Annotated in this window: 53 protein-coding genes (2 of these 53 only partly in view); 19 read left to right on the top strand and 34 right to left on the bottom strand. The window is 68.7% G+C overall.

Going from position 1 to position 55,300, the window contains the following annotated elements:
• Positions 1-2,902: the 5' portion of a maltose alpha-D-glucosyltransferase gene (gene treS, locus JTE92_RS07735; protein ID WP_063240589.1), read on the bottom strand. The gene continues 461 nt to the left of window position 1, outside the view; only the first 2,902 of its 3,363 coding nucleotides appear in the window; its start codon is at positions 2,900-2,902; the stop codon falls past the left edge of the window.
• Positions 2,903-2,922: 20 nt separating this feature from the next.
• Entirely contained in the window at positions 2,923-6,330 is a 3,408-nt protein-coding gene (locus JTE92_RS07730) for an alpha-1,4-glucan--maltose-1-phosphate maltosyltransferase (RefSeq protein ID WP_063240588.1), read from the bottom strand.
• A gap of 463 nt (positions 6,331-6,793) precedes the next feature.
• Here JTE92_RS07730 and JTE92_RS07725 point away from each other — a divergent pair, with 463 nt between their 5' ends.
• Genes JTE92_RS07725 through JTE92_RS07715 form a run of 3 tightly spaced genes read left to right on the top strand, consistent with a single transcriptional unit; the run spans position 6,794 to position 8,308 of the window.
• Positions 6,794-7,177, top strand: coding sequence for a hypothetical protein (locus JTE92_RS07725; protein ID WP_063240587.1), 384 nt, complete (start codon positions 6,794-6,796; stop codon positions 7,175-7,177).
• A 36-nt stretch (positions 7,178-7,213) separates the two neighbouring features.
• Positions 7,214-7,651 (top strand): PA2169 family four-helix-bundle protein, encoded by a 438-nt coding sequence (locus JTE92_RS07720; protein WP_063240586.1) that lies wholly within the window; start codon positions 7,214-7,216, stop codon positions 7,649-7,651.
• 27 nt (positions 7,652-7,678) lie between these two features.
• Positions 7,679-8,308 carry a hypothetical protein gene (locus JTE92_RS07715; protein WP_063240585.1) on the top strand — a complete coding sequence of 210 codons (630 nt, stop codon included), beginning with the start codon at positions 7,679-7,681 and terminating at the stop codon, positions 8,306-8,308.
• A gap of 154 nt (positions 8,309-8,462) precedes the next feature.
• On the opposite strand, the gene JTE92_RS07710 is transcribed toward JTE92_RS07715, so the two are convergent.
• Both JTE92_RS07710 and JTE92_RS07705 read right to left on the bottom strand, forming a co-directional pair.
• On the bottom strand, positions 8,463-8,831 hold the full coding sequence (locus tag JTE92_RS07710; protein ID WP_063240584.1) for a hypothetical protein: 369 nt from the start codon (positions 8,829-8,831) through the stop codon (positions 8,463-8,465).
• A gap of 82 nt (positions 8,832-8,913) precedes the next feature.
• Positions 8,914-9,492, bottom strand: a complete 579-nt coding sequence (locus JTE92_RS07705) for a CinA family protein (RefSeq protein ID WP_063240583.1) — start codon at positions 9,490-9,492, stop codon at positions 8,914-8,916.
• 340 nt (positions 9,493-9,832) lie between these two features.
• Between JTE92_RS07705 and JTE92_RS07700 the strand changes: the two genes are divergently transcribed.
• From JTE92_RS07700 to JTE92_RS07690, 3 genes are all read left to right on the top strand, one after another.
• Complete coding sequence (locus JTE92_RS07700) at positions 9,833-10,975, top strand: flavodoxin family protein (protein WP_063240582.1); 1,143 nt, start codon at positions 9,833-9,835, stop codon at positions 10,973-10,975.
• Between the two features lie 84 nt (positions 10,976-11,059).
• Positions 11,060-11,617: a BON domain-containing protein gene (locus tag JTE92_RS07695; protein WP_063240581.1), complete on the top strand. Its 558-nt coding sequence runs from the start codon at positions 11,060-11,062 to the stop codon at positions 11,615-11,617.
• Positions 11,618-11,633: 16 nt separating this feature from the next.
• The gene (locus JTE92_RS07690; protein ID WP_063240580.1) at positions 11,634-11,912 is read left to right on the top strand and encodes a BON domain-containing protein; all 279 of its coding nucleotides are present in this window, start codon (positions 11,634-11,636) and stop codon (positions 11,910-11,912) included.
• Positions 11,913-11,996: 84 nt separating this feature from the next.
• Here the strand turns inward: JTE92_RS07690 and JTE92_RS07685 are convergent, their stop codons facing one another.
• Both JTE92_RS07685 and JTE92_RS07680 read right to left on the bottom strand, forming a co-directional pair.
• Entirely contained in the window at positions 11,997-13,391 is a 1,395-nt protein-coding gene (locus JTE92_RS07685; RefSeq protein WP_063240579.1) for an erythromycin esterase family protein, read from the bottom strand.
• Positions 13,392-13,456: 65 nt separating this feature from the next.
• Positions 13,457-13,678, bottom strand: a complete 222-nt coding sequence (locus JTE92_RS07680; protein ID WP_063240578.1) for a DUF2188 domain-containing protein — start codon at positions 13,676-13,678, stop codon at positions 13,457-13,459.
• Between the two features lie 183 nt (positions 13,679-13,861).
• Here JTE92_RS07680 and JTE92_RS07675 point away from each other — a divergent pair, with 183 nt between their 5' ends.
• The gene (locus JTE92_RS07675; protein ID WP_063240577.1) at positions 13,862-14,170 is read left to right on the top strand and encodes a hypothetical protein; all 309 of its coding nucleotides are present in this window, start codon (positions 13,862-13,864) and stop codon (positions 14,168-14,170) included.
• A gap of 74 nt (positions 14,171-14,244) precedes the next feature.
• On the opposite strand, the gene JTE92_RS07670 is transcribed toward JTE92_RS07675, so the two are convergent.
• The 4 genes from JTE92_RS07670 to JTE92_RS07655 all read right to left on the bottom strand — a co-directional run bounded on the left by JTE92_RS07670 (position 14,245) and on the right by JTE92_RS07655 (position 18,832).
• Positions 14,245-15,663 carry an MFS transporter gene (locus JTE92_RS07670; RefSeq protein WP_063240576.1) on the bottom strand — a complete coding sequence of 473 codons (1,419 nt, stop codon included), beginning with the start codon at positions 15,661-15,663 and terminating at the stop codon, positions 14,245-14,247.
• A 161-nt stretch (positions 15,664-15,824) separates the two neighbouring features.
• Complete coding sequence (locus JTE92_RS07665) at positions 15,825-16,055, bottom strand: DUF2783 domain-containing protein (RefSeq protein ID WP_063240575.1); 231 nt, start codon at positions 16,053-16,055, stop codon at positions 15,825-15,827.
• A 36-nt stretch (positions 16,056-16,091) separates the two neighbouring features.
• The gene (locus JTE92_RS07660) at positions 16,092-17,810 is read right to left on the bottom strand and encodes an FAD-dependent oxidoreductase (protein WP_063240574.1); all 1,719 of its coding nucleotides are present in this window, start codon (positions 17,808-17,810) and stop codon (positions 16,092-16,094) included.
• A gap of 62 nt (positions 17,811-17,872) precedes the next feature.
• Positions 17,873-18,832 (bottom strand): MBL fold metallo-hydrolase, encoded by a 960-nt coding sequence (locus JTE92_RS07655; protein ID WP_063240573.1) that lies wholly within the window; start codon positions 18,830-18,832, stop codon positions 17,873-17,875.
• Positions 18,833-19,156: 324 nt separating this feature from the next.
• Here JTE92_RS07655 and JTE92_RS07650 point away from each other — a divergent pair, with 324 nt between their 5' ends.
• Positions 19,157-19,999, top strand: a complete 843-nt coding sequence (locus JTE92_RS07650; protein WP_063240572.1) for an IclR family transcriptional regulator — start codon at positions 19,157-19,159, stop codon at positions 19,997-19,999.
• Positions 19,996-20,856, top strand: coding sequence for an IclR family transcriptional regulator (locus JTE92_RS07645; protein WP_063240571.1), 861 nt, complete (start codon positions 19,996-19,998; stop codon positions 20,854-20,856). Before JTE92_RS07650 ends, JTE92_RS07645 begins: the two co-directional genes overlap by 4 nt.
• A 48-nt stretch (positions 20,857-20,904) precedes the next feature.
• On the opposite strand, the gene JTE92_RS07640 is transcribed toward JTE92_RS07645, so the two are convergent.
• Positions 20,905-21,885, bottom strand: coding sequence for a Bug family tripartite tricarboxylate transporter substrate binding protein (locus JTE92_RS07640; RefSeq protein WP_063240570.1), 981 nt, complete (start codon positions 21,883-21,885; stop codon positions 20,905-20,907).
• A 135-nt stretch (positions 21,886-22,020) separates the two neighbouring features.
• Entirely contained in the window at positions 22,021-23,985 is a 1,965-nt protein-coding gene (locus JTE92_RS07635) for a PAS domain-containing hybrid sensor histidine kinase/response regulator (RefSeq protein WP_063240569.1), read from the bottom strand.
• Between the two features lie 237 nt (positions 23,986-24,222).
• Between JTE92_RS07635 and JTE92_RS07630 the strand changes: the two genes are divergently transcribed.
• From JTE92_RS07630 to JTE92_RS07620, 3 genes are all read left to right on the top strand, one after another.
• Positions 24,223-25,014: a helix-turn-helix domain-containing protein gene (locus JTE92_RS07630; protein WP_084254729.1), complete on the top strand. Its 792-nt coding sequence runs from the start codon at positions 24,223-24,225 to the stop codon at positions 25,012-25,014.
• A complete protein-coding gene (gene flhD, locus JTE92_RS07625) occupies positions 25,011-25,403 on the top strand; it encodes a flagellar transcriptional regulator FlhD (protein ID WP_084254728.1) in 393 nt (130 codons plus the stop codon). The genes JTE92_RS07630 and flhD overlap by 4 nt, the downstream gene beginning before the upstream one ends.
• A gap of 70 nt (positions 25,404-25,473) precedes the next feature.
• Entirely contained in the window at positions 25,474-26,301 is an 828-nt protein-coding gene (locus JTE92_RS07620) for a hypothetical protein (RefSeq protein WP_063240568.1), read from the top strand.
• 55 nt (positions 26,302-26,356) lie between these two features.
• Here JTE92_RS07620 and gabD read toward each other — a convergent pair whose 3' ends face one another.
• The 7 genes from gabD to JTE92_RS07585 form a co-directional block, all read right to left on the bottom strand.
• Entirely contained in the window at positions 26,357-27,805 is a 1,449-nt protein-coding gene (gene gabD, locus JTE92_RS07615; RefSeq protein ID WP_204620458.1) for an NADP-dependent succinate-semialdehyde dehydrogenase, read from the bottom strand.
• A 205-nt stretch (positions 27,806-28,010) separates the two neighbouring features.
• Positions 28,011-28,220 carry a DUF3079 domain-containing protein gene (locus JTE92_RS07610; RefSeq protein ID WP_063239067.1) on the bottom strand — a complete coding sequence of 70 codons (210 nt, stop codon included), beginning with the start codon at positions 28,218-28,220 and terminating at the stop codon, positions 28,011-28,013.
• A 127-nt stretch (positions 28,221-28,347) separates the two neighbouring features.
• On the bottom strand, positions 28,348-28,563 hold the full coding sequence (locus JTE92_RS07605; RefSeq protein WP_063239068.1) for a hypothetical protein: 216 nt from the start codon (positions 28,561-28,563) through the stop codon (positions 28,348-28,350).
• Positions 28,564-28,694: 131 nt separating this feature from the next.
• Positions 28,695-29,894, bottom strand: coding sequence for an AI-2E family transporter (locus JTE92_RS07600; RefSeq protein ID WP_063239069.1), 1,200 nt, complete (start codon positions 29,892-29,894; stop codon positions 28,695-28,697).
• A gap of 169 nt (positions 29,895-30,063) precedes the next feature.
• Positions 30,064-31,485, bottom strand: coding sequence for an aldehyde dehydrogenase family protein (locus tag JTE92_RS07595; RefSeq protein WP_063239070.1), 1,422 nt, complete (start codon positions 31,483-31,485; stop codon positions 30,064-30,066).
• 70 nt (positions 31,486-31,555) lie between these two features.
• Entirely contained in the window at positions 31,556-32,464 is a 909-nt protein-coding gene (locus JTE92_RS07590) for a TauD/TfdA dioxygenase family protein (protein WP_063239071.1), read from the bottom strand.
• Positions 32,465-32,550: 86 nt separating this feature from the next.
• Positions 32,551-34,227, bottom strand: coding sequence for a GMC family oxidoreductase (locus JTE92_RS07585; protein WP_063239072.1), 1,677 nt, complete (start codon positions 34,225-34,227; stop codon positions 32,551-32,553).
• Positions 34,228-34,410: 183 nt separating this feature from the next.
• Here JTE92_RS07585 and JTE92_RS07580 point away from each other — a divergent pair, with 183 nt between their 5' ends.
• A complete protein-coding gene (locus JTE92_RS07580; RefSeq protein ID WP_063239073.1) occupies positions 34,411-35,121 on the top strand; it encodes a GntR family transcriptional regulator in 711 nt (236 codons plus the stop codon).
• A 265-nt stretch (positions 35,122-35,386) separates the two neighbouring features.
• Complete coding sequence (locus tag JTE92_RS07575; RefSeq protein ID WP_147318608.1) at positions 35,387-35,659, top strand: hypothetical protein; 273 nt, start codon at positions 35,387-35,389, stop codon at positions 35,657-35,659.
• Positions 35,660-35,753: 94 nt separating this feature from the next.
• Here the strand turns inward: JTE92_RS07575 and JTE92_RS07570 are convergent, their stop codons facing one another.
• The 4 genes from JTE92_RS07570 to JTE92_RS07555 all read right to left on the bottom strand — a co-directional run bounded on the left by JTE92_RS07570 (position 35,754) and on the right by JTE92_RS07555 (position 39,978).
• Positions 35,754-36,278 (bottom strand): host attachment protein, encoded by a 525-nt coding sequence (locus JTE92_RS07570; RefSeq protein ID WP_063239075.1) that lies wholly within the window; start codon positions 36,276-36,278, stop codon positions 35,754-35,756.
• 165 nt (positions 36,279-36,443) lie between these two features.
• A complete protein-coding gene (gene rocF / locus JTE92_RS07565) occupies positions 36,444-37,364 on the bottom strand; it encodes an arginase (protein WP_063239076.1) in 921 nt (306 codons plus the stop codon).
• A gap of 57 nt (positions 37,365-37,421) precedes the next feature.
• Complete coding sequence (locus JTE92_RS07560) at positions 37,422-38,981, bottom strand: sulfatase-like hydrolase/transferase (RefSeq protein ID WP_063239077.1); 1,560 nt, start codon at positions 38,979-38,981, stop codon at positions 37,422-37,424.
• A gap of 19 nt (positions 38,982-39,000) precedes the next feature.
• Complete coding sequence (locus tag JTE92_RS07555; RefSeq protein ID WP_063239078.1) at positions 39,001-39,978, bottom strand: Bug family tripartite tricarboxylate transporter substrate binding protein; 978 nt, start codon at positions 39,976-39,978, stop codon at positions 39,001-39,003.
• Positions 39,979-40,073: 95 nt separating this feature from the next.
• Between JTE92_RS07555 and JTE92_RS07550 the strand changes: the two genes are divergently transcribed.
• A complete protein-coding gene (locus JTE92_RS07550; protein ID WP_063239079.1) occupies positions 40,074-40,625 on the top strand; it encodes a MarR family winged helix-turn-helix transcriptional regulator in 552 nt (183 codons plus the stop codon).
• 72 nt (positions 40,626-40,697) lie between these two features.
• On the top strand, positions 40,698-42,185 hold the full coding sequence (locus tag JTE92_RS07545; RefSeq protein WP_063239080.1) for a PQQ-dependent sugar dehydrogenase: 1,488 nt from the start codon (positions 40,698-40,700) through the stop codon (positions 42,183-42,185).
• 14 nt (positions 42,186-42,199) lie between these two features.
• On the opposite strand, the gene JTE92_RS07540 is transcribed toward JTE92_RS07545, so the two are convergent.
• The gene (locus JTE92_RS07540) at positions 42,200-43,078 is read right to left on the bottom strand and encodes a LysR substrate-binding domain-containing protein (RefSeq protein ID WP_063239376.1); all 879 of its coding nucleotides are present in this window, start codon (positions 43,076-43,078) and stop codon (positions 42,200-42,202) included.
• A gap of 125 nt (positions 43,079-43,203) precedes the next feature.
• On the opposite strand from JTE92_RS07540, the gene argH reads away from it, so the two are divergent.
• The 3 genes from argH (at position 43,204) to JTE92_RS07525 (ending at position 46,855) form a co-directional block, all read left to right on the top strand.
• Positions 43,204-44,703, top strand: coding sequence for an argininosuccinate lyase (gene argH, locus JTE92_RS07535; protein ID WP_063239081.1), 1,500 nt, complete (start codon positions 43,204-43,206; stop codon positions 44,701-44,703).
• 30 nt (positions 44,704-44,733) lie between these two features.
• Positions 44,734-45,702, top strand: coding sequence for a Bug family tripartite tricarboxylate transporter substrate binding protein (locus JTE92_RS07530; protein WP_063239082.1), 969 nt, complete (start codon positions 44,734-44,736; stop codon positions 45,700-45,702).
• A gap of 190 nt (positions 45,703-45,892) precedes the next feature.
• Positions 45,893-46,855, top strand: coding sequence for a tripartite tricarboxylate transporter substrate binding protein (locus JTE92_RS07525; protein WP_063239083.1), 963 nt, complete (start codon positions 45,893-45,895; stop codon positions 46,853-46,855).
• Positions 46,856-46,911: 56 nt separating this feature from the next.
• On the opposite strand, the gene JTE92_RS07520 is transcribed toward JTE92_RS07525, so the two are convergent.
• From JTE92_RS07520 to JTE92_RS07475, 10 genes are all read right to left on the bottom strand, one after another.
• Positions 46,912-47,727 (bottom strand): shikimate dehydrogenase family protein, encoded by an 816-nt coding sequence (locus tag JTE92_RS07520; protein ID WP_063239084.1) that lies wholly within the window; start codon positions 47,725-47,727, stop codon positions 46,912-46,914.
• 23 nt (positions 47,728-47,750) lie between these two features.
• Positions 47,751-48,749 (bottom strand): 2-hydroxyacid dehydrogenase, encoded by a 999-nt coding sequence (locus JTE92_RS07515; RefSeq protein WP_063239085.1) that lies wholly within the window; start codon positions 48,747-48,749, stop codon positions 47,751-47,753.
• Positions 48,750-48,767: 18 nt separating this feature from the next.
• Entirely contained in the window at positions 48,768-49,712 is a 945-nt protein-coding gene (locus tag JTE92_RS07510; RefSeq protein ID WP_063239086.1) for a sugar kinase, read from the bottom strand.
• Positions 49,709-50,497: a sugar phosphate isomerase/epimerase family protein gene (locus tag JTE92_RS07505; RefSeq protein WP_063239087.1), complete on the bottom strand. Its 789-nt coding sequence runs from the start codon at positions 50,495-50,497 to the stop codon at positions 49,709-49,711. The genes JTE92_RS07510 and JTE92_RS07505 overlap by 4 nt, the downstream gene beginning before the upstream one ends.
• Positions 50,494-51,228 carry an amino acid ABC transporter ATP-binding protein gene (locus JTE92_RS07500; RefSeq protein WP_063239088.1) on the bottom strand — a complete coding sequence of 245 codons (735 nt, stop codon included), beginning with the start codon at positions 51,226-51,228 and terminating at the stop codon, positions 50,494-50,496. Before JTE92_RS07500 ends, JTE92_RS07505 begins: the two co-directional genes overlap by 4 nt.
• Positions 51,215-51,865 (bottom strand): amino acid ABC transporter permease, encoded by a 651-nt coding sequence (locus JTE92_RS07495; RefSeq protein WP_063239089.1) that lies wholly within the window; start codon positions 51,863-51,865, stop codon positions 51,215-51,217. The genes JTE92_RS07500 and JTE92_RS07495 overlap by 14 nt, the downstream gene beginning before the upstream one ends.
• Positions 51,862-52,620, bottom strand: coding sequence for an amino acid ABC transporter permease (locus JTE92_RS07490; protein ID WP_063239090.1), 759 nt, complete (start codon positions 52,618-52,620; stop codon positions 51,862-51,864). Before JTE92_RS07490 ends, JTE92_RS07495 begins: the two co-directional genes overlap by 4 nt.
• Before the next feature lie 54 nt (positions 52,621-52,674).
• The gene (locus JTE92_RS07485; RefSeq protein ID WP_063239091.1) at positions 52,675-53,478 is read right to left on the bottom strand and encodes a transporter substrate-binding domain-containing protein; all 804 of its coding nucleotides are present in this window, start codon (positions 53,476-53,478) and stop codon (positions 52,675-52,677) included.
• A gap of 241 nt (positions 53,479-53,719) precedes the next feature.
• Positions 53,720-54,775, bottom strand: a complete 1,056-nt coding sequence (locus JTE92_RS07480) for a LacI family DNA-binding transcriptional regulator (RefSeq protein ID WP_063239092.1) — start codon at positions 54,773-54,775, stop codon at positions 53,720-53,722.
• Between the two features lie 86 nt (positions 54,776-54,861).
• On the bottom strand, positions 54,862-55,300 hold the end of the coding sequence (locus JTE92_RS07475) for a patatin-like phospholipase family protein (protein ID WP_063239093.1). It continues 623 nt past the right edge of the window; the window shows 439 of its 1,062 coding nt (coding positions 624-1,062); the start codon falls outside the window, past its right edge; the stop codon is at positions 54,862-54,864.

The raw sequence follows: 55,300 nt of genomic DNA, 5'->3' as shown, positions 1-55,300 counted from the left end.
CCTGGCCCAGGTGGAAGTCGCCGTGGAAGCGCGTGCGCACGCTGCCGGGCGCGGCCATGGCCAGTTGTTCGACCAGCGCGGGCAGCGCGCCGTGCGCCGCCAACAGTGTCTGCACGTCGGCTTCGAACGCCGGCCGCACCGAGCCCTGGACGCTGTCGGCGCGCTTGTCGACCAGCGCCAGCGCGCGGTGCAGCGCCTGCAGCGCCTGCGCGGCCCAGTCGCGCGCGTCGGCCTCGGTGGCGGGCACCGGCGCAAACGCCTCGTCGTCGGTCGGGCGCGCCAGCACCGCATGCAGCTCGGCCAGGCGTCGCCCGAGCGTGCCCGCCAGCGCGGCGTAGCCGGTCATGGCCTCGGCAAACTCGGCTTCGCTTTCCTGCGCTGGCAGCGCGTCGTCGATGGCGCGGCCCAGGTAGTCCAGGGTCCAGTCCCAGCCGTTGCCCTGGTTCAGGATGTAGCCCTGCAGCAGCATCAGCGTATGCGGCACGCCGTCGGCACCGGTGCGCACCACCTCGCCCAGCAGCGGCGCCGAGTGCGCATAGCCCTGGGCGGTCAGGTAGCGCGTCATCTCGGCCTCGGGATGGATGCCGCCGGAGAGCCGCCGCACCAGCTTCAGCACCGCGGTGTTGTTGTACGACAGCGAACTGTTCGACTGCTCGGCCGACATCCACTCGATCGGGTCGCGTTCCAGTTCCAGCGCGGCCAGGCCCGGCTCGGCGCGGAAGCGGATCCGGTCCGCTCCGGCCTGCAGCTCCGCGCCCCGGCGCAGCGCCTGCACCACCTCGCGCGCGAACGGCTCGACCGCAAAGCCATCGGTGGCCAGGCCCACGCGGCTGCCCTGGCGCACGCGCGCCATCGACAGCCCGTGCGCCAGCTGCGACACGCTATCGGCGCTTTCGCGGTCCCACAGGATGCCGACCGGCAGCTGGTAGCGCTCGGTGCGCCCGGGCAGCGCCACCTCGACTTCGCCAAGGTAGACATCCTCGCCGCTGCTGCCGCGCGTGAACGGCAGCAGGTACGCCATGCCGACGCGCTCGATGCGCTCATGCTTGCCGCCGAACCAGCGGCGGCGGCTGATGTAGTGGGGCAGCACCTCGGTCGCCAGGATGCGGCGCGATGCGTCGGTCAGTTCGGGGCGGCCGGTGTTCTGCATCACAAGGGTGATCTGGTCAGGCATCTGCTCCGGCGCCTCCACGTGCCACGACGGCGGCTGCGCCTCGTCGCTCAGCACGAACCAGTAGAAGCCATAGGGCGGCAGCGTCAGCAGGTAGGTCAGCGTGCCGATGGCAGGGAAGGGCGTGGCGCCCATCATCTCGACCGGCACGCGGCCGTTGAACGCGGACAGGTCCAGCTCCACCGCCTGCGGGGCGCGCGACAGGTTGGCCACGCACAGGATGTGCTCGCCCTCGTGCTCGCGCAGGTACGCCAGGATCTTGCGGTTGCCGGGAAACAGGAAGCGCAGCGTGCCGCGGCCGAAGGCGCGGTGCTTGCGCCGCAGCGCCAGCATGCGCCGCATCCAGTTGAGCTGCGAATGCGGGTCGCGCGTCTGCGCCTCGACGTTGACCGCCTCGTAGCCGTACAGCGGCCCCTGCAGCGGCGGCAGGACCAGCCGCTCGGGATCGGCGTGCGAGAAGCCGCCGTTGCGGTCGGGCGACCACTGCATCGGCGTGCGCACGCCGTCGCGGTCGCCCAGGTGGATGTTGTCGCCCATGCCGATCTCGTCGCCGTAGTAGATCACCGGCGTGCCCGGCATCGAGAACAGCAGGCTGTTCATCAGTTCGATGCGGCGCCGGTCGCGCTCCATCAGCGGCGCCAGCCGGCGGCGGATACCCAAATTGATGCGCGCGCGGCGGTCGGACGCATAGACCTCCCACAGGTAGTCGCGCTCGCTGCTGGTCACCATTTCCAGCGTCAGCTCGTCGTGGTTGCGCAGGAAGATCGCCCACTGGCAGTTGGGCGGGACCTCCGGCGTCTGGCGCATGATGTCGGTGATCGGGAAGCGGTCTTCGCGTGCGATCGCCATGTACATGCGCGGCATCAGCGGGAAGTGGAAGGCCATGTGGCATTCGTCGCCTTCGGGGTCGGGGCCGGTCAGGCCGAAGTACTGCTGCGCGTCTTCCGGCCACATATTCGCTTCGGCCAGCAGCATGCGCCCGCGGAAGTGCTTGTCGAGATAGGCGCGGATATTGCGGATGACCGCATGGGTTTCGGGCAGGTTTTCGTTGCTGGTGCCCTCGCGCTCGACCAGGTACGGCACCGCGTCCAGCCGCAGCCCGTCGATGCCCATGTCCAGCCAGAAGCGCATGACCGACAGCACCTCGTTGAGCACCTGCGGGTTGTCGAAGTTCAGGTCTGGCTGGTGCGAGTAGAAGCGGTGCCAGAAGTAGGCGCCGGCGACCGGGTCCCAGCTCCAGTTGGACTTCTCGGTATCGCAGAAGATGATGCGCGTGCCGGCATAGGCCTGGTCGTGGTCGGACCAGACGTAGTAGCGGCGCGCGGCGGAGCCCGGCTTGGCCTTGCGCGCGCGCTGGAACCACGGGTGCTGGTCGGAGGTGTGGTTGATCACCAGCTCGGTGATCACGCGCAGCCCGCGCGCATGGGCCGCGGCGATAAAGCGGCGCGCCTCGGCCAGCGTGCCGTAATCGGGATGGACGTTGCGGTAGTCGGCGATGTCATAGCCGTCGTCGCGTCGCGGCGACGGGTAGAACGGCAGCAGCCAGATGGTGTCGACGCCCAGGTTGACCAGGTAGTCGAGCTTGGCCAGCAACCCCGCAAAATCGCCCACGCCGTCGCCGTTGGCATCGAAGAACGACTTGATATGCAGCTGGTAGATGACCGCGTCCTTGTACCAGAGCGGGTCGGCGTTGAGCAGCGCGGCGCTGGCGGTTTCGGTGAGGCGTTTCATCGTGTCTCCACGTATGCCGGTCAGGCGCCATGCGGGTCGGTCGATGCCGGGGCGGCGGCGGGGCGCGGCGCCGGCCGGTCCAGCGGGCGCACGTGCCACACCGCGAAGGGCAGTTGCGCGGGGTCGAGGCGGATGCGCTGGTGCTTGCCGTGCAGCTCGAAGCGCTGGCCGCGCATCAGGTCGTGCACGGCCACGCGCGCATGGTCGGGCAGGCCCCATTCCCACAGCGGCAGTTCGATATCGGCCTCGTGCGCGTTGCGCGGGTCCAGGTTGACCGCGGCCAGCAGCACGTCGTCGCCGAACAGGTAGTCGCTGCCCGGGAGGAAGCGTGCGAACCACAGCACGGCATCGTTGCCGGCATGGTAGAAGCGCAGCCCCAGGTGGCTCTGCAGCGCGGGGTGGCTGGCGCGGATCTCGTTCAGGCGCGAGATCTCGGCGACGATGTTGCCGTGCTGGTGCCAGTCGCGTGCACGCAGCTGGTACTTCTCGGAGTCGAGGTACTCCTCGCGCACCGTGCCGTTAAGCACAAAGGGCGCGCTCTCGCACAGCTCGAAGCCGTTGTACATGCCCCACAGGCCCGACAGCAGCGTGGCCAGCGCCGCGCGGATCAGGAATGCGGGGCGGCCGCCGTGGTGCAGGAAGTAGGGGTTGATGTCCGGCGTATTGACGAAGAAGTGCGGGCGGAAGAATTCGCGCAGCGGCCCTTGCGTCAGCTCGGTCAGGTACTCGGTCAGCTCCCACTTGGTATTGCGCCAGGTGAAGTAGGTGTACGACTGGCTGAAGCCCAGCTTGGCCAGCCGCGCCATCATCTTCGGCCGCGTGAAGGCCTCGGCCAGGAAGATGGTGTCGGGATGGCGCGCGCGCACGTCGGCGATCATCCACTCCCAGAACGGCAGCGGCTTGGTATGCGGGTTGTCGACGCGGAAGATGCGCACGCCGTGATCCGCCCAGAACATCACCACGTCGCGCAGCGCCTGCCACAGCGCGGCCCCTGCCGGCGGCGCGGCATAGAAGTCGACGTTGACGATGTCTTCGTATTTCTTGGGCGGATTCTCGGCGTAGCGCAGCGAACCGTCGGGGCGGTGCGCGAACCATTCGGGATGGTCTTTCAGCCACGGATGGTCGGGCGAGCACTGGATCGCGAAGTCGAGCGCGATCTCGAGCCCGTGCGCGGCGGCGGCGTTGCACAGGCGGCGGAAATCGTCGAAGGTGCCCAGCTCAGGATGCAAGGCATCGTGTCCGCCTTCCTCGCCGCCGATGGCATAGGGGCTGCCCGGGTCGCCGGGCTCGGCGCGCAGGCTGTTGTTGCGGCCCTTGCGGTGGGTGCGGCCGATCGGGTGGATGGGCGTGAAGTAGAGCACGTCGAAGCCCATCGCGCGGATGGCGGGCAGCCGCGCGATGACATCGTCGAAGGTGCCGTGGCGCTGCTCGTCGTTGCTTTGCGAGCGCGGGAACAGTTCGTACCAGCTGGCATAGCGGGCGGCGAGGCGGTCGGCTTCCACCGGCAGCGCCACCGGGTGGCGCGAGGCGAACTGCCTGCCGGCCGGCGTGGCCATGTGGGCCTGCATGGCGGCAGCGGTGCGGGGCGACAGCAGGATCTCCAGGCGTTGCTCGTCATTGCCCGCGGCAGCGGTCAGTTCATCGACGATGGCGGACAGTTCGCTGTCCGGGGCGGGCTCCCGGCCGCCTTTCCTGCCATTGCCCTTCTTCCCGTTCCTGCCCTTCCCGGCGGCGGGCGGCAGCAGCGCGTCGGCAACCAGCCGGGCGCCTTCCTCGATCTCCAGGCTGACGTCGAGGCCGGCCGCGCGCTTCTTGCCGATTTCGTCGAGCCAGCTGGCATAGGCATCGCGCCACGCCTCGACCGTGAACTCATGCCGGCCCAGCGCCACCAGCGGGAAGCTGCCGTGCCAGCGGTCGTTGATCACGGGCAACAGCGGTGCCTCGTGCCAGTCGGTCTCGCCCGGGGCGCGCCACAGCACCGCGGCGGCGAGCTTGTCGTGGCCGTCCATCCAGATATCGGCGCTGACTTCCACGCGCTCGCCCACCACGCGCCGCACCGCGAAGCGGCCGTCGTCGCAGGCGGGCTCGACCCGCTCGATGGCGATGCGCGGGGCTTCCATGGCGGCGACCACGCTGCCCAGCCCGGTCGCGGAAAGGGTTTCATGTCCGCGCGGCGTGCTGGCATCGGCGCGCGGCATGCCGGGCCGGGTCAGCGGCACCGGCGGCGCTTCAAACAGGCGGATGTCGGCCGGTGCAAGCGTGATCGACCCCAGTGCGTCGAGCCGGTGGCTGGCGTCCGGCGTGCCGCCGGGTCCGCCCGGCGTGGCTTCGAGATGGGCGCTGGCATGCGGCAGCGCGCTCAGCACGCGGTCGGCGCCAAGCGTGCCGGGCGCCATCGGGTCGGGATTGACCACCACCATCAGCGCCGCGGCGCCGTCGGGCTCGGCAAAGCCATTGCCTGCCGCGGGGTCTGCGCACAAGCCGTCCGGCGCGGGCAACCGCGCCAGCACCGTCAGTGGTGCCCCGGGCCCGCTCAGCAGCCGCACCGCCAGCGCCGGCGCGGGATCGCGCGAGGCGAGCCAGGTGGTCGCCTCGAGCAGTTCATGCGTGATGTCATAGGGGGCCCCATCCTGGCCGGCGCCGTCGGGAGCCAGCGGGTCGCGCGCCAGCGTCCCGCCGGTCTCGAAGCCGGCCGGCACCAGGATGCCGTCGCCGATGGCGGCGGCGGTCCACAGCGCACGGCGTGCGCTCAGCGCATCCTGGCTGGCAGGTGTCAGCGACGGCGCCGCCAGCACGCGGCCGAAGCGGCGCAGCCGCGCGATCTCTTCGGTCAGCCAGGCGCTGCGGAAGTCCCACCAGGGCAGCGAGCAGAAGGCGCCATCGAAGCCGGCGGGCGCAAGGTCGTCCAGCTGCGCGGGGGTCAGGCCGGGCGTCCACGCCAGCAGGCGCGGCGTGCCGCTCGCTTCGGGGGGCGCAGCTTCGTTGCGCAGCGCTTCTGCCAGCGCTGCCCAATGCCTGCCGGGCACGCGTGCCGGCGCGCGGCAGCAGAAGCCGGCTGCGCCCGAGGCCCATGCCAGGCGCAGCCGCGCGGCCCACCATCGCACCAATGCTTCGGCCACCTGCGGGTCATGCCAGCGCAGGCGTGCACCGGGAAGATGGTTGTCGGTTTCGTGAGGGGCGAAGGCTGGGGCCGCGGCGTCGATCCAGCCCGGATCGGGAGCGCCTTCCCCATCGGCGCTGTAGCGGTCCAGCGAGATGTCGAGCAGCGGCGCCAGCCCGTGCCGGGCGCACGCCGCCAGCGTGTCGGTCCCGGACAGGTGCGGCCAGCCGCCGATCAGTACGTGGTCGAAGCCCAGCGCCGCCACGCGTTGCAAGCCGTGTTCGTCGGCGTCCGGGGTTCCGGTCAGGTCGATCTGGCAGATCCGCACAAAATCCTCCCGGTGTTTGGCTCCGGCGGAGCAACAGTCACCCGCCCGGCGCCAGATGGCCAGCCGGCGGGATGGCATACCCATGCGCATCACCCATGCGAAGTGCGTGCCAGCGCGCCCGCTCGATAGAAGATATGCGGCGGAGCCCCGCCGTGCCAAAGGATTTCCGCCGAAAGGCAATGTGCGCGAAACGCTACCGCTTGTAAAAAGTACCGGGTACGCCATGCCCCATGGAAAGAAGCAGCCGCGGGCCAAATGCCTTCAGTTAAGGGTATCAACCACGACTGTCATTCCCGCGCAGGCGGGAATCCAGCGTCTTTTGAAGTCACTGGGTTCCCGCCTGCGCGGGAACGACGGTGGTTAACTGAACGGCATTAAGCCAAGGGCCGGCCATGCAGCGCCGGGCGCATTGCCCGGTACGCTTCTTGCCCCATGCCACGATGGACAAGCCGGGGGAACTTGCATGGACTGGTGGCTGGAGGCTGCGCAATGGCCGGCCATGGTGGTGACGGTGCTGGCCACATGGCTGGTGGGATCGCGCTCCATTAGACGGCGCCGCGCCGGGTTCTGGGTGTTCCTGGCCAGCAACGCGCTGTGGATCGCCTGGGGATGGCACGGCGATGCGCATGCGCTGATCGTGCTGCAGCTGGCGCTGATCGCCATGAACCTGCGCGGCATGCGCGAGGCACGCAAGGCCTGGCAAGCGGCATCGCGCCGGGCCTTTGGCACGGCGCGCGACAGCACTGGCGGCGCAGGCGCCGAGCCACTATCCTTGTCCCGCGCCGACATGCGCCATGCGCAGGGCGCCCGCCAGCAACCGCCGGCCTCGGCCGGCCCCGATCGATGACTTCACGGGTCCGGCCGCGGACCAGGCAGGTGTGCGATGGCAAAGAAAAAGATCCTGGTGCTCAACGCGCTGATCGCGGTCTCGCGCGAGGGTGAGCTCGGCTGCCGGCGCGCGGCTCACGCTGCCGCCAACCCGCATCTCAAGTCGCTGCTGACCAGCCGCGCCAACGCCTTCGCGCTGGCCGCGCAGGAACTGCAGGCGTGCCTGCTGGAGCTCGGTCAGTTGCCAGAGGCAATGCCGGCCGCGGCATGTCGGCACGGCGCCGGCAAGCACCGCTCGGACCGCGCCATCCTGCACGCGGTCAGCAAGGGCGAGCTGGCGGTGCAGCGGCGCTATGCGCGTGCGTTGCGAGCGCACGTATTGGGCTCGCGCATGCGGGCGGTCGTGCGGCGCCAGTATCGCGGCGTGCAGGTCAGCCATGAGCTGTTCCGGGTGCTGCGCGAACAATACCGTGCGCAGCCGGCGCGTCCCTAGTGTCGCGGTCGGAATCCTCTCCCCACCATGCCCGCTGCCGCGTCTGCCGACCTGCAAACCTTCGAACATGCCGCGCGCCTGGTGTTGATGTACGGCCTCGTGCCGCTTTGGCTGCTGGCCGGCACAGGGGACTGGCTGTGCCACCGCCTTACGCACATCGAGCGCAATGCCGGCGTGCGCGAATCCTTGCTGCACATGCTGATGCTGGCCGAGGTCGGGCTGCCGCTGCTGATGGTGCTGTTCCTGGAAGTCAATGCGCTGGTGATCGCCGTGGTGCTGGCGGCGCTGGTGATCCACGAGGCCACGGCGTGGTGGGATGTGCAGTACGCGAGCAAGCGCCGCCATATCGCGCCGGTCGAGCAGCATATGCACAGCCTGCTCGAAGTCCTGCCGATGGCTGCGGCCTCATACGTGGTGGTGATGCACTGGGGCCAGTTCCTGGCGCTGTTCGGCGCGGGCAGCGAAACGGCGCGCCTGGCGCTGGCGTGGAAGCCCGTGCCACTGCCGCCAGGCTATCTGGGCGGACTGCTCCTGGCGGTCGCCTTGCTGGGCGGCCTGCCATACCTGGAAGAGCTCTGGCGCTGCCATCGCTGGCGCAAGCGCGAGCGTGAAGCCGCGCTGGCACAGGCGACCCGGGCGCTGCGCGGGGATACCTGAGCAGCGCCCCAGGCAGCGCGGGAGCGCGTCCGCTGAAGCCCGCTCCAGCGTCCTTTCACATCCCCTTCGGGGTGAAGTCACCGGGTTCCCGCCTGCGCGGGAACGACGGTGGTTAGCCGACGGCATTGGCCACGCGTGCGCTCACTGCATGCGCTTACTGCTTGGGTGCAGGATCCGGCGTGTCGCCCTTCGGGCCGCTTGGCGCATCGGCGGTCGGCGCTGCTGGCGCGCCCTGTTCGCGAGGCTTCTTGCTGCGGGCGGTGTCGGCCTGCTTGCCGGATTTCGACTTGGACTTCTTGGCGGTGTCCTTGGTGGTGTCGGTCGGCGCCGTGGTCATGTCGGTGGCGGCCGGGGCCGTGCTCATACCGGGGGTGACCGGCTGGTTGCGCGAGGCGCCGGCGCCTTCGATCGGCGGCGCGCTTGGATTCGGCGCGGTAGGCGAGGCCGGAGCCTGTTGGGCGAAGGCCGGCAGGCAGAGCGCGGTGCCGACGACCAGTGCCGTGGTAGCGAGGGTGCGTTTCATGATGGTCTCCATTGCAAGACTACGTCGGTCGGGCCCAGGGCCCTGGGTTATGCCGTTGCGCCCGAGGGGCGTGTCCGGCAATTCAGTCGCGCGCCGCGGTGCGCTTGCCTTCCCCGCGGCGCGCCAGTTCGTGGTATTGGCAGATCCGGGCCAGTGCCCAGTCCGCCGCGGCTTCCCGCACGGCATTGCGTTCGCCGGGGAAGCGCCGGGTTTCCGTGAACACCGCCACGCCCGCCGGCGCGGCCAGCACGTCGCGGCCGGCATGGCCGGGTCGGCGGAAGACCCAGGCAAAGCACTGCGTGCCGGCCGGGGTGTCACCGTCGCCGCCGTTGTCGGCCACGCCGGTGTTCGCCAGCGCCAGGTCGGCGCCGGTGAGCTGCATCGCGCCCAGCGCCATCGCCAGCGACACTTCCTCGCTGGTCAGCCCGTACCGGCGGATGGTTTCCGGCGGCACGCGCAGCAACTGCTCCTTCGCCGACGGCGAATACGCGACGATGGAGCAATACAGGACATCGCCGCAGCCCGGCACCTCGGCGATGCGCGATGCAATGAGGCCCGCGGTACACGATTCCGCGGTCACCACGTGGAGGCCGTGGCGCCTGAGGTAACGGGCGACGCTGCGGTTATCGCCCGAGCCTGCGCTTGCGTCGCGTCGGGTCATTGGCGCGAACTCCGGAACGGTGCAGCGGGATTCTTCGTCGCCGCCTCGTCCGCGCGCATCACATCGGCCGGAATTTCCATGACATCCATGACGGCATCGGGAGTGGAATTGATGGCAGCGGCGGCAGTTTCCGTGCCAGTGCCGCCGCACCCGCGAAGCGCCGCACGGCGGTCGTCACAGCGTCGCGCCGGCGCCGCAAGCGAGGAAAAATGTACATGCAGCGCCAGCAACGGCCTTGTAAAAGCTGCGTGGCCGCGCGCGCTGCACGTGGCGGCGGATGGTGGCGCCTATCTTGCATGTCCTGCACCAGCACACACCCCAGAGTCGCACGGAGACACCTATGCCAGACCCGACGCACAAGCCGAACCGGCCGGCGCCGGATGCGCCCCGCAAGCAGCGCTATCCCGGTGATCCCGCCGATGTCCGCAAGGGACAGGTGAGCGGGCCGCTGCCGCGCGAAACCTTCCGGCAGCGCTTCATGGCGCGCTTCACCGACCCCGCCTACCGTGACGAGGATGAAGCGCTGGCGCGGCTCGAGCGCATCGCCTGGGAGGCTTACCACGAGGGCCGCAAGGCACCGCTCAAGCACAAGGCCGGGCCCGGCTACGCCGATCCGGACTACGCGCTGTCCGACGAATGGCGCGCGGCCAGCGAGGCGGTCCGCGCCGCGCAGCAGCGGCAGGCCGACCCCGCCACGCCCTCGCGCGTGCTGCTGGTCTGTGCCGCCGCGCGCAATGACTACACCTGCCCCGGCGAGATGTCCAAGTCCTGGCGCCTGGCGCAGCGCGCGCGTGCGATGCTGGAAGCGGAGGGCATGGAGATCGATATGCTCGACCTGAGCCTGCTCACCTCCGATGCCGACTTGCGCATCCATCCGTGCAAGGGCTGCGTTTCGACGTCAATGCCGCTCTGCCACTGGCCCTGCAGTTGCTACCCCAACCACGCGCTCGGCCAGGTCAACGACTGGATGAACGACATCTATCCGCGCTGGGCCGGCTGCCATGGCGTGCTGATCGTCACGCCGGTCTACTGGTACCAGGCCAGCAGCCCGCTGAAGCTGATGATGGACCGGCTGGTCTGCGCCGATGGCGGCAACCCGGACCCGACCAGCACGCAGGGCAAGGACGTGGTGCGTGCCAAGTCGATCGAACTGGCGGGGTGGGACTATCCCAGGCACCTGGCAGGGCGTACCTATGGGCTGGTGGTCCACGGCGACGTGGCCGGCATCGAAGGCGTGCGCCGCGCGCTGTCCGACTGGCTCGACTGGATGGGCCTGATCGACGCCGGCCCGCAGGCGCGGCTGGACCGGTTTATCGGCTACTACAAGCCGTATGCCACCAGCCATGCGGAACTGGACGAGGATGACGGCGTGTCCGGCGAAGTGGACAACGTGGCGCGTGCGCTGGCGTGCGCGGTGCGGCAGCTGCGCGCCGGCAGGCTCAGCAAGCCCGACCGCGGCCTGGTGCCGCCGCGGCAGAAATAAGCGGTGAGACAGATAGCGGTGAGGCAGATAGCGGTGCTGCAGAGCGCGGCGCTGCAGGTACCGGCACGGCAAGCGGAGACGACAATGGACCATCGAGACAACCGGCGCGGACAACCCTGGCACGAAAGCGCCGTGCCGGACACCGACATGCGCAGCCACTACGTGGGCGCCTATGGCGTCTACGACTATGACAAGCCGGTGGACCCCGGCGAGTTCGGCGGCACGCACGGCTGGGAGCCAGGCAGCGCGCCAGACGCCCGCGCCCGGCAAGCGCCGCGCGGGCGGGATCCTTACCGCCAGTTCACCGGCTACAACGAGCGCATGGACCTGTATCGTGGCGGCCCGCGCCAGGCGCGCCCCGTACACCCGGTAGGCCCGCGCAACTACCAGCGCAGCGATGCGCGCATCCTCGAGGACCTGTGCGAGCAGCTCGCGCGCAGCGCCCGGCTGGAGGTCGAAGATGTCGAGGTGCGGGTGGAACAGGGCGTGGTCACCCTGGAGGGCTGCGTGCCCCGTCGCCAGCAGAAGTACCGGATCGAAGATATCGCGGACGAGATCTATGGCGTCAAGGAGGTGGTCAACCACTTGCGCGTGGTGCGTGGCGATGCGGCGCATCCGGGCCATGGCATGCGCATGTACTGACGCCGCAGGGTCACGCATGCAGGATCCCTCCGATACACGGCCAGCCAATCCGCGCGGCACCGCTGCCACCGCCGCTGACGTCGAGCTGCAGGCCGCGCTGTGCGCGCGGCTGTGGGACAGCGGCCTCGATGTCAGCGAGATCGCGCTGAACGTCGCAGACGGGTGCGTCACCATCGAAGGCGCGATCGGCACGCTGGCCGATCGCGAGGCGGTCGAGGCGCGCATCCGCGCGGCCGGCGGCGTGCGAGAGGTCGTCAACCACGTCAGCGTGGCGCCGGACCGCACCGGCGGGTAGGCGCAACGCGAGGCCGCCGCCGGCACAGCGGCATGGCGATCCGGCGTCGGAGCCGAAGGCGCCAGAACATCCCGCAAACAGCCTTTATAGCCCGGACGGCCAGGTCTCCGGCGCGCCCGGCGCCGGCCTGGCCGGCAAGGCCGGGACCGCACGCGTGCGGTCGAACCACAGCAGCGCGTCGAATTGCCGCGGCAGTGTCGCGCGCGCATAGTGGCTCTGCAATTCCGTTTCGGGCCGGTAGATGACGCCGATGAAGCGCTCCTGCCGCGGCGGCAGCAACACGGTGCGGGCGTCGTCGAGCACGCCGCTGCGCGCGCCCCGCAAGTCGAGCCAGCATTGCGCGTGCCCGGCCTGGTGGAACAGGTCTTCGTAGCTGCCGGGCCGCCCGGGCCGCACGGTCTTGATTTCCATCTGGCCATCCCACCAGGTCGCGGCGGCCACCGTGCCGGCGTAGGTGCTCAGGCCGACCAGTGCCGCGGCATCGCCGAAGGTCTCGCGGCACAGCTGCCCGATATTGAGCTGGCCGTTCGCGCTGCCCATTTCGGTGTGCGAGGCATCGCCGATGTGAGAGTTGTGCGCCCACACCACGGCGCGCGAATCGGGCCCGTGCGCCTGCAGCAGCTGCGCCAGCGTCTCGAACATGTGCGTGTCGCGCAGGTTCCAGCTGTCGTCGCTGCCGTGGTACATCACGCGGTAGTAGCGCTCTGCCGATGCCACCAGCCGCGCGTTCTGCGCGGCATCCAGGTAGTCTTCATGGCCGGCACGGGCGTAGGCGAGACGCTTGTCGAGCAGCTCCTGCAATTGCGCGATGACGGCGTCTTCGCAGTCTTCATGGGTGCCGTGCAGAACGGCGCGGCCATAGCGCGCCGGGTCCCGTCCCCACGGTTCCAGGCAGGCGTAGCGCTCGCGCGCCGCGCGCGCGGCTTCGGGATCGACGCTGTCCAGGTAGGCCAGCACCGCCGCCATGGAGGCACGCAGGCTGTAGATGTCGAGCCCGAAGAAGCCGGCGCGCTGCGCCGGGGCCAGGGCCGCGTTGTGCGCGTGCAGCCAGCGGATAAAGCGCGCCACTTCGAGATTGCGCCACATCCACACCGGGAAACGCGTGAACGCTTCGGCCGGCGCTTCTGCGGACTGCGCCGGCTGCGCGGGCCGGCCGCGGACATGGCGGTCGACCGCCGCGGCGTCGGGCCAGTCCGCTTCCACCGCGACGATGCGGAAACCGTGGCGCGCCACCAGTTGCGCCGTCAGCGCGGCGCGCGCGTGGTAGAACTCCGCGGTACCGTGCGTGCTTTCGCCAAGCAGCACCACCCGGTGCGCAGCGAGCGCTTCCGCCTGCACCGCAAGTGCATTGGAGAAGGGACCGGAGAAGGGGCTCTGCGCCGGGTCGTCGACCTGCGGCAACGGCACCGCCGCGGCTGCGATCGCGGCAGCTGCCTTCAGATCGTTGGGGTCGCTGCGGTCGTTCCGGTGCGCTGGCATTGATGCGCCTGCGCAGGAGCCTGCGCAGGATCAGGCGCCGGAGGCGTTATCCGGCGAGACCGGGCTTAGCCCGGTATGGTGCGTGGATCGTGGCCGAAGCTGTTGCGCGAGCGGATCTGGCCATCGCGGCCATGGACCAGCAGCTCGACATGCTCGCGCTGCGCCTGCGTGGTCGCGGCGGCGATGGCTTCTTCCTGGGTGTCGTGGTGGGATTCGGCGTAGCGGGCGCCTTCATGGATGACGTCCCAGCCGTCCCGATGCGGCACAACGTGTATGCTGGTGCCCATTTTGCTGTCTCCTTGGCTGTCGATGCCTTTATTGTGGGCGATGTACGGCGGCTGTCTATCCGGCGGTGTCTGACAGGCCGGAGCGCACACGGAGGGCAGCAAGCCCGACTTTTGCACGGAAATTTCTGGTTATTTGGCGCCCCTCTTGTAAGCTGGACTTGGATCGCATTAGAGGAGCGGACCATGCGTGCAAGATTTGCCAGGGGACTGACGCAGTCGCCGGTGACCGTGGTGGCCCGGGCGTTCGACGGAGAATCGGTGCGGGCCCCCCAGGTTGGCGACCTGGTGACCGTGTACAGCCAGGACCAGGACACCGAATTCAATATCCGCCTGTGCGAGGCCGTCGAGCCCGGCCGCTGGCGCGGCGTGGTCTACGCGATCGGCCGCGGACAGGACGTGCTGGTGACGGCCGAAGGGCTGGAGATCGATGATGTGGTCGAGGTGATGCGCGAGGAGATCGCGCAGGTCATTCCCTGCGGCCGGTCCCACTGAACGACTGAACGCCGCACCCGCGCGGGTGCGGACATTCCGGTTTGAAGACACCCCGTTGCAGGCCCTCCCGCAGGTTAATCCTGCCGGGCCTGGCGGGATCCTTGCGCGGGCTGGCGCGGCACGCCCAGCCACATCGCGAGCCCGCTGGCAAGCAGCAATGCCGCCAGCAGCAACAGTGCATGGTCGAGGCTGCCGGTGCGGGTCTTGATCTGCCCGATCACCCACGGGCTGACGATGCCGCTGGTGATGCCGACGCTGCTGATCATGGCGATGCCGGCCGCGGCGCCCGCGCCGGGCAGGTAGCTGGGCGGCAGCGACCAGAACACCGGCAGCGCGGCAAAGATCAGCACGGCGGCAACCGAGAGGATCGCCAGCATCATGGCCAGGCTGGACGGGTGCAGCGTGAGCGCGGCCAGCGCCAGCGCGCCGCCGGCGGTGCACAGCAGGAAATGGCGGTGGCGCTCGCCGGTGCGGTCCGAATGGCGCGCGATCAGGATCAGCCCGACCGCGCCGACGGCATTGGGCACTACCGAATACAGGCTGACCGACATCACATCGGTGATGCCGAAGTCGCGGATGATCAGCGGCATCCAGAAGCTCAGCGCGAGCGAGCCGCACGTCAGCGAAAAATAGATAAAGGCGAACAGGTACACGCGCGGGTTGCGCAGCACCTGGCGCAGCGCTTGCAGCGAATGGCCGCCTGAATGGCCGCCTGAATGGCCGCCTTTCCCTGCATCGGCGGCGTTGGCCGCCTCGCCCCTCGCGGCGCGGGTCAGGTAAGCGCGCTCGCCGGCGCTGAGCCAGCGGGCCTGTTCCGGACCGTCCACCAGGCAGCGTGCGGCAATCAGCCCCAGGAAGACCGCGGGCGCACCTTCGATCGCGAACATCCATTTCCAGCCCTGCAGGCCGAGCACGCCGGCCATGTCGCGCATGATCCAGCCGGACACCAGGCCGCCGAGCACGCCCGCCACCGCCACGCCGGCAAAGAAGATCGCCATGACCGCGGCGCGGCGCCGCGCCGGGAACCAGTAGGTCAGGTAGAGCACGATGCCGGGGAAGAAGCCTGCCTCGAACACGCCCAGCAGGAAGCGCAGCGTGTAGAACTGCGCCGGTGTCGACACGGCCATCATGCCCACCGAAGCCAGGCCCCACAGCACCATGATGCGCGTGAAGGTGCGGCGCGCGCCGAAGCGCGCCAGCAGCATGTTGCTGGGCACCTCGCACAGCACGTAGCCGACGTAGAAGATCGCGGCGCCCAGCCCGTACATGGCGTCGCTGAAGCCGAGGTCCTGCTTCATCTGCAACTGGGCGAAGCCGATGTTGATGCGGTCCAGGAACGAGACCACGTAGCAGACGAACAGGAACGGGATGATGCGCAGCCACACCTTGCGGTAGAGCGCGTCTTCCTCGCGCGCCGCCAGCACGGGCGAGGCAGTGGTGTTGGCGGGCGTCAGATGCAGGGACGCAAGATCCCCTGAGACCGGATGGCTCATGCTGTTTGTCTCCGTATGTGGGTGGCTGCGGTTGTTGCGTCGGGGTGGTTGCAGCCAGGGAATGGCGCCGCCGGGCGCGTCTGTTGCGCGTTAGCTGGCGGACCCGGGTCAGGCCAGGGAAAGAGCGGGGTAGGGCGCGGCGTGGCCGCGCCCGTGCCGTGTCAGGCTGCCGGCGCCGCGGCGCGCGGCATGTCGGCCACGCCTTCGCGAGCCGCCTGCAGCGCGGCCAGCAGCACGTCGTGGTCGCCGATATGGTTGGCCAGCAGCAGGATCAGCTGCGCGTTGGCGGCCTGGCTCTGGGCGTCGTCAAGATCGCGGTGCATCTCGATCAGCGCTTCGTAGAAATCGTCGGGCCGGGCGAGGTTGGGTTGGGTATTGAGGGTGGCGGGCATGTTGTCGTCTCCTGTTCTCGTGCTGTCCGGCGTGATTCAGGCAGCGATCCGGCCAGGGGCCGGCGCGGCCAGGCCGACTCCGGTGGCGCGCGCCAGCGCAGCGCGGATCGCTGCAGGGTCGGCGCGGCGCCAGCGCGCGCACACATGCTGGTCGGGACGCACCAGGTAGCAGGTGCCGGGCGCGGCGCCGTAGCGGGCCGCGGCCAGGCCCTGGTCGTCGCGCAGCACGGTGGCGTTGGAACAGGTCATCGCCGGCTGCGCCGCGTCCGTGACGTAGACCAGCCGCAGCGGCACGTTGCCTTGCCTGAGCGCGGACAGGTCCGCCAGCGTGGCGGCGTCGATGGCATCGGGATTGCCGAACAGCAGCACGGTGAAATCCTGCCCCAGGTGCGACAGCAGCCAGCCGGCACCTTGCGGCCCGGATACCGGCGCGTCGGCGCAGACCGCGCCGGGCACCATGCCGCCGGCATACCCGTCATCGGCATCGCCGGTGTTCAGCGGCGAGCCGTGCAGCACCGCCGGCACCGACAGGCGGCCGCTGTTGACCAGGCCGCGGGCAAAGGCGTGCCGCTTCGACAGCGTCAGCACCGCGTCGCGGAACACCCGGCTGACGGGACTCTTGGGCGTGATGAAGTCGGTGGCGCGGGTCGAGTTCAGCAGGTTCTCGTCGGCGGCGTATTCGCGTTCGCTGGCATAGGTGTCGAGCAGGCTGTCGGCCGCGTGGCCCTGCAGCACGTAGGCCAGCTTCCACGCCAGGTTCTCGGCATCCTGCACGCCGCTGTTGGCACCGCGCGCCCCGAACGGCGAGACGCCGTGCGCCGAGTCGCCGGCGAACAGAATGCTGCCGTGGCGGAAGCTGTCCATGCGCAGGCACGAGAAGGTGTACACGCTGACCCATTCCAGCTCGAACTTCACGTCCTTGCCGAGCAGCGCCTGCACGCGCGGGATCACGCGCTCGGGCGATTTCTCCAGCACCGGGTCGGCATCCCAGCCGAGCTGGAAGTCGATGCGCCAGACATTGTCCGGCTGGCGGTGCAGCAGCACCGACTGGTTGGGGTGGAAGGGCGGATCGAACCAGAACCAGCGCTCGCTGGGGAAGTCGGCCTCCATCTTGACGTCGGCGATCAGGAAGCGGTCGCGGAAGGTGCGGCCCTTGCTGTCCAGGCCGAGCAGCTTGCGCATCGGGCTGCGCGAACCGTCGGCCGCCACCACGTAACGCGCGGCCAGCGGGTAGCAGCCTTCAGGCGTCTCGACGGACAGCACAGCGCCGTCCGTGCGCTGCTCCAGCCCGACCACCTTGTTGTGCCACCGGATCTCGATATTGGGCAGCGCCTGCGCGCGTTCCAGCAGGTAGCCTTCAACGTAGTACTGCTGCAGGTTGATAAAGGCCGGGCGGCGGTGGCCGCTTTCCGGCAGCAGGTCGAAGCTGTAGACCTGCTGGTCGCGCAGGAACACCTTGCCGACGCTCCAGCTCACGCCCTTTTCCACCATGCGCTCGCCGCAGCCCAGCCGGTCGAAGATGTCCAGCGTGCGCTTGGCGAAGCAGATGGCGCGCGAACCGGTGGACAGCGTGCAGTCGTCGTCGACCAGCACCACGCGCACGCCGCGCTGCGCCAGGTCGATGGCGGTGGCCAGCCCGATCGGACCGGCACCCACCACCACGACAGGATGGACCGGGCCATCCGCCTGCCCGGCACGCTGTTCCGCGCAGGGTTGGTACTCAAACGACAACCGCTGGTAGTCGATGCTGCTCATGCCTGTCTCTCCATCCAACTCTGTGTTGCTTCGTTGCCCGACTTGTTATGGGTCTTTGTCGCTCAGTCCTGCAGCGCGGCCCACATTTCCTTGTCGCGCTGCGCGGTCCAGATGCGCGGGTGGCGGATGCCGCTGGCCTCGTCATAGGCGCGCGAAACGTCGAACGGCAGGCAGTGCTCGTAGATGAAGACATGGCCGAACTTCGGATCCATGGCCTGGCGCGTATGCGCCATCGCGGCCTTCAGGTCGAGCTTCTCGGCCACCGCTTCCTTGCCCGACTGGAACAGCGTGGTGACGAAGTCCTTGGTGTAGGCGAGGCCCTTCTTCACCTCTTCCGGCGTGGTCAGCGCGGGGCCGCGGCCCGGAACCAGCTTTTCGGGGTTGAGCGCCTGCAGCGCGTCGAGCGTGGCGGGCCATTCTTCGAGCTGGGCGTCGCCGCAATAGCAGGCGGCGTCGTACTCGACCAGGTCGCCGGAGAACAGCACCTTCTGCTGCGGCAGCCAGACCACGGTGTCGCCCTTGGTGTGGCCCGAGCCCAGGTGGGCGATGCGCACTTCCAGCTTGCCGAGGAACAGCGTGATTTCCTTGTCGAACACCAGCGTCGGCCAGGTCAGGCCGGGCACGGTCTCGACGCCGGCGAACAGGCGCGGGAAGCGCTCGATCTCGGACTTCATGTCGGCCTCGCCGCGCTCGACGATCATTTCCCACGTGCCGCGGCTGGCGATGATTTGCTGCGCACCTTCGGCGAAGTAGGCCGATGCGCCCAGCACGCGCACTGCGTGGTAGTGCGACAGCACCACGTACTTGATGGGCTTGTCGGTGATGGTGCGGATGCGCGCGATCAGGTCCTGCGCCATCGCCGGCGTGGCGGTGGTGTCGACGATCATCACGCCGTCGTCGCCGATGATCACGCCGGAATTGGGGTCGCCCTCGGCGGTGTAGGCCCAGGCATTCTCGGACAGCTGGGTGAAGGTGACTTGCTTGGCTTCGAGGTCGGCCTGGGATGCGAATGCCTTGGACATGGCGTCTTTCCTTTGTGTGTGGGGGAGGCAAGACGGCGCGTGCGCGCGGCGGGTGTGCCGCATTCGGGGCTGGCGGCACGGGCTGTCTCGCCCCCGTTTCTATTGGTCTTCCACGCGGCGGTGCCGGCGTGTTGCGACGGGGTAGTGCAATCTTAGGAAAGACCGTTGAATTAATCAATAGCTAATTCGTTCGTCTATAACAAATAACGGTGCGGCCACGAGACCAACGGACCGGGTGCCGCTCGATTGCGGGTTTACCCCGATTCGAGGGCGCGTGGATGGCGTTCGATTAATATCCGGGTTTTCCGATCACACAAGGTGGCGATGGCCAGGGGCAAGGCAACCGGCGCGGCCGGCAAGGCTGAACAGGAAGGGAAGCCGGAAAAGGCTGACAAGGCCCAGCGCGGCATCCAGAGCGTGGAAGTCGGCGGCCGGCTGCTGGCCGCGCTGGCGGCGGCGCGCGTGCCGATGCCGCTGGCCGCGCTGGCCGAGGCCGCGCAGCTGGCGCCGGCGCAGGCGCATGCCTACCTGGTCAGCCTGACGCGCCTGGGCCTGCTCAAGCGCGACCATGTCTCCGGCCGCTACGAGCCCGGCCCGCTATCGCTGCAGCTGGGCATGCTGCGCCTGGAGCAGGATCCGGCCTACCGCGCCGCGCTGCCGCGCGTCGACGCGCTGGCGCGGTCGTCGGGCTTCAGCGTGGCCATCAGCATCGCCGGGCCGCAGGGGCCGACCATCGTGCGCTACGTGCCCGCCAGCGCGCCGCTGCACGTGAACCTGCACGTGGGCACGGTGATGGCGCTGGCGGCCACCGCCACCGGCCGCGTCTACTGTGCGTTCCGGCCGCCGGCGCAGTGGCAGCCGCTGTGGCGCACGCAGCAGCCGGACGCCACCGACGCTCAACTGGCGGACTTCAGTGCTGCGCTGGAGGAGATCCGCGAGCGCGGCATCGAGCGCAGCATCGACACGCCCAGCCCCGCGGTCAGCAGCCTCGGCGTGCCGGTGCTGGACGCTGCCGGGACGCTGCGGCTGGTGCTGACGCTGGTTGGCTCGACCGGCGCCATCGACGTCGACTGGAACGGCACCGCCGCACGCGCGCTGCTGGCAGCAGCGGCTGATATCGCAGCGATCCTGAGTGCGGAAGGCGAGGAAGAGGAAAGCCCGGCATGACCCCGACCCGCATACCCGACCCGGACGGCACCGCCGGCCCGGATGCCGACGCCGAGGGCGGCAAGCCGCAGCGCGGCATCCAGTCCCTCGACAGCACCGGCCAGCTGCTGGGCGCGCTGGTCGCGGCGGGCCGTCCGCTGACCTTGCGCGACCTCGCGCTGGCTGCCGGCATGCCCGCCGCCAAGGCCTTCCCGCACCTGGTCAGCCTGCAGAAGACCGGACTGCTCGCGCGCGATGCCGCCGGCAACTACCTGTGCGGCCCGCTGGGGCTGGAGCTCGGCCTGGTCGCGCTGCAGCGGCTGTCGCCGACGCGCGAGGCCGAGCCCGAGGTGATCGAACTGGCCGGCACCACTGGCCTGAGCGTGGCCATGGCCGTGCTGGGCCCGATGGGTCCGACCGTGGTCAGGCTGGAGGAATCGGCGCGGCCGCAGCATGTCAGCCTGCGCGTCGGCACGGTGCTGTCGCTGGTCCATACCGCGATCGGCCGTACCGTGGCCGCGCATCTGCCGGGCAACGTGCTCGCCGGGCTGCTGCAGACCGACTACCTGCGCATGGCCGGCGCTGCCGTCGGGCAGGTGCTGGGGGAAGACGGAAATCTCACGACCGACTACGCCGCCCGCCTGGCACAGGTGCGCGAGGCGCAGATCGACAACGCGCTGAGCCACCCGGTGCCGGGCATCGATACGCTGGCGGTGCCGGTGTTCGACCACACCGGCAGCCTGGCGCTGGTGATCGCGGTGATGGGATCGAGCGGAAGCTTCGACAGCGGCACCGAGGGCGCGCCCGCCGCGCTGGTGCGGCAGGCGGCGCGGCGGTTGTCGTGGCGCTTCGGCGCGTTGCGCGGCGCGGCCGGCTGAGCCGGCCGCTTGGTCCGGCCGCTTGGTCCGGCCGCTTGGTCCGGCCGCTTACTGGTCCAGCCGGATATTGGCGGACTTGATCAGCCCGTCCCACTTCTCGTACTGCGCGCGGATATAGCTGCCGAACTGCGCGGGCGTGGCCGGAAACGGCACCGTGCCCTGGCTCGCGAGCTTCGCCGACAGGTCCGGCTGCTTGAGCGCGGCAACGATCTCGCCGTTGAGCCGGTCGATCACGGCCTTGGGCGTGCCGGCCGGCGCCGCCACGCCGAACCACGCCGTCAGTTCATAGTTGGGCACGCCCGCGGCGGCCAGCGTTGGCACGCCCGGCAGCTGTTCCGAGGGCTTCTGCGTGGTCACCGCCAGCGCGCGCACGCGGTTGTCGCGGATGTACGGCAGCGCGGTGGAAACGCTGTCGAACATCATCGTGATGCGGCCGCCGATCAGGTCCGTCATCGACGCGGCGCTGCCCTTGTACGGAATGTGCGCGATATTGACACCGGCGAGGTGCGTGAACAGCTCGCCCGCCAGGTGCGACGACGAGCCGTTGCCGAACGAGCCATAGGTCAGCTTGCCCGGCTCCTTGCGCGCCAGCGCCAGCAGTTCCTGCACGTTGCGCGCCGGCACCGATGGATGCACCACCAGCACGTTGGGCAGGTAGGCCACGGATGCGACCGGGGCGAAATCCTTGAGCGGGTCGTAGCCGGGCCTGGCGTACAGGCTCTTGTTGACGGCCAGCGAGCCGAAGGTGCCGAACAGCAGCGTGTAGCCGTCGGCCGGGGCGCGCGCCACGGCGATGGCCGCCAGGTTGCCGCCGGCGCCGGGCCGGTTGTCGATCACCACCGGCTGGTGCAGCCGCGCCGACAGGGCATTGCCGATCTCGCGCGCCAGCAGGTCGGTCGCGCCGCCGGGCGGGAAGGGCACCACCAGCCGGACCGGCTTGTCCGGGTAGTCCGCCATTGCGGTGCCTGCCGCCGTGGCGGCGAATGCCAACAGCAGCCCGCTGGCTGCACGCCTGATCCAACCCTGCATCGCTGTCTCCTCCAAGTGTTTTCTGGCGATGGAACGGGCCTCAGTGTGTCGCAGCGCAAGCGGGTGCGGGTTTGGCTTTGGCGAAGGTGGCCTTCCGCCGCCGGCACGGGGTGCAGTGGGCGGTTGCGGGGCAACTCATTCGGGCCGCTGCAGGCGCGCGATGGTGCCGAACAGCGTTTCCAGCTCCACCGGCTTGACCAGGTGCGCATCGAACCCCGCGCGCTCGCTCTGCTGCCGGTCGGCAGGCTGGCCGAAGCCGGTCAGCGCGACGTAGCGGGTCTGTCCGGTGCCGGCCACGCCGCGCATGGCGCGCACCACCTCGAAGCCGTCCATGCCCGGCATGGCCAGGTCGATCAGCGCGATATGCGGGCGGCAGCGCGGCGCCACGTGCAGCGCTTCGACGCCATCGTAGGCGATGGTCACGTCGTAGCCGCACATTTCCAGCAGCATCGCCAGGCTGTCGGCGGCATCGCGGTTGTCGTCGACCAGCAGGATGCGCTGTGCCTGCAGCACGATGCTGGCCTGGCCACCGGCTGCGGCGTGCGGGGGCTGCATCGTGGCGGCTTCGTGCGCCACCGGCAGCGGCAGCCGCAGCGTGAAGGTGCTGCCCATGCCCGGCCCGGCGCTGGCCGCGGCAATGGTGCCGCCATGCAGTTCCACCAGCGCGCGGCACAGCGACAGGCCGATGCCCAGCCCGCCCTGCACATCGGTGCCGGGGCGGCTTTCCTGCACGAACATGTTGAAGATGTCTTCCAGCGATTGCGGCGCGATGCCGCGGCCCTGGTCGATCACCTGTACCAGAAGGGTACGTTTCTGCACGGCGGTGACGATGCTGATGGTCGTCTGCGCCGGCGAGAACTTCGACGCATTCAGGATCAGGTTCTGCATCACCTGCACCAGCCGGGTCCTGTCGGCGTGCATCGGGATCGACGCGGCGTGGGTCTGCACCGCGACGCGCTGCGACTTGGCCTCGAGCGAAGGCCGTGCCGCCTCGGCGGCGAGCGCGATGACTTCGTTGAACTCCAGCGGCCCGGTGCGCAGCTCGATGCGCCCGGAGGTGATGCGGCCGATGTCGAGCAGGTCGTCGACCAGCCGGCTCAGGTGCGTGACCTGGCGTTCGATCAGGCTCAGGCTCTTGTCGGCCAGCGCCGGGTTGCCGGGCGCGAGCCGCATCGCCGCCAGCGCACTGTGCAGCGGCGCCAGCGGATTGCGCAGCTCGTGCGACAGCGTGGCCAGGAATTCGCTCATGCGCTGGCTGGAGCGCTCCAGCTCTTCGTTGCGGCGGCGCTCGCTCATGTCGCGGGTGACCTTGGCAAAACCGCGGAGCGCGCGCGATTCGTCGTAGACGGCGGTCAGCGTGACGTTGGCCCAGAACAGCGAACCGTCCTTGCGCACGCGCCAGCCCTGGTCCTCGACGCGGCCGGCGCGCCGGGCCTGCTCAAGCAGCCGCCCCGGCTTGCCGGCGGCAATGTCGTCGGGCGAATAGAACACCGAGAAATGCCGGCCCAGGATCTCGTCGCGGCGGTAGCCCTTGATGTATGAGGCGCCGGAGTTCCAGCTGACGATATTGCCGGCGGGATCGAGCATGAAGACCGCGTAGTCCTTCACGCCCTCCACCAGCAGCCGCAGCGTTTCCTCGCTCTGGCGCAGGGCTTCGGCGGTGCGGCGCTGCGCGGTCATGTCGCGGGTCACCTTGCCGAAGCCGATCAGCTTGCCGTCGGGATCCCTGAGCGCCGTGATCACCACATTGGCCCAGAAGCGGCTGCCGTCCTTGCGCACGCGCCAGCCTTCGTCCTCGAAGCGCCCGAGCTCGGCGGCGGCCTTGAGCTCGGCATCCGGCCAGTGCCGTGCCACGGCGTCGGGCGTGTAGAAGGTCGAGAAGTGCTTGCCCAGGATCTCTTCGCGCGTATAGCCCTTGATGCGTGCCGCGCCCTTGTTCCAGCTCGACACATGCCCGGTCACATCGAGTGTGAAGATGGCGTAGTCCTGCACGGACTCGACCAGGGTCCGGTAGGGCGCGTCGCTGGGCGCGCTGGCTTGCGCCTCGCGGGGCGACGCCTGTGCGGCCGGGCCGTCGGCGCCGGCGGGGGCTTTCTTCATGGCGAAATCCGGGTTCGCTGCTGCCGGCTTGCCGGCGTTGTCCGGAAGCGCGCGCCGTGGCGCGGCGCCGCTTGTCCCGTAAGCATACCCCGCCCCGCGCCGAAGCAGGCGGGCGCCGGCGCCTGCGCGCTCGGAAGCTTCGAAGGGTGATTCGGAATATACAGATTGTTACGCGGTGCGTGATTCATAGAATGGTCGCAGGCATTTTTTTACGCCGTCAATCTTTGTCACGAAACAATGCAATTGCCACCGACCAAAGGCCGGTCCGCGCCGCCCGATGCCCTGCCTTGCTGCGACAGTTGCCCCCAGGCGCCTGGCTGCCACGCGGCCGGCCTGGTACAGCAGCCGCGGCGCGGCGTCCGGCTGCGCAAGGGGCAGCCGCTATACCTGATCGGCGATCCGGTCACTGCGCTCTATGCGATCCGCGTCGGCACGGTCAAGACCCATGTCACCACCGGAGACGGGCGCACGCAGGTGGTTGGCTTCCATTTTCCGGGCGAGCTGGTCGGGCTCGACAGCCTCACGCGCCCTCGCTACGTGTCGTATGCCACGGCGCTGGAAGACACCAAGCTGTGTGTGATCGCGATCGACCCGGGCAGTGCCGCCACGGCGGCAGCGCCCGCGCTGTCCAGCCAGCTGTTCCCGGCGCTCGACTACCAGGCCCGGCGCGCGTGGGCCATGCAGACCATGCTGGCGCTGATGACGGCCGAGGAGCGGCTGGTGACGTTCCTGCTGTGGATGGCGGACGGTTTCGCCGCGCGCGGCTTTTCATCGTCGGCGTTCATCCTGCGCATGAGCCGCGAGGAAATCGGCAGCTATGTCGGCCTGACGCTGGAGACGGTCAGCCGCCAGTTCTCGCGGCTGGCCGAGACCGGGCTGATCCGCGTACGGCACCGTTGCGTCGAGCTGCTGGACAAGCCCGCGTTGCGCATCATCGCAGAACGCCCGACGATCTCGGCGCACACCGCTCCGGACACCGATGCCGGTACCGAAGGTGCCGCCGCTGGTTCCGCGGCATCCAACCGATGAAGCGCCAGCCGGAGCACGCCCGCGCCGCGGACGCGAGCCCAGGCACGACGCCCGGCGCGGCGGACCGAGGCACTGCCGGCGCTGAAATCCTGCGCGACATCCAGCAGTTGAACCTGTCATACCTGATGCTGGCACAGCGCCTGCTGCGCCAGCACGAGGCCGAGGCGCTGTTCCGGCTCGGCATGCGGCAGGACCTGGGGCGCGCGCTGGCCGCGCTGGCCCCGGCGCAGATGATGGCCCTGGCGCGCTCGAACCTGCTGCTGTGCCGCTTCCGGCTGGACGACTGCAAGGTGCTGGCATCGTTGACGGCAGCCGAGGCGCGGCACCCGCTGCGGGGCATGCATGCGGCGATCGTGATGGCCTCGCAGCCTGCCGGCGGGACGCGCTGATGCCGGCCCTCGCACTTGCGCACCCCGCCAGCGGCCGCACGGCCATGGCAAACCAAACACGGAGTCATTGATGACGGGTACTGCCCCGAGTTACGTCGAAACCAGCCTGCGGCTGTCCGGCAACCCGAGCCATCCGGGCGCGTTCTTGCCGACCCGCACCGAAATCACCGGCGTGCCGCACGCACACGCCCTGGTCCGTGCGCTGCCGGGCGACGGCTTCGCGCAGCGCTGCATCGAAGCCGGGCTTCGCGTGCTGGTGCAGGCCGGATACCAGCCGGTGCGCACGGTGATGGTCAGCGGGCAGGGCCGGCAGGCGTCGCTGGATTTCTACGTCGAGGCCGATGTGGCGGCCTGCTGCGAGCTCGATGGCGCGCTGCAGCGCCAGCTGGCCCGCCTGTGCACCAGTGTGCTGCCACCCGGGTTGGCGCTGTCGGTGCGACCGCTCGCCACATATGTGCCCGACGGCCTGCCGGCGGGCGAGCGCGGCGCGGCAGAGCGCTTGCGCAGGTGCGCCGGCGAACTGCTGGGCCGCGGCGGCGAGATGAACCAGCGGCTGTCGACGGTGTGCGCCTACCTGGCGGCGCTTCATGACGCGCAGGCCACGGCCGACCGGCTTGGCCATCTTGACCAGAGCCTGTTCGGCCAGGGCCAGGAAGCGCTGTCGTGGCGCCTGCGCCGGCATGGCAGCGTGGAAGGGCGGGCGCTGGCCCAGGCGCTCGAAGGGCTGTCGCGGGCCGCGGACGGTGCGCTGCATGAACTGGGCAAGCCATACGGCGCCGACCATGCGCGCTACCAGCTCGAGCAGATGCAGCGCTTCCACGAACAGATCGAGCGCTTCCGCTCGGCCTGCTCGCCGGAACAGCCCGGTGGCCCCGGCTGCGAGAGCAGCGCGGCCTGATCGCGCTGATCGCGCTGATCGCGCTGGTCACGCCAGGCGCTGCGCCGCCGCGGCTTCAGATCCCTGCCATGCAGGTGTACTTGATCACCAGGTAGTCCTCGATGCCGTAGTGCGAGCCCTCGCGGCCGACGCCGGACTGCTTGACGCCGCCGAAAGGCGCCACCTCGTTCGAGATCAGGCCGGTATTGACGCCGACCATGCCGTACTCCAGCCGTTCGGACACGCGCCAGACCCGGCCCAGGTCGCGCGCATAGAAGTAGCTGGCCAGGCCGAACTCGGTATCGTTGGCCATGGCCACGACCTCATCCTCGGTGTCGAAGCGGAACAGCGGCGCCAGCGGGCCGAAGGTCTCCTCGCGCGCGACCAGCATGCCGGGCGCGACATCGGCCAGCACGGTCGGCTGGAAGAACGAATGGCCGAGCGCGTGGCGCTGGCCGCCATGCAGCACGCGCGCGCCCTTGCCGACGGCGTCGGCGATGTGCTCCTCCACCTTGGTCACCGCCTTGTCGTCGATCAGCGGGCCGATGCGCACGCCATCCTCCATGCCATTGCCGACCTTGAGCGCCGCAACTGCCGCCACCAGCTTCTGCGCAAAGGCGTCATACACGCCCGCCTGTACATAGATGCGGTTGGCGCAGACGCAGGTCTGGCCGGCGTTGCGGTACTTCGACACGATCGCGCCTTCCACCGCGGCGTCGAGGTCGGCATCGTCGAACACGATGAAGGGCGCGTTGCCGCCCAACTCCATCGACACCTTCTTGATGGTCGACGCGGTCTGCGCCATCAGCACGCGGCCCACTTCGGTCGAGCCGGTGAAGGTCAGCTTGCGCACCAGCGGGTTGCCGCTCATCTCGCCGCCGATGGCACTGGCCGAGCCGGTCACCACCGACAGCACGCCGGCCGGGATGCCGGCACGCTCGGCCAGCGCCACCAGCGCCAGTGCGGTCAGCGGCGTCTGCGACGCGGGCTTGAGCACCATGGTGCAGCCGACCGCCAGCGCCGGGCCGGCCTTGCGCGTGATCATCGCCGCGGGGAAGTTCCACGGCGTGATGGCGGCGCAGACACCGACCGGCTCCTTGGTCACGACGATGCGCTGGCTGCTGACCGGCGCGGGAATGGTATCGCCGTAGACGCGCTTGCCTTCCTCGGCGAACCATTCGATGAACGACGCGGCGTAGGCGATCTCGCCGCGCGCCTCGGCAATCGGCTTGCCCTGCTCGGCGGTCATAATGCGTGCCAGGTCTTCCTGGTTGGCCAGGATCAGCTCGAACCACTTGCGCAGCAGCGCCGAGCGTTCCTTGGCGGTGCGCGCGCGCCACGCTGGCCACGCGCGGTTGGCGGCTTCGATGGCCTGGCGGGTCTCGTCGGCGCCCAGCTGCGGCACCTGGCCGACGCGTTCGCCGGTGGCGGGGTTGGTCACGTCGATGCGGCGCTCGCCATCGATCCAGCGGCCGTCGATATAGCACTGCTGCCGCAGCAGCGAGGAATCCTGGAGGTTCAGCATGATGGTTCCGGTGGGGGGCTGTGGGGGCGGTATGCGGAAGGGCTGGATAGCCTGAAGGCGATTGTAATCCCGCCCGCGTCGTGGTTCCTGCCGCCGCGTGAACGCGTGAAAGCCGTACGGAGCCTGTGACTGGGAAAGACCCGGCATGTACCAGGGCGTCCCGCGCGAAGCAGGACGGATGCGTGAAGGCCGTGATGCGGACCGGTCAGGCCGGGGCGGGTCCGCGCGCGGGGGCGTCCGGGGCCTCGATGCCCCAGTCGCCATACTCGAGCCAGTCGTCGCCAAGCAGTTCGATGGGATGCTGCGTCCGGCTGGAGCCGTTGCCGCATCCCATGGCGTCGGTCGGGCAGTATTTGTCGCAACCCCAGCAGACGCGCTCGGGATGGCTTGGGTGCAGCGGAAATTTCTTGGCCATGGCGTGGTTGGCGGGCGGAAAGGGCTCGCTTGCGCCAATTATCTGGCCCCCCAACCAATACAGATTTGCCCAAGATCAAGGCGGGCCGAAGCCGAGCGCTGACTTGCCGATTGCGCCGGCTCCAGCCTCAGCGCCAGCCATCGGTGTCCAGTCGTGTCCAGCGGTCCGGCGCCTCGCCGTCGGCCGAAGCCAGCAGCAGGCTTTCGCCGCAAGCGCCGCAGCGGTACACAAAGGCGTTCTGGCCGCTGCTGGTGCGCAGCGTCGCCGACTTCAGCAAGCCCGCGTGTGGCGGGAAATGGCCCGGCCGGTCCAGTTGCGACAGGCAAAGGTCGCAAAAAGGCATGTTGGGTCCTCCAGCACGAATTCCGCAGCAGGGAAAATGCTGTGGTGCAGCATCCGTAGATTGAGTATAGATGCACAAGGGTGCGCGAGTCCGAGACCGGTGTTGAGCCGGCACGTGGGAAAGCGAACCGACTATTCGCCAAGGAACTCCGCCACCACTTCCAGCCCTTCGATATGATCGGCCACGACCTTGGCAATGGTGATCAGCGGAATGGCCAGCAGCATGCCCCACACGCCCCACAGCCATGTGAACAGCAGCAGCGCCACGAACACCGCGACGGCATTCATCCTGGCCATGCGCCCGGTCATCCAGGTGGTGACGAGCGAGCCGATCAGCGTGGCGATCAACAGCGAGCCGCCCGCCGCTGCCGCGGCCATGCCCAGCGTGCCGAACTGCATGAACGTCACCATGCCCAGGCACACCGCGATCGCCATCGCGCCAAAGTAGGGCACCAGGTGCAGCGCCGCCGCGGCGAGCGACCAGCTGCCGGCGTTATTGACCCCCAGCCATTTCAGCAGCAGCCAGGTACAGGCGCCCAGCGCCGCGTTGGTCACCAGCAGCATGCCCATGTAACGCTGGATCGAGCGGTTGACCTCGTCCAGCATGTGTACGCTGATTTTCTTTTCGGAGATGGTATTGCCGACCATCTTGATGAACTTGCGCTTGAAGGTGTCGCCCGCCAGCAGCAGGAAATACAGCAGGAACACCACCACCACCGCCTGGCCGGCCATGGTGAAGATGCTCACCGAACCGGCCACCAGCATGGTGTTGATCTGGTCGCCCGAGTGGTCCACCACCACGTGCGGCACGCGCACCGGCGGCGGCTGCCCGGCGCCGCTGAGCACGGTGGCGGCGCGCCGGACTTTCTGCCACATCGAGTCGTCGCCGCTCAGCAGGGCACCGACCGAGCGCGACAGCTTGCTGGCGGCCTCGGGCAGGCTGTTGATGATGGACTCCACCTGGCCTTGCAGCAGGTAGGCGCCGCTGAGCAGCGCGCACAGCAGCGCCAGCAGCACCACGGTGCCGGCCGCCACGCGCGGCATGCCCAGCCGCTGCAGCGCGGACACCAGCGGGTCGAGCAAATAGGCGAGCACGATCGCGATCACCACCGGCACGAGGAAATCGCGGGCGAGATGCACCGCATAGAGCGAAAACAGCACTGCCAGCACGACCAGCGCCGTGCTGGCACGCTGCAGCGCCGCGGACACCGTGGCCGGCGCGACTGCCACCATCGGGGCGTCGGCGGGCGCAGCCGGCCCGGCTACTTCGGCAGCAGCGGACGGCTCGGCATGCGGCATCGGGGAGGAAGCGGGGTCGGGAACGGTCGGCATAGCCACGCGCTTCGGCAAAAAGGCCTGGCGCTGTCTATGAAAGATAGCCCCCCGGTGGTGCGTGGCTGTCGGACGCCGCCGACTGCTGGTGTCAGACAAGGGCGGTAAGAGGCTCGCCCCCGCCCCGGCAAGGCCGCTAAAGCGCAGCCGGGCCGGGCCCTAACGGCGGTCAGCCAGTGACGGTCTTGGTTTCGAGATACTCGGCAATGCCTTCCGGGCCGAACTCGCGACCGTTGCCCGAGGCCTTGTAGCCGCCGAACGGCACCGAGATGTCCATCGATGCGCCATTGATGCGCACGCTGCCGGCACGCAGGCGCGCGGCCAGCTTGCGGGCGCGCTCGGGGCTGGACGACGCGATGTACGCCGCCAGGCCGAACTCGGTATCGTTGGCGATGGCCACGGCATCGTCCTCGGTGTCGTAAGGCAGTATGCACACGACCGGCCCGAAGATCTCCTCGCGCGCAATGGCCATGTCGTTGCGCACGTCGGCGAAGACGGTCGGGCGGGCATAGAACCCTTGCGCCAGCCCGTCCGGACGGCCCGGGCCACCGGCGGCCACGCGCGCCCCTTCCTCGATGCCGATGCCGATCAGCCGTTGCACCTTCTCGTACTGGGCGCGGTTCGAGATTGGCCCCATCTTGGTCTGCGCATCGGTGGGGTCGCCCACCGTGACCGCGTTGGCCACCGCGGCGGCAATCTGCACCGCCTGTTCGTACTGCGCGCGCGGCACCAGCATGCGGGTCGGCGCGATGCAGGTCTGCCCGGAATTCAGCATCACCTGGGCGACGCCGCTGGTCACGGCGGCCTGCAGGTCGGCGTCGTCCAGGATCACCAGCGGCGACTTGCCGCCCAGTTCCTGCGTCACGCGCTTGACCGTGGGCGCGGCGCTGACCGCCACCTCGACGCCGGCGCGCGTCGAACCGGTGATCGAGACCATGTCGACATCGCGGTGCGCCGACAGCGCCGTGCCGACCACGCGGCCCTCGCCAAAGACCATGTTGAATACGCCCGGCGGCGTGCCGGCGGCATCCATGATCTCGGCAAAGATCTGCGCATCGAGCGGCGCGATTTCCGACGGCTTGAGCACCACGGTGCAGCCCGCCGCCAGCGCCGGCGCCACCTTGGCGGCGATCTGGTTCAGCGGCCAGTTCCAGGGCGTGATCAGCGCCGCCACGCCGATGGCTTCGCGCAGCAGATAGCTCTTGCCGCGCTGGCTTTCGAATTCGAACTCGCGCAGCGCCTGCACCGTGGCCTGCAGTTGCGCCAGGCCGATCGCGGCCTGCAGGTTGGTGGCGACGGAGATCGGCGCGCCGATCTCCTGCCGCACCGCCTGCGCCAGGTCGCCAAGGCGCGCCTGGTATGCGGCCATGATGCGCTCGAGCAGGGCGATGCGGTCCTCGCGCGTGGACGCCGACCACGTCGGGAAGGCGGCGCGCGCTGCGGCTACCGCATGGTCCACGTCTGCACCCGTGCCCATGGCGATCTTGCCGGCCACCGACTCGGTGGCCGGATCGATGAGATCGGCCTGGGTCGCGCCCGGCGCGGGTTGCACCCACTGGCCGTTGATATAGAACTTGTCGACGAGTTTCATCGGGTTTGCCTCGCAGGTCGATGGAAAAATCGATGGGAAATCGATGGGGAAATCGATGGTGACGGGCCGCTCATACCGGACGGTCGCCGATGATGGTGGCGCGGTTCATGTGGCGCACGGCGGGGAAGTAGTCCTGCACCGCGTAGTGCTGCGTCGAGCGGTTGTCCCACAGGGCGATGGTGTCGGGCTGCCAGCGCAGGCGCACCTGGTATTCGGGCGCCGCCGCCTGGCGGTACAGGTATTGCAGCAGGTCCAGTTCGGCCGGGCGATAGTCCGAGCCGATGCGGTAGGCCTGTTCCTTCACGAAGTTGGCGAAATGCGTGGTGAAGGCTTCGTTGATGAAAAGGATCTTCTCGCCCGTTTCCGGATGGGTGCGCACCACCGGGTGCACCATCGGCGGGTATTTGGCGCGCATTTCTGCATATTTTTCCTCGGACAGCGCGGCGCCGAAGGCGGGCATCGCGTCATGGACCGCCTTCAGGTTGGCAATGCGCGACTTCACGTCCTCGGGCAGCTTTTCATAGGCCGCGGCCATGTTGATCCAGATGGTGTCGCCGCCCACCTCGGGGCAGGTAATACAGCGCAGCATCGAGCCCATCGAGGGAATCTCGCGCCAGGACACATCGGAGTGGTACAGGTTCTCGCGCCCGCGCTTTTCGCCGTCGCGGCCGAACACCACCAGCTCGGGATGCTCTGGATGGTTGGTGAACATCGGATGCACTTCGAGCTCGCCGAAGCGGCGCGCGACCGCCACGTGCTGCGCAGGCGTGATCGCCTGCTTGCGGAAGAACAGCACCTTGTGCGTCAGCAGCGCGGCGCGCAGCGCCAGGTAGGTGGCGTCATCCAGGGCTTCGCGGAAATCGATGCCTTCGACTTCGGCGCCGATGGTGGGCGTGCAGCGGCGCACGGTGAACGGCCAGGAGGCCGGGTCTTGCGCGCGGAACGCGTCCGGGCTGAGGGTCAGGGCGGTGGCTTGCATGTGTTGTCTCCTTGGTGTTGGTTATCGTCTGGGTGGCTGTTGCGGATGCAGTTCGCCGCCCGGACGGGCCAGGCGGCGACGGGTTTTCAGCGGGCCGAGGCCTTGATCAGGTCGGCGGCCTTCTCGCCGATCATGATCGCGGGCGCATTGGTGTTGCCGCCGACCAGCGTCGGCATCACCGAGGCATCGGCGACGCGCAGCCCGTCGATGCCACGCACGCGCAGTTCGGGATCGACGACCGCCATGCCGTCGATGCCCATCTTGCAGGTGCCGACCGGGTGGTAGACGGTGTCCGCGTGCGCGCGGACGAAATGGCGGATGGCGTCTTCGTTGCCGTTGTCCGGGCCAAAGTCGTCGGTCAGCAGTTCACGGCCCCCGTATTGCGCCAGCGCCGGCTGGGCGAAGATGCGGCGGATGGCGCGCACGCCGGCCACCATGCCGGCCATGTCCTCTTGCGCGGACAGGAAGCGCGGGTCGATCAGCGGCGCGTCGCGCATGTCCGCACTGCGCAGGCGCACGTGGCCGCGGCTCTTCGGGCGCAGCACGCAGGCATGGCACGAATAGCCGTGGCCGAGCTTGCTGCGCTTTTCCATGTTGCGGTTGCCGACCAGCGCGACCACGAACACCAGTTGCACATCGGGGATGGAAAGCTCGGGACGGCTGCGGAGAAACGCGCCGGCCTCGGCGAAGTTGGACGTGACCATGCCCGTGCGGTGGCGCCGGTAGCGCATGACCTCGCCGGCCATGCGCAGCAGCCCGCTGGCGGTCTGCCCGAACAGGTCGGTCGAGTGCAGTTGCTTGTTGACGATGATGTCGAGGTGGTCCTGCAGGTTTTCGCCCACGCCGGGCAGGTCGTGGACCACGTCGATGCCGAGGCCGCGCAGCTGTGCCGCCGGGCCGATGCCCGAAGCCATCAGCAGCTGCGGCGAGTTGAAGGCTCCCGTGCTGAGCACGATCTCGCGCCGCGCGCGCAGCACCTGCTTCTCGCCGTTGCGCACGATCTCCACGCCGGTGGCGCGCCGGCCCTCGAACAGGATCCGCAGCGCCTGCGCGCCGGTCAGCACCGACAGGCCGCTGCGGCCGCCGTTGAGGGCCTTGTCCGCGGCATCGCCGCGATGCAGGTAGGCGCGCGCCGTGTTCCAGCGTTCGCCGTTGTGCTGTGTCACCTGGTACAGGCCGGCACCTTCCTGCGTCGGTCCGTTGAAATCGGCATTGGGCGCCATGCCGGCCTGCAGCGACGCTTCGACGAAGCGCTGCGAGAACGGGTTGGGCGAGCGCAGGTCGCTGACATGCAGCGGACCGTCGCTGCCGTGCAGGGGATCGTTGGCCAGCCTCGCGTTGTGCTCGCTGCGGCGGAAGTAGGGCAGCACGTCGTCGAAGCCCCAGCCCTTGCAACCCAGTGCCGCCCAGTCATCGTAGTCGTTGCGATGGCCGCGCACGTAGAGCATGGCGTTGATCGATGAACTGCCGCCCAGGCCGCGCCCCCGCGGCTGGTAAGAGCGCCGGCCGTTCAGTCCGGCCTGCGGTTCGGTGTAGTACGCGTAGTTGCGCGGCCCGGCCTTGGGAACGGTGTTGGAAAAGCCGATGGGCGCCCAGACCGAGAAATGGTGGTCGTGCGGTCCGGCCTCGAGCAGCGCCACGGTCGCGCCACGGTCTTCCGCCAGCCTTGCCGCCACGGCGCAGCCCGCCGAACCCGCCCCGATCACGATGTAGTCAAAATCCGCCGTCGCGCGGGCGGCGCCTGGTGTTGCGTGGGTATGCACTGTGTGTCTCCTGAGTCGCCCGCATGCAAGGTCGTTGGGGAAGTCGGGGGCGCTGGCATGCGCTGGCGATGCGATACTGCCATTACCTGTTATAACAGGTCAACCGGGTTTGCAGCCTGACCTGTCATGATAGGTATAATCCCTGATCCCCCGCATCGGAGCCGCCGCCAGGCGGAACACAACGTGGCGCTGCCAAGATTCAAGGAAATCGAGAACGAGATCCGGGAGCGGATCGTCCGCAACCAGCTGGGTCCGGGTGCCAAGCTGCCGTCAGAGGCCGAGCTGATGATGGAGTTCGCCGTGAGCCGGATCACCGTGCGCCAGGCGTTGTCTGGCCTGCACAATGCCGGGCTGATCGAGAAGGTCAATGGCAAGGGCAGCTTCGTCACGCGCCCGACCGACACGCCGAGCCTTGGTGCGCTGACTGGCTTCTACGAGACCGCCCGTGCGCGCGGCCAGCTGGCATACGGCAAGCTGGCGTCGGTCAAGCTGGTTCGCGCCCCGGCATTCGTGACGCGCGTGCTCGACCTGGAGCCCGCCGAGAAGGTGTTGAGCGTGTCGACCGTGCGCTTCTGGGACGATGCGCCGGTGGCGTATTTCACGCTGCTTGGGCGCGAGCCGCTGATGCGTCGGCTGGTGCAGGAAGACCTGGAGACCAATGACGCGATGTCGGTGCTCGAAAGCCGGCTCGGCTACCGCTTCAAGGAATCGACGATGGAGGCGAGCGCAGTAGCCGCGCCGGCCGAAGTGGCCAGGCGGCTGGGCATCGCCGAGGGCGAGCCGCTGCTGCGGCTGCGTTGCACGCCGTACGACATCGATGGCACGCCGCTGCTCTGCGCGGAACTGCTGTTCCGCCCGGACCGCTACGCCTACAAATGGACGCTCAGGCGCTAGGACCGTTTTTCTGTAAGCGCCGAACTACACCAACGCCCGGCCGCGGTAAGCTTTACGTGCGCCGCGCACTTCTTACTGCAGCAAGCCCGCAGACAGGTCCTTTCCCGGCGCCGCCTCGGCAACGGCAGCCCACTACCGGCATCGCTGCGCCGCTACTGGTACGTCAGTTGCGTCATAACGCAGCGGAGCGGCGATTCCAGCGCGCTCGCCGGCCGGTTCTGCGTCGATGCAAGGCCCGGTCGCAACCTGCAAGACGGAGGACCACATGAAAACGACGCTACGCATCGGCATTGCATTGCTCGCCTCGCTCGGCATCCTGGCTGGCTGCACCGCGACCGGCAGCACCAGCGGATCGGGATCGCTGTCGGGTTCCGGCTCGGTGTCCGAACAGAGCCGCGGCCACAGCGGCCACAGCGGCTATGGCTCGCCGAGTTCCAGCACTTCCAGCGGCACGTCCGGCGCGACCAGCACCACCAGCCCTGGCGGCACGTCCAGCGGCTCCAGCGGCTCGGCCAGCGGTTCGGGTACGGCGCGTTAAGACACGCGACACGCGGCCGACCGCATGCGAGTGCGGCGGCCGCATTGCCGTGGCGCGTTTCTGTGGCCGCGCTGCCGTGGCGCGTTTCCCGTCCTCAGCGGTCCCTGCCGGTATTCACGCGCTCGTCGCGGCGCGCAGGCACCACGCCCTCGTCGGCCAGCCGTTGCTGCAGGTCGTTGTTGGGCACGTGGATAAAGTCCTTGTCGATCTCGCGCGTCACCACGTCGGTGACGGCTGCGGGCAAGGTCTTGCGCAGCAGCCCCAGGAAGCGCGGCGCCGCGATCAGCACGAGTTCTTCATAGCGCTGCTTGTTGCGGGCGTCGGCCAGGAAATCCGCGACGCGGTGCGCGAACAGCTGCGCTTCCTGGTGCAGTTCGTCCTCGCCCGCGGACGACGTCACCGTGGACGGGCCGACCTGGTGTGCGCCGGGATGACCGGCATCGCCCTGCGAGGCGGCCTGGCCGCGGCGGCCGTAGGCATCGCGGCGCAGGTCGGCGCGGTCGGCGTGCGCAGCGGCATCGGTAATCTCTTCGACCACCGCCAGCGGGGCGGCGTCTGCATGCGAGGCAAAGACGCGGGCGACGGATTCGTCCGCCACCAGGATCCAGATGTTCTTCATGATCGCTCCGGTTGCCGGCCCGAACGGTGGGCCTGATTATCGGTGTTGCAAGGGGTGCGCCACCGGTCGCCGGCCCCGGCAGCGCCGGTTCGCGCGCCTCGCGGGCGCCCGGGTGCCGTAAGCGGCATGGCGTTGCAGTATCGACAGGCACGCCGTGCAACTTTTTCAGGCGGGCGGCGGACGCCACAGCGTCGATTTTCCGAACAGGCTTTCCACCAGGTCCACCGCCAGTTGCCCGGTCTGGTTGCGCACGTCGCAGGCTGGATTCAACTCCATCACGTCGAGCGATGCCAGCCGGCCGGTATCGGCGATCATTTCCATGCAGAGCTGGGTTTCGCGGTAGGTCGGCCCGCCCGGCACGGTGGTGCCCACGCCAGGCGCGATCACGCAGTCCAGGAAATCCACGTCGAAGCTGACGTGCAGGTGCGTCTGCGCGTCGATGCCGGCCAGCGCCTGCTGCATGGTGTGGCGCATGCCGTTCTCGTCGATGTAGCGCATGTCGTACACCGCCAGCTGCAATTCGTGCAGGCGGCGTTTTTCCTCCGCATCGACGCTGCGGATGCCGATCTGCCGGATCGCGCTGCGCGCTACCGCCGGCGCCGGGCCGGCCAGGGTGGTCAGCGGTGCCGGACCGTGTCCGCACAGGCATGCCACCGGCATGCCGTGCATGTTGCCGGTGGGCGTGGTAGTGCCGATATTGGCATCGGCGTGCGCATCGAGCCACAGCACCATCAGGGTCTTGCCGGTGTCGCGGCAATGGCGCGCGGCGGCGCTGACCGAGCCGATCGCCAGGCAATGGTCGCCGCCCATCAGCAGCGGCAGCCGGCCCGCCTGCAGCGTGCCCAGGCACGCGTCATACACGGCACGGTTCCACGCCACGACTTCGTCGAGGTGGCGCATGCCGTCCTGCGGCGGTTGCCCCGGATTGGCGGGGCCAACCAGGTTGCCGGCATCCTCGACCTGCAGGTTGTTGCGTGCCAGCGCCTGCGCCAGGCCGGCGACGCGCAGCGCCTCCGGGCCCATCGAGCAGCCGCGCGTGCCGGCCCCGACGTCGGTGGGGGCGCCAATCAGCGTGACAGGTTTCATGGCGGGGTGCGGTGAGTGCGGACGCCCATGCGTTCGCAGGTTCCGTACCTGCCGGGCTCACCACACGCCGAAGAACACGCCGGCCTGCTTGTACACGTTAGTCTTGGCCGCGACTTCCTCGTTGGTCACGGTCACGCGGGGCTTGAGCGTGCAGAACCAGTCCAGCAGCCGCAGCCGCATGGCGGTGCGCATGGCCTCATGGCCGGGGTCGGCGCCCAGGTCGAAATACTCGTCCGGATCGTTATCCAGGTCGAACAGCTGCGGCCGGAAGCCCTGCCAGTGGACGTATTTCCAGCGCGCGTCCCGCACCATCCAGGCGCGGCATTGGCCCGGGTGGCGACCCAGCGCGACTCGTGCGCCGCGGTAGGCGTAGTCGAGTTCCGAGACCACGAAATCGCGCCAGCCGCCCGCATCGCGCGCGCGGGTCAGGTCCAGCAGCGAGCGGCCCTCGATGCGATGGCCGGCCGGCGGCAGCCCCAGAGCGTCGAGCACCGTCGGCACCACGTCGACCGCCGACACCATGTCCTGCTGCGCGCTGCCGCGGGTGGCATCGGCCTCGGGTGAGGGATCGTAGACGATCAGCGGCACGTTCTGCACGGTGTCATAGAACTGCTCCTTCTCGCCCAGCCAGTGATCGCCGAGGAAGTCGCCATGGTCGGCGGTAAAGACGATCAGCGTGTCCTGCCAGCGGCCTAGCCGTTCCAGTTGGTCCCACAGCAGGCCGAGGCGGTCGTCGATCTGCTGGATCAGGCCCTGGTAGGCGGGGCGCACCGTATCCGACACTTCCTGGCGCATGAAGTTGGCGCATTCCTCCTGCGTGCGGTACGCCGACAGTACCGGATGCGGGTCCTCCAGTTCGGCGGCATGGCGGCGCAGCGGCAGGCAGTCGTCTAGCTGGTACGCGGCGTGATAGGGCGCAGGCGCCAGATAGGGCCAGTGCGGCTTGACCAGTGACAGGTGCAGCACCCACGGCTCGTCGCCGCGCGCGCCGATGTATTGCATGGCCTGGTCGACAGTGTAGGCGGTCTCGGAATGCGGCTCTGCCACGCGCGCGGGCAGGCCGGCATTGCGCATGTGCCAGCCCGAGACGATTTCGCCTTGCGCGTTCTCGGCGCTGATGACGTAGTCGGTCCATGGGTCGGCGCTGTTGTAGCCCTGCCGGCGCAGCCAGTCGGCATAGGCACTGCGCGGCTCGGCATGATGACCGTCGTGGCGGTCGACCTCGATGAAATGGCCGCTGCGCAGGAGCGTCGCCAGTTCGGCGCCGCCGTCGAGGTGCAGGCGCTTCAGGTTGGCGTTGTCGGGCATCACGTGGGTCTTGCCTGCCAGCGCAAGCGCGCGGCCGCTGTCCTTCAGGTATTCGCCCAGCGTGACCTCTCCGATCGACAGCGGCACGCGGTTCCAGGTTGCGCCGTGGCTGCTGACGTAGCGGCCGGTGTAGAAGCTCATCCGGCTGGGGCCGCAGACGCCGGACGTGACAAAGGCGCGGTCGAAACGCACGCCGCGCGCGGCCAGTGCGTCGATATTGCGCGTGCGCAGCGCGGGATGCCCGTAGCAGCCCAGGTGGTCGCGGCGCAACTGGTCGCACATGATGAACAAGGTATTGCGGATCGGCATGGTGGTTCGCTGCGGCTTGTCAGTCGCCGGTGTAGCCTGAGGCTTTCACCACCGGCGCCCACCTGGCAGCGTCCGCCTTCAGCACGCCGGAAAACGCGTCGGCCGTGCCGGTGGCGGGTTCCAGTCCCAGCTTCAGGAACTTGTCGCGCAGGTCGGGCGACTGCACCGCCTTGACGATGGCGGCGTTGAGCTTGTCCAGCACCGGGCGCGGCGTGCCGGCGGGCGCCAGCACGCCGTAGCGGCCTTCGCCCTCGATGCCCTTGTAGCCAAGTTCGGTGAAGGTCGGCACATCGGGCAGCGCCACCGAGCGCTGCGTACCGGAAGTGGCCAGCACGCGCACCTTGCCGGCACGGTGCGTCTCGGTCAGGTCGGCCAGCGTATCGACCGAGGCCGGCACCTGCCCGCCCACCAGCGCGCTCATCAGTGGGGCGGAGCCGTTGAACGGCACGTGCAGCATCTCCACGCCAACCTGCTTGCCGATCATCAGCCCGAAGAAATGCGGGATGCTGCCCAGCGCCGGCGAGGCATAGGAGTTGTTCTGCGGGCCGGCCTTGAGCCAGGCCACGTAGTCCTTGAGCGTGCGCGCCGGGCTGCCCGGGCCGGCGGCCAGTGCCAGCTGGAAATTGGCCGCCTGGGCCACCGGGACAAAGTCGCGCTGGATGTCGTAGTTGAGCTTGCGGTAGACCAGCGGCGCTATCGTCATCACCGCCGAATTGGCCACCACCAGCGTATGGCCATCGGCCGGCTGCGTGCGCGCATAGTCCATCACCAGGCGGCCACCGGCGCCCGGCTTGTTTTCCACCACTACGTTCTGATTCAGCGTCTCGCGCAGCTTGTCGCCGACCAGGCGCGCGGCCAGGTCAGCGGTGCCGCCAGCGGGGTAGCCGACCAGGATGCGCAGCGGGCGCTCTGACTGCGCGCCGGCAGGCATCGCCCAGGCGGTGGCAATGGCCGCCAAGCAGGCGGCAAGGCGGGGAAGGCAGTGGCGGGGGCTCACGGATGTCTCCTCTTCAGGGGCTGTCATTTGGTATGGGTGGCACGTTAACACCCGTCGATATAATTGACAAAGTCAACTAATTCGACGGGTGAGTCATGGCACATGACGACGGCGGCAGCCGGCTGCAGCGGCCCAGACGGCTAAGCGATTTCATCAACTACCGGCTCTATCACCTGAACCGCGTGGCGCTGGGGGGAGCCGGGCTGCACCTGCGCGCCCGGGCTGGCGTTACCCGGCGCGAATGGCGCATGATTGCCTTTCTGGGCGAGCAGCCGGGCACGCGGCTGACCGAGCTGGCGCAAAGCGCGGGCCTGGACAAGGTGCTGGCCAGCCGGGCCGTCCACGCGCTGGTCGAACGCGGCCTGGTGCGGCGCGAGGCACGCGCCCAGGACCGGCGCGCCGCGGCGTTCACGCTGACAGCGGAGGGTCAGGCGGTTTACCGCGCCGCTTTTGGGCAGGCCCGTGCCTTCAACCAGGAACTGGTCGCATGCCTGAGCGCCGAAGAGGCGCGCATGCTGTCGCGCTGCCTGGACAAGCTGCAGGCGCGGGCCGAGGCCATGATGGCAGAGGCGCAGGCCTTGCCGCAGCCGGACGACGCCGCGCCGGCCTGGGATCCGCTGCAGGTGTGGCGCGCTGGCAAGGGATAGGGCAGGCGAAGGTTGCCGCGGCAAGGAGCGGTTCTTGCGTGGCTGCGGGCGCCGGGGTGGCAGGAGCGCATCATGTCAGTCTCACTACGATCTTCGCTGTGCCAATGGTTCCTTGCCTGCTGCCTGGGCCTGGCGGCGTGCGGCGGTGGCGGCGGTGGCGGCGGTGGCGATGCGGGCAGTTCCGGCAGCGCTGGCGGTAGCGGCGCAGGCCCGGGAGCGCTGTCGTTGACGGTAACCGGCCTGCCGTCCGGCACGCCGGCCGCGGTCACGGTGACCGGTCCGGGGGAATACCGCCAGGCCGTCGCCCGGTCGACAACGCTGTCCAACCTTGCCACCGGCACCTATACCGTCAGCGCCGCCGACGTGCTCGCCGGGACCAGCCAGTACCAGCCGCAGCCGCCGGCCCAGTCGGTGAGCGTCGGCACCGGCGCGGGCGCCACGGCAAGCGTCGTCTATGGTTCGCCACAGCCGGTGCGCCTGTCGCTGACGCAAGTGGCAGGTGGCCTGGCCGAGCCGATCTATCTCACCGCGCCGGCGAGCGACGCGCGCCTGTTCATCGTGGAGCGCGCCGGACGCATCCGCATCGTGCGCAACGGCGCGCTGCTGGCCACGCCCTTCCTCGACATCGATGCGCTGACCACCACCGACGGCGAGCGCGGCCTGCTGTCGATGGCATTCGACCCGGCCTATGCGGGCAACGGCCGCTTCTACGTCTACTACACCGATAACAACGGCGCCATCACCGTCGCGCGCTACCAGGTTTCCGCGGGTAATCCCGACGTTGCCGACACGGCTGCTACGGTGTTGCTGTCGATCCCGCACAGCAACTTCCAGAACCACAACGGCGGCCAGTTGGCGTTCGGCCCCGACGGGATGCTCTATGTCGGCACCGGCGATGGCGGCGGCGGGGGCGATCCGTCCGGCAATGCGCAGAACCTTGGCGTGCTGCTCGGCAAAGTGCTGCGCATCGATGTCAGCGGCGCGTCCGGCCAGCCCTACGGCATTCCCGCCGGCAATCCGTTCGCTGGCCAGTCCGGCAGGCGCGGCGAAATCTGGGCATACGGACTGCGCAACCCCTGGCGCTTCGCCTTCGATGCCGGACAGCTGTATATCGCGGATGTCGGCCAGGACCAGCGCGAGGAAGTCGACGTCGCGGCGGCCACCAGCGGCGGACTGAACTATGGCTGGAACCGCATGGAAGGCACTGCGTGCGTGGGTGCCGCCACATGCGATACGGCCGGGCTGACGCTGCCGGTGTTCGAATACGGCCATGATGCCGGCGGCTGCGCCATCGTCGGCGGCTATGTGTACCGGGGCAATGCGCTGGCGGCGCTGCAAGGACGCTACTTCCATGCGGACCTGTGCACCGGCAGGCTGGCGAGCTTCGTGTTCCGCGACGGTGGCGCGGCCGAGCAGGTCGACTGGAACGTCACGATCCCCGGCAGCGTGTATTCCTTTGGCGTGGATGCCGCGCAGGCGCTCTATGTGCTGGCGGACGCAGGCGCTTCGGCGACCAGCGGGGCGGTGTATCGGGTCGAGGCGACGGTCGGCGGACAGTAGGCCTCGCCCCTGCGTTACACCGCGTCGAAGGCCGCTCGCATGCAGGCAGCGAAATGGTTGACGTGCGTGTCGCGCGGCGCCAGCTGCGCGCGCAGCATGTAGCTGCGGAACGGGATGTCGGGCTTGAACGGGATGGCCACCACGCCTGGGAATCTCATCGTCCGGCTGACGATGGGGTTCACCAGGCTGACGCCGAGGCCTTCGCTGACCATCCTGCAGATCGTCGCGGCGAAGGGCGTTTCGAGCGCCATGATGCGGTCCCCGTCGCGGAACACGGCATCGATCGCACGCCTCGAGGTGTTTCCGCCGGGCAGGGAAATAAAGCGCTCTCCGGCCAGGTCCTCCGGGACGAGCCGCTTCTTCTTCGCCAGCCGGTGACGCGCCGGCACGACGCACACGGCGCTTTCGGTGTGTATGACCGACGCCACGACGCCTGGCTTGTCGGCGATGTTGGAGACGAAGCCGATGTCGCAGTGCTGCGTGGCGATCCAGTTGGCGATCACATAGGACTCGCTGGTGTCGCAGACGATGCGTACCTGCGGGTATTTTTCGCTGAAGCGCCGGACTGCCAGCGGCAGCACGCTCAGCGATATCGACGCGGCAGCCGCCACGCGCAGCGTGCCGATGCCGGCGTCGCGGATGGCGCGCGCCGAGTCGCTCAGGCTGTCAAGTCCGACGAAGGCACGCTCCACTTCCCTGAACAGCGCCTCGGCGCCCTTGGTCGCCACCACGCGCCCCGGCAGCCGGTCGAACAGCTCGAAGCCAAGCTCCGCTTCGAGCTTGCCGATGACGCGGCTGACGTTTGGCTGGGACGTATGCAGCTGCTTCGCCGCGACGGTCATGGAGCCGGTCAGCATGACGGTGCGGAAGGTCTCGATCTGCTTGAAGTTCATGCCGGCAATGGTACAGGCATTGCCGGATGCCCATATCAAAAATGCATGCGCCCCCATGAATCTGTCATTTGACCGGTATGCCGCTGGCTTCGATACTGGGTTCACCACACAACGTATCCGGAACCATGGAATCGAAAGTCAGCCGCCGGCTCAACGAGCCGCTTGCCCAGGAAATCTGCGAGCACATTTACGGTCCGCGCCTTGCGCGCGACTTCACCAGGCAATTCATCTACCTCACCGAGGTGAACCAGGCGCACCTGCTGATGCTGCACAAGACCGGCCTGGTGTCCCCGGAGGTCGCACGGCAGCTGGCCGGCGGACTGCAGCGGATGGAAGCCGAGGGGCCCGAAGCGGTGACGCTGGACCCTGCCCGAGAGGATCCTTACTTCAACTATGAAGCCCGGCTGATGGAAGTGAGCGGCCGGGACATCGGCGGCCGCCTGCACATGGCGCGCAGTCGGAACGACATCGCCGCGACCATTGACCGGATGCGCGCCCGCAGCATCGTCCTCGACACCATCGAGGCGCTGGGCGGCGTGCGCACGGTGGCGCTGCAACGCGCCGGTGAATTCGCCGATGCCGTCATGCCTGGCTACACGCACCTGCAGCCCGCGCAGCCTATCACCTTCGGCTTCTACCTGAGCGCGGTGGCCGAGGCGCTGGGCCGGGACATGGACCGGCTGCAGGCGGCGCTGGCGCGCATCGACGCCATGCCGCTGGGCGCCGGCGCGCTCGCCGGCACGCGCTTCCCGATCGACAGGCGCGTGACCGCGGCCGGGCTGGGCTTCGGCTCGCTGGTGCACAACACGCTGGACGCGGTGGCATCACGCGACTTCGCGTGGGAGGCCATGTCCGCCATGACCATCGTTGCGCTGACATGGGGGCGGGTGGCGCAGGACTTCTACGTGTGGTCCACGCCGGAGTTCGGCCTGCTGTCCTTTCCCGACCGCGTGGCGAGCACCTCGAGCATCATGCCGCAGAAGAAGAATCCCGCGGTGCTCGAATACCTGCGCGGCAAGAGCGCCCATGTCGTCGGGCTGCTGACGACCGCGCTGATTGCGGTCAAGGGCACCCACTTCACGCACACCGGCGACAGCAGCCGCGAGAGCATCCGCAGCTTCTGGGAGTGCTGCGAGGAGACGGCGCGCTGCCTGTCGCTGTTCAAGCTCGTGCTCGGCAGCGTGGAGCCGAAGCGGCAATCCATGCTGCAGCGGGTCAGGTTCGACTTTTCCGTGGCGACGGACCTGGCCGACGGGCTCGTCGCCGACGCGGGACTGTCGTTCCGCGACGCTCACCACGTCGTGGGCGGCCTGGTGCGCATGGCCCTGGATGCCGGCCAGTCCGCGGGGGAGGTGACCAGCACCATGCTCGACCGCGCCGCGGTGGACGTCATCGGCCGCGCGATCGAATGGCCCGAAGACAAGCTGCGCCAGTACCTGGACCCGCTTGAAAGCGTCAACTCGCGCGGCAACGGCGGTCCTGCGCCAGCGGAGGTGACCCTTGCCATCGAGCGCCAGCGCGCCCATCTTGAAACCGTGCTGGCTTCGGTGACGTCGACGCGGCAGCGCCTCGATGCGGCGCGCGACCAGATGAAGCGCGATATCACCGCCCTGGCAGCGGCCTGATCCATCCATCCTTCTTCCTGCCCAAGCACCATGAAGCTCATCGCCAAGTTACTGCTCGCGGCCGTTACAGCGGCTTGTGTTGCCACCGGCGCGTCCGCCGCCTATCCGGACAAGCCGATCCGCCTCATCGTTCCGTTCCCGGCGGGAGGCACCGTCAACCTCATCGGCCGGGTGCTGGCGCAGCGCCTGTCCGAGACCCTGGGCCAGCAGGTCATCGTGGAGAACAAGCCCGGTGCGGGCGGCACGCTGGGTGCGGACCTGGTCGCCAAGTCCGCGCCCGACGGCTATACGCTGCTGCTCGCATCGTCGAGCCACCAGTCCATCCACCCGCTGATCTACAGGAAGCTGCCGTACGACGCAAGCAAGGACTTTGTGCAGGTGGCGCTGTTTGCCGCCGTGCCGAATGTGCTGGTCGTCTCGAACAAGGTGCCGGCGAAGACCGTCAAGGATTTCGTCGCCTACGCAAAGTCCGGCGGCAAGCCGCTGTTTATGGGCTCCGCAGGCAACGGCAGCGTCAACCAGATGGTCGGCGAGCTGTTCCAGCACAAGACCGGCACCAGCTTCGAACACGTGCCGTTCAAGGGCGCGGGCCCGGCGGCGGTCGACCTGATGTCGGGGCAGATCGACCTGATGTTCGTCAACCTGCCCAATGTGCTGCCGCAAATCCAGGGCGGGAAGATGCGCGCGCTGGCGGTCGCGAGTTCGCGACGGGTGGCCGCGTTGCCGGACGTTCCCACCATGGCGGAGGCCGGCATCGCTGACCTCGTGGTCGACTCCTGGTCCGGGGTGCTGGCGCCGGCGGGAACGCCCAGGGCTATCGTCGACCAGCTCTCGCTCGAGATCAACAAGATCGCGAAAGAGAAGAAAACCGCCGACGGCCTTGCAGCCCAGGGGGCCATCCCGATGCCCGGCACCAGCGCCGAGTATGCCGCGCTGGTGCGCGTCGAGACCCAGCGCTGGAGCGAGGTGATCAGGAAGGCGAACATCACGCTGGATTGAGCCCCCTGTACATGGCTGTTCAGGTTTCCTGCAGGATGTCGGCATGATGGCGATGCGCCTGTCGCCCGCGGCATAGAATGTGGCAGTCCCTGCCGAAGATGATCGGCAACCCAAGAAGGGAAATGCGTGACGCCTGCGTGCCATGCTGCTGGCTATTCGAACCGAACCTTTGCCGAAAAGAGACCCATCGATGCGATCGCTCCGCAAGCTGCTCCAAATGGCCGTACTGCTGCCCTCAATCGCTGCGGTCGGCCAGGTGTTCGCGGCGCCATACCCCGAACGCCCGGTCGAACTGGTGGTGCCAAGCACGGCTGGCGGTGGTACCGACACCGTTGCACGGGCCTTCAGCGAGGCGATGCGAAAGTACCTGCCGCAGCCGCTGACGGTGGTGAACAAGCCGGGTGCCAGCGGCGCGATCGGCATGACGGAAGTGGCCCGCGCGAAACCGGACGGCTACAAGCTGGGCATCATCATCGCGGAAGCCGTGATCGTCCCGCATCTCGGGCCGACCCCTCTCGACGCCGCCGAGCTGGTGCCGATCGCACGCCTGAATGCGGATCCGTCCGCCATCACGGTCAGGGCCGACTCGCGCTGGAACTCCATCGAGGCCTTCCTGAAGTACGCCGCGGCGCACCCGGGGCAGGTGCAGGTAGGAAACTCCGGCCCGGGCTCGATCTGGCACCTGGCGGCGACAGCGCTGGAGGACAAGGCCCACGTCAAGTTCAATCACGTGCCGTTCCCGGGCGCGGCGCCAGCGCTGGTGGCGCTGATGGGCGGGCATATCGATGCCGTAGCCGTCAGTCCCGCCGAGGTGTCGGCCTATGCGGCCGCAGGCAAGCTGCGGACGCTCGCGGTGATGGCCGGGCAGCGTGCCAGGGGTTTCGAGGACGTCCCGACGCTGCGTGAGCGCGGCATCGACCTCGCGATCGGCACCTGGCGCGGACTGGCCGCGCCCAAAGGCACGCCCCCAGATGTGCTTGAAGTGCTGGCCGCCGCCAGCCGCAAGGCGGTGGCGGATCCCGTCTTCGTGGCCGCGCTGCGCCGTCAGAACCTGGGTATCGCCTATGCCGACGCGGCTGCCTTCCAGGCGGAGATCGCCGCAGACAACGCGGTGATGAAGGCACTGGTGGCCAGGACCAGCCTGCGCAAGTGAGGCAGCGGCCCTGCTGCCCTGGCCGAGGTGTCAAGGGCCACATGGGCTGCAGAGGCTCAGGACAGGCGGGCAATCTCCTCAAGCAGCGCCGTTTCCATTGCCTCGATCGGCGCGCGCTTGCAGCCGGTGTAGAACTCGACCTGGGCGCATGCCTGGTGCAGCATCATGCGCGTGCCGTCGATGGTGCGGCAGCCAAGCGCCGCGGCATCCCGGATCAGCTTGCTCCTGACCGGGATGAACGCTGCGTCCATGACGACCAGGTGCGAGGCGAGCTGTCCGGCGACCGGGTTGACATCGGGGGCGCGAAAGCCCGCGGCGGTCGCGTTGGCGAGCATGTCGAAGTCCGCGGCGCGGAAGTCCGCCAGCCCGCCGCCGAAGCGCAGGCCCAGCGACGCGGCCAGTTCCTCGCCGCGCGCGGCGGTCCGGTTGAACACGGTCACGCTGGCGCCGGCCTCGCGCAAGCCGTAGGCCATGGCCCGTGCCGCGCCGCCCGCGCCCAGCAGCGCAATGCGCTTGCCGGCCACCTCGGCCACTTCCCGGAACGCGCGCACGGCGCCGATGCAGTCGGTGTTGTAGCCGGTCAGTACGCCATCGATGTTGTTGATGGTGTTGACCGCGCCGATGGCGCGCGCGGTTTCGTCAAGGTGGTCAAGATGCGGGATCACGGCCTGCTTGTGCGGCATCGAGACATTCATGCCACGCACGCCGAGCGCGCGGATCGATTGCACCGCGCCGGGCACGTCCTGCACGCCGAAGCACACAAAGGTGTAGTCGATCTCCAGCGCCCGGTAGGCGGCGTTGTGGATGCGCACATTGAAGGTAAAGGGCTCGCCCATGATCGAGCCGCACAGCGTGGGAATGGAGCTGGGCATGGCGGGTGTCCTTGCGGGAGAAATCAGGCGGCGGCCTGGGTGGCCCGGCCAGCGCTGGCCGCCAGGTCGAAGCGCGCGGCGGGTTGCCGCCCGGCGAGCGCGTCCAGCAGGTTGCGCGTGGCGAGTTCGGCCATGGCACGCCGGGTCTCATGCGTGGCCGAGCCGATATGGGGCAGGGCGGTCACGCTGGCGTGGCTGCGCAATGGTGAATCCTGGGGCAGGGGCTCGGTGGCGAAGACGTCCAGCCCGGCGGCGCGCAGGTGGCCGCTGTCGAGCGCCGCCAGCAGCGCGTCTTCCTGCACGATCTGGCCGCGCGCGCCGTTGACGAAGATGGCGCCCGGCTTCATCAGCGCGAACTCGCGCGGGCCCATCAGGCCACGCGTGCCGTCGGTCAGGGGCAGCGTGACCGCGACGATATCGGCCCGGGCCAGGGCATGGTCGAGCCCCACCCGGGTGGCGCGCCCGGCCAGCTCGGGCGGTTCCCCGGCGGTCTCGTTGACGTAGAGCACCTCCATGCCGAAGCCGAGCGCCGCGCGGCGCGCCACGGCCTGGCCGATGCGCCCGAAGCCCAGGACCGCCAGGGTCTTGCCGTGCACATCCCAGCCGAACAGGCTTTCGCCGATATTGGCGCTCCAGCGGCCTTCGCGCACATGGGCGGCAAGCTCGACCAGGCGGCGGCTGGTGGCCATGATGAGCGCGAAGACGGTGTCGGCGGTGGTCTCGGTAAGTACGCCGGGCGTGTGGCACAGGGTGATGCCGCGCCGGTGCAGGCAGGCGAGGTCGTAGTTGTCGACCCCCACCGAGATGCTCGAGATCACCTCCAGCTGGCCCGCTTCGGCCAGTTCCGCCGCGCCCAGCTTCACGCTGGAGCCGATCAGGCCGTGGGCGTTTGCCAGCGCGGCGCGAAAGGCCGGCCGTTGTGCAGGCTGGCGCGGGTCGGCCACGATCACGTCATGCTCCGACTCGATCCTGGCGAGCAGGTCATGGGGAATGGGACGGAACACCAGGACATTCTTGCGCATGAGGAAATCCTTGTCGCTTTACAAACTGGCCGCTGCCAGCTGGGCGTGGGTCGGCAGGCCTTCGGTATCGCCACGGACCTGCACCGCGCGCGCACCGATCCATGCACCGCGCCTGACGGCGTCGCTCACGGGCCGGCCTTCCAGCAGCGCGCTGATCACGCCCACGGCAAAGCCATCGCCCGCGCCAACGGTGTCGACCACGCGCTCGACGCTGTATGCCGCGACATGGCCGGTGCCGGCCTCGCCATCGAAGTAGGCGCCGTGGGCACCCAGCTTCACCACTACCAGGCTGGCGCCACGGGCACGGTAGAAGGCGGCAATGCGTTCCGGCTCGGCGTGGCCGGTGAGGAAGCGGCCTTCTTCGATGCCGGGCAGCACCCAGTCGGACTGCTGCGCCAGGTCGTTCAGGGTGTCGCGCATCAGCTCGGGCGTGGCCCACAGCGTGGGCCGCAGGTTGGGATCGAAAGAGATCGTGCGGCCGGCGGCGCGCATGGTGGCGATGGCCTGGCGCGTGGCGGCCCGGGTGCCTTCGGCAAGCGCCGGGAACACGCCGGTGACATGCAGGTGCCGCGAGCGCAGCAGCCACTTGTCGTCCAGATGTCCGGGGGTCATTCGGCTCGCCGCCGAGCCGCGGCGATGGTATTCGACGGGCGGATCGCTGCCGTCGTCGACGCGGCCCTTGAACTGGAAGCCGGTGCGCTCGCCGGGCTCGCACGCCACCTGGCTGCAATCCACGCCTTCGCGCCGCATGGCGTCGAGCAGGTAGCGCGCCATCGAGTCATCGCCCAGGCGGCTGGCCCAGCCGACCTTCAGGCCCAGGCGCGACAGGCCGATGGCCACATTGGTCTCGGCACCGGCGGTGCGCTTGTGGAAGGTCTGCACGCCTTCGAGCGGGCCGGCTTCGCCGGCGACCAGCATCAGCATGGCCTCGCCCAGCGTGACCACGTCAAGATCGGCGCTCATGCGGGGACCTCCACCGAACGCAGCAGTTCGACATGATGGCGCGTGACCTGCACCAGGTCGTCGCCTTGCAGCGGGAATTCGATGGCCCGGGCAACGTCCGCGGGGAGTCGGCGCAAGACGCTGCGCCAGGGTGCGGCGGACTGCTCCAGCGGCACCGCGATCCATTTGGCGGGGGTGCGCTGCACGCCTTTGCAGTGCACATAGCCGACGTCGGCGGCGAAGACCTGCGCGGCGTCGAGCGGATCTTCCCCGGTCCAGTGCCAGTTGCCCATGTCGAAAGTCATTGGAATGGTTGCGCCGAGCGCGCTGGCACGCGCGAAGAAGTCGCGCAGCGGCGGTACGGTGCCGGCGCGGGCGGTCTGGTCGTTTTCCACGACCAGTTCGACGCCGTCCTGCCGCAGCCAGGGGAGCAATGCCTCCAGCGCGGTGCCTGCGCGATAGCCGCCAAGCGACATCTTGACCCGGCTGGCGCCGAGCGCCAGCGCGGTCGTGAAGGCGCGGTCGAGCGCGGCTGCATCGAGGCCGCCGGCTTCGCTCCACAGGCCTTCCGGGCTGGACCAGACCACGCTCAGGCCGTGCTGCGCCGCGACTTCGCGCTGTTCCCTGACTTCATCGGCGTGGCCGCGCTGGAGTTCGCCGCGGAACTCCACGCCGTCGGCACCGGCCGTCGCGGCAATCCGCGCCAGCGCGGCCTGTCCGTCGCGATGCGCGAGGTCGGCACCATAGGCCGTCAGCGAGACCAGCACCGGCGGGCGTGAAGCGTTATCTGCTTGCCACTGGCTCATTTCAGGGCTCCCGCACTGAGGAACTGCTGCAGTTCCGGCGTCTGCGGCTGCGCGAACAGCGTCCTGGACGGGCCCGCCTCATGCACCTTGCCCTGGTGCATGAAGATGGTGGTATGCGCCATGCGGCGCGCGAACTCCATCTCATGCGTGACCAGCACCATGGTCATGCCGGAGGCAGCCAGGCACTCCATGACCCGCAGCACTTCTGCGGTCAGCTCGGGGTCGAGCGCGGAGGTGACTTCGTCGAACAGCATCACCTTGGGCTCCATCGCCAGCGAGCGGGCGATGGCCACGCGCTGCTGCTGGCCGCCCGAGAGCTGCTCCGGGTAGCAGTCCTTCTTGTCCAGCAGGCCGACCTGGGTCAGCACCCGGTCGACAATGCCGTCGATCTTGCCGGCTGCCATCTTCTTCACGATGGACGGCGCCAGCGCGATGTTCTCGCCCACGCTCAGGTGCGGGAACAGGTTGTAGCTCTGGAACACCATGCCCACGTCGCGGCGCAGGTCCAGCAAGCGCTTGCGGTCGTGGTCCAGCTTATGCCCCGCGACGGTGATATTGCCGGCGTTGATCGTTTCCAGGCCGTTCAGGCAACGCAGCATGGTGCTCTTGCCGGAACCGCTGCGGCCGATGATGGCGACCACCTGGCCGGGCTCGATCGCGAACGAAACGCCCTTCAGGACCTCGACGTGGCCATATGACTTGTGCACGCCCTGAGCTTCAACGATTGACATGGAGCCTCCTTTCCATGCGCCTGGCTGCCGACGACAGCGGGAAGCAAAGCGCGAAGTAGATAAGTGCGACGACGACAAAGACCGCGAAGGGCTGGAAGGTCGCGTTGTTGATCAGCTGGCCGGCGCGGGTCAGTTCAATGACGCCGATGATGGAAGTGATCGAGGTGTTCTTGACCAGCTGGACCGAGAATCCCACCGTGGGCGGCAGCGCCAGCCGGACCGCCTGCGGCAGCACCACGTGGCGCAGCTGCTGCCAGCGCGTGAGCGCGAGCGCCTCGCTGGCTTCCCACTGTCCCTGGGGCACGGCCTCGATGCAGCCGCGCCAGATCTCGCCCAGGTAGGCGCTGGCGTAGATCGACATCGCCAGCATGGCCGCAACCATCGGCGAGAGCTTGAGCCCCAGCACGGAGAGCCCGTAGTAGCTCAGGAACAGCACGATCAGCACCGGCGTTCCCTGTACGACCTGGATATAGGCGGCGCTGGCCAGGCGCAGCAGCGGGCTTCTGGCGGTACGTGCCAGCGCCACCATGAAGCCGGCCAGCGTGCCGCCGACAAAGGCGAGCAAGGTCACCCACAGCGTCCAGCGTGCCGCCAGCAGCAGGATTTCAAGATGGTTCCAGGAGAATTCGGTGATCATTTCGCGCTCCCTGCAACCGCTGCCGCCAGGTCCGTCCGTGCCAGCGGCACGACGGGGGCCGTGCGGGCCCGCTTGCGTGCGCGTGCCACGACCCGCCTGCGCCTGAACACCAGGTTGCCGATCAGGGCAAAGCTGGCGCGCAGCAGCAGGGCCAGCCCGATATAGATGAACATGACCAGGATGTAGCTCTCGAAGGTGCGGAAGGTCTGCGAGTCGACCTGGCTGGCGACCGCCGTCAGCTCTTCCACCGAGATCGTCGACACCACGCTCGAGGTCAGCATCATCAGCGTGAACTGGCTGGTCAGGGCGGGATAGACCTTCTCGAACGCCGGCACCAGGGCGACGTGGCGGATCAGTTGCCAGCGTGTCATGCCCAGCGCGGCGGCGGCTTCGAGCTGCGAGCGGTGTACCGCCTGCAGGCCGGCCCGGATGATCTCCGTCGAGTAGGCGCCGAGATTGACGGTCATGGCAATCACCGCGGCGGTGACGGCATCGATCTGCAGCCCCACCGTCGGCAAGCCGAAGAAGATGATGAAGAGCTGGATCAGGAAGGGCGTGTTGCGGATGGCTTCGACGTATGCCCTGGCGACGCGCTGCAGCCAGGGGCCGCCAAAGGCGGCGGCAATGGCGCCGGCGGTGCCGACCAGGGTGCCAAGCAGGATCGAGCCGAAGCTGAGCGCCAGCGTCATCGCCGCGCCTTCCGCGAAGCGGTCGAGCTGCGACAGCACCGGGGTCCATTCGAATTGGTAGTGCATGCGGGTCTCCTGGCGCGCCGGCTGGCGCCGGCGCGCAACGTCAGGCTGCCTGGTTCAGAACGCCTGCAGCGCGGGCAGTGCCTTGCCGGTCCACTTCTGCGCAATGGCATCGAGTTCGCCATTGAGCTTCACGTAGGAGATGGTGGTGTTGAGCCACTGGCGCAGCTCGAAGGCATCGCGGCGCACGGCCATCGAATTGGGTTGCACCGAGAACGCAAACTTGGCGTCGAACTTGCCGGCGCCGCGCGCCTTCATGATCTCGTTGCCGGTGGTATTGGGCAGGGCGATGGCGTCGACCTGGTTGCTGATCAGCGCCTGCGCGCAGGTGGCATCGTCCTCGAAGCGCACGATATTCATGCCGGGCACGGCCAGCCGGCTCAGCGCGGTGTCCTGCGTGGTGCCGCGGGTCACGCCCACCTTTTTCTTGCCTAGTTCGGTCAGCCTGGCGTACTTGGCGGCGACCGGCGCGAAGATGGTCAGCTCGAACGCGCTGTAGGGCGCGCTGAACATGATGGCCCGCGCCCGCTCGGGCGTCGGCGCCAGCGTGGCGACCAGGAAGTCGACCTTGCCGGCTTCCAGGGCCGGAATCCGGCTGGGCGAAGTGAGCGGGACGATATCGACCGGCACGCCGAGGTACTTGCCCAGCAGGTTGGCCACGTCGACGTCATAGCCGGCGGGTTTGCCGGTGGCATCCGTGGTGCCGAAGGGCGGGGCGCCGGTCACCACGCCGATGGTGACCTTGCCCTTCTTGACGATCTCGGCGACGGTCTGCGCCTGGGCGGTGAAAGCGGCGCTGGTCAGGACCAGCAGGGTCAGCACGGGCGCTGCTACGCGGCGCAACAAGCGTTGGACGTTCATCAATGTCTCCTGCACGTATATGGAATGTGTCGCTGGCGTCGCAGCGTTCGGCAAGCACCGTCTTGAAACCGGTTTCAGGATTATAGGAAACCGGTTTCAGAGATCCAGCAGTGGAAACCCTTACGGACAAAACACCGGCGCGATGCGGAAACAGGCACGGCCTCAGCACTCGCGCAGTGCGTTGCGGGTGCGGGCGCGGATCAGCGCGCGCGGCGGACGCCGGCGCAGGCGGGCGAGGGGATCAGGCGCGGCGGGTGGACCCGCGCGTGACCAGGGTGCCGGGCAGCAGGACCCGGCGTGGCGGCAGTTGCGCGCCTTGCAGGCGCTCGAGCAGGCAGTTGGTGGCAACGCGCCCGATATCGTCGGTGGGTTGGGAAATGGCGCTCAGGCCAGGGCCGACCAATGCAGCCCATTCGGGATCGTCGAAGCCGACCAGGCCAAGGTCGGCGCCGAGCTGCCAGCCCAGCCTGCGGGCGGATGCGGCCACGCGCAGCGAGATTACCGCATTGGCCGCCAGCACGGCAACGGGCGTGTTCCCGGCGCGGCGGCGCAGGTCGCGCAGCGCCTCGTCCAGGGCGTCGTCGTCGCCGCGGTCGGCCTCGAAAGCGGTCCCGCTGACGGTGTCCGCGTGTTCGGCGATAAAGCCCTGGAAGGCACGGGCGCGCTCGTTGCGAGAGCTGATGGCCTTGATCGGTTCGCTGATGAAGAGCAGGTGCCGATAGCCGGCTTCGACCAGGTGGCCGGCGGCTTCATGGACGGCGGCCTGGTTGTCCAGGGCCACCAGGTCGACTTCGGCATCGCCGACCTTGCGGTCGACCAGTACGACTGGCTTGCCCAGCTGCGCCGCATCGGCCAGCGCGCCGGCATCGTGGCCGAGCGTGTGCAGGATAAAACCCTCCACCCGATAGGCCGACAGCGAGCGGATGGCTTCGCGCTCGAGTTGCTCGTCATTGCCCAGGTTAAACAGCATCACCATATAGCCGGCGTCGCGGCAGGCCTTTTCCACGCCCCGCAGCACCGCCACCGAAAACGAATTGGAAACGTCGGCCACCACCAGCCCGATCAGGCGCGACTTGCCGCGCTTGAGTCCCTGCGCCATGGGACTGGGACTGTAGCCGAGCGCGCGGATGGCCGCGGCCACGCGCGCCTCGACGTCCGCGGACAACTGCTCGCCGCCCCGGTTCAGGTAGCGCGAGACGGTTGCCTTCGAGACCCCCGCATAGTCGGCAACGTCCTGGATGGTGAGTTTCTCGGCAGGTTTCGGGTCGGGCGTGGATCGGGGCACAGGGGGCGGCATCGGATTCGGGTCTTGGTGAAACCAGTTTCACAATTATGCCTCGGGGGTGGCGGGATTTGCCAGCCAGAACGAAAGGCGTGAGCCCATCAAAGGAACTCCTTGCGCAAATCGACGCTGCAGCGTTCGCCGATTGCGCTGTAGTTCTGCGCCAGCCAATGCCCGGCCTCATTGCGGCCCTGGTCGCGCAGGTGGCAAAGAAAGTCCCAGTCCGCATTGAACTTGCTGGACACGCCGAGCGCCGTCATGGTCTCGTCCGAGCGGATGGCGTGGATCAGCATTTCCTTCATCTCGGTCCGGTCTACCTTGCCGTCCTGGATGAGGCTGGTGACGAAGCTGATCGCACGAAGTTCGCGGATCAACGAAGAATTGAAGCTGACTTCGTTAATGCGATTGAGAATCTCGGCTGCCGTCCTCGGCACGCCCTTGCGAACGATCGGGTTGATATGGACGATCACCACATCCCGCGTGGCGCAGTGATAGATCAGCGGGAAGATGGCAGGGTTGCCGACATAGCCGCCGTCCCAG

This window comes from Cupriavidus oxalaticus (assembly GCF_016894385.1).
GTDB classification, from domain to species: domain Bacteria; phylum Pseudomonadota; class Gammaproteobacteria; order Burkholderiales; family Burkholderiaceae; genus Cupriavidus; species Cupriavidus oxalaticus.
Note: the sequence above shows the minus strand (reverse complement) of the source record. Positions and strands in the feature narration are given on the sequence as shown.

Excerpts from the sequence above, each read along its gene's own strand:
- argH (WP_063239081.1), top strand. The coding sequence starts at position 43,204 with ATGGAATCGAAAGTCAGCCGCCGGCTCAACGAGCCGCTTGCCCAGGAA.
- JTE92_RS07630 (WP_084254729.1), top strand. The coding sequence starts at position 24,223 with ATGCAATTGCCACCGACCAAAGGCCGGTCCGCGCCGCCCGATGCCCTG.
- JTE92_RS07510 (WP_063239086.1), bottom strand. The coding sequence starts at position 49,712 with ATGAGCGCCGATCTTGACGTGGTCACGCTGGGCGAGGCCATGCTGATG.
- JTE92_RS07520 (WP_063239084.1), bottom strand. The coding sequence starts at position 47,727 with ATGCCCAGCTCCATTCCCACGCTGTGCGGCTCGATCATGGGCGAGCCC.
- JTE92_RS07485 (WP_063239091.1), bottom strand. The coding sequence starts at position 53,478 with ATGAACGTCCAACGCTTGTTGCGCCGCGTAGCAGCGCCCGTGCTGACC.
- JTE92_RS07605 (WP_063239068.1), bottom strand. The coding sequence starts at position 28,563 with ATGCCTTTTTGCGACCTTTGCCTGTCGCAACTGGACCGGCCGGGCCAT.
- JTE92_RS07710 (WP_063240584.1), bottom strand. The coding sequence starts at position 8,831 with ATGAAACGCACCCTCGCTACCACGGCACTGGTCGTCGGCACCGCGCTC.
- JTE92_RS07525 (WP_063239083.1), top strand. The coding sequence starts at position 45,893 with ATGCGATCGCTCCGCAAGCTGCTCCAAATGGCCGTACTGCTGCCCTCA.
- JTE92_RS07550 (WP_063239079.1), top strand. The coding sequence starts at position 40,074 with ATGGCACATGACGACGGCGGCAGCCGGCTGCAGCGGCCCAGACGGCTA.
- JTE92_RS07680 (WP_063240578.1), bottom strand. The coding sequence starts at position 13,678 with ATGGGCACCAGCATACACGTTGTGCCGCATCGGGACGGCTGGGACGTC.
- JTE92_RS07490 (WP_063239090.1), bottom strand. The coding sequence starts at position 52,620 with ATGCACTACCAATTCGAATGGACCCCGGTGCTGTCGCAGCTCGACCGC.
- JTE92_RS07700 (WP_063240582.1), top strand. The coding sequence starts at position 9,833 with ATGCCAGACCCGACGCACAAGCCGAACCGGCCGGCGCCGGATGCGCCC.
- JTE92_RS07595 (WP_063239070.1), bottom strand. The coding sequence starts at position 31,485 with ATGAAACTCGTCGACAAGTTCTATATCAACGGCCAGTGGGTGCAACCC.
- JTE92_RS07685 (WP_063240579.1), bottom strand. The coding sequence starts at position 13,391 with ATGCCAGCGCACCGGAACGACCGCAGCGACCCCAACGATCTGAAGGCA.
- JTE92_RS07655 (WP_063240573.1), bottom strand. The coding sequence starts at position 18,832 with ATGTCCAAGGCATTCGCATCCCAGGCCGACCTCGAAGCCAAGCAAGTC.
- JTE92_RS07540 (WP_063239376.1), bottom strand. The coding sequence starts at position 43,078 with ATGAACTTCAAGCAGATCGAGACCTTCCGCACCGTCATGCTGACCGGC.
- JTE92_RS07610 (WP_063239067.1), bottom strand. The coding sequence starts at position 28,220 with ATGGCCAAGAAATTTCCGCTGCACCCAAGCCATCCCGAGCGCGTCTGC.
- JTE92_RS07705 (WP_063240583.1), bottom strand. The coding sequence starts at position 9,492 with ATGACCCGACGCGACGCAAGCGCAGGCTCGGGCGATAACCGCAGCGTC.
- JTE92_RS07505 (WP_063239087.1), bottom strand. The coding sequence starts at position 50,497 with ATGAGCCAGTGGCAAGCAGATAACGCTTCACGCCCGCCGGTGCTGGTC.
- JTE92_RS07720 (WP_063240586.1), top strand. The coding sequence starts at position 7,214 with ATGGCAAAGAAAAAGATCCTGGTGCTCAACGCGCTGATCGCGGTCTCG.
- JTE92_RS07545 (WP_063239080.1), top strand. The coding sequence starts at position 40,698 with ATGTCAGTCTCACTACGATCTTCGCTGTGCCAATGGTTCCTTGCCTGC.
- JTE92_RS07645 (WP_063240571.1), top strand. The coding sequence starts at position 19,996 with ATGACCCCGACCCGCATACCCGACCCGGACGGCACCGCCGGCCCGGAT.
- JTE92_RS07725 (WP_063240587.1), top strand. The coding sequence starts at position 6,794 with ATGGACTGGTGGCTGGAGGCTGCGCAATGGCCGGCCATGGTGGTGACG.
- JTE92_RS07650 (WP_063240572.1), top strand. The coding sequence starts at position 19,157 with ATGGCCAGGGGCAAGGCAACCGGCGCGGCCGGCAAGGCTGAACAGGAA.
- JTE92_RS07620 (WP_063240568.1), top strand. The coding sequence starts at position 25,474 with ATGACGGGTACTGCCCCGAGTTACGTCGAAACCAGCCTGCGGCTGTCC.
- JTE92_RS07570 (WP_063239075.1), bottom strand. The coding sequence starts at position 36,278 with ATGAAGAACATCTGGATCCTGGTGGCGGACGAATCCGTCGCCCGCGTC.
- JTE92_RS07695 (WP_063240581.1), top strand. The coding sequence starts at position 11,060 with ATGGACCATCGAGACAACCGGCGCGGACAACCCTGGCACGAAAGCGCC.
- JTE92_RS07480 (WP_063239092.1), bottom strand. The coding sequence starts at position 54,775 with ATGCCGCCCCCTGTGCCCCGATCCACGCCCGACCCGAAACCTGCCGAG.
- rocF (WP_063239076.1), bottom strand. The coding sequence starts at position 37,364 with ATGAAACCTGTCACGCTGATTGGCGCCCCCACCGACGTCGGGGCCGGC.
- JTE92_RS07675 (WP_063240577.1), top strand. The coding sequence starts at position 13,862 with ATGCGTGCAAGATTTGCCAGGGGACTGACGCAGTCGCCGGTGACCGTG.
- JTE92_RS07590 (WP_063239071.1), bottom strand. The coding sequence starts at position 32,464 with ATGCAAGCCACCGCCCTGACCCTCAGCCCGGACGCGTTCCGCGCGCAA.
- JTE92_RS07515 (WP_063239085.1), bottom strand. The coding sequence starts at position 48,749 with ATGCGCAAGAATGTCCTGGTGTTCCGTCCCATTCCCCATGACCTGCTC.
- JTE92_RS07715 (WP_063240585.1), top strand. The coding sequence starts at position 7,679 with ATGCCCGCTGCCGCGTCTGCCGACCTGCAAACCTTCGAACATGCCGCG.
- JTE92_RS07670 (WP_063240576.1), bottom strand. The coding sequence starts at position 15,663 with ATGAGCCATCCGGTCTCAGGGGATCTTGCGTCCCTGCATCTGACGCCC.
- JTE92_RS07690 (WP_063240580.1), top strand. The coding sequence starts at position 11,634 with ATGCAGGATCCCTCCGATACACGGCCAGCCAATCCGCGCGGCACCGCT.
- flhD (WP_084254728.1), top strand. The coding sequence starts at position 25,011 with ATGAAGCGCCAGCCGGAGCACGCCCGCGCCGCGGACGCGAGCCCAGGC.
- JTE92_RS07495 (WP_063239089.1), bottom strand. The coding sequence starts at position 51,865 with ATGATCACCGAATTCTCCTGGAACCATCTTGAAATCCTGCTGCTGGCG.
- JTE92_RS07660 (WP_063240574.1), bottom strand. The coding sequence starts at position 17,810 with ATGAGCAGCATCGACTACCAGCGGTTGTCGTTTGAGTACCAACCCTGC.
- JTE92_RS07600 (WP_063239069.1), bottom strand. The coding sequence starts at position 29,894 with ATGCCGACCGTTCCCGACCCCGCTTCCTCCCCGATGCCGCATGCCGAG.
- JTE92_RS07640 (WP_063240570.1), bottom strand. The coding sequence starts at position 21,885 with ATGCAGGGTTGGATCAGGCGTGCAGCCAGCGGGCTGCTGTTGGCATTC.
- JTE92_RS07635 (WP_063240569.1), bottom strand. The coding sequence starts at position 23,985 with ATGAAGAAAGCCCCCGCCGGCGCCGACGGCCCGGCCGCACAGGCGTCG.
- JTE92_RS07530 (WP_063239082.1), top strand. The coding sequence starts at position 44,734 with ATGAAGCTCATCGCCAAGTTACTGCTCGCGGCCGTTACAGCGGCTTGT.
- JTE92_RS07500 (WP_063239088.1), bottom strand. The coding sequence starts at position 51,228 with ATGTCAATCGTTGAAGCTCAGGGCGTGCACAAGTCATATGGCCACGTC.
- JTE92_RS07575 (WP_147318608.1), top strand. The coding sequence starts at position 35,387 with ATGAAAACGACGCTACGCATCGGCATTGCATTGCTCGCCTCGCTCGGC.
- JTE92_RS07665 (WP_063240575.1), bottom strand. The coding sequence starts at position 16,055 with ATGCCCGCCACCCTCAATACCCAACCCAACCTCGCCCGGCCCGACGAT.
- gabD (WP_204620458.1), bottom strand. The coding sequence starts at position 27,805 with ATGCTGAACCTCCAGGATTCCTCGCTGCTGCGGCAGCAGTGCTATATC.
- JTE92_RS07560 (WP_063239077.1), bottom strand. The coding sequence starts at position 38,981 with ATGCCGATCCGCAATACCTTGTTCATCATGTGCGACCAGTTGCGCCGC.